Below are 57,671 nucleotides of genomic sequence, written 5' to 3' on the forward strand. Positions count from 1 at the left end.
GTTGTCAAGGTACAGATTGCCGTTAGGCAGTTAGGTTTTTATACAGGTTGATTACCGTTCCTGTGAGAATGATTATAGCACAGGTGACTGAGGCGTAAACGCCTCCTTATGCTTTCATCCCTTGCCTCAAGGACGGTTAAGTTTTTCCGCTACCCTCCAAAACTCAACCGTTCGGCTGAAGCTCACGGCGAAGCCTCAAGGGTTTTCAGCCCATTTTCTTATAAGTTATAGGTTATGGGTTACCAGTTACATCACGTTGCGAGTGAATGAAGTACACATATTCATGTTATAAATCTTGCGGTATGGACAGGAAAGCCAGCCCTTGTGTAGCGTTCGGCTGATAAAATGGTTAAGCTGGAAACCATTGCCCTGCAAATGTATCTACCACCATGTCTGTTAATACCAAACTATACGAAGGCAAAGCCAAAATTCTCTACACCACAGACGATCCTGAAGTCTTGTTGGCTGATTTTAAAGATGATGCAACTGCATTTAATGCTCAAAAGCGGGGTAGCATCCAGGGAAAAGGTAGCATAAACTGCACCATTTCCAGCAAGTTGTTTGAACAGTTGGCAGCGCATGGCATCAAGACACATTATATTGATTGTCCAGCGCCCAATCAAATGCTGGTGAAAGCAGTTAAGATTGTGCCATTGGAAGTTGTGGTCAGAAATATAGCTGCTGGTAGTCTTTGTCAACAAACAGGATTGCCACTAGGTACAATTCTGGAACAGCCTTTGGTAGATTTTTATTACAAAGATGACCAATTGGGAGATCCTCTACTCACACGCGATCGCTTACTGCTCCTGCAACTAGCAACTGAGGAACAAGTTGACAGTATTGCCCATCTGGCATTACAAATCAATGACTTTCTCAAAAGCTTTTGGCAAAAGTGCGGCATAACCCTAGTAGATTTTAAACTCGAATTTGGTTTGGACTCACAACAGCAGTTGTTGTTGGCCGATGAAATAAGTCCTGATACCTGTCGTTTATGGGATATGACAGAAAATGATCCTAACCGTCGAGTAATGGATAAAGATCGGTTTCGTAGGGATTTAGGAAATGTAGAAAATGCCTACCAGGAGGTTTTACAAAGGGTATTACAAGTAGTAGAGAGCAAAAATTAACTGTGTGTACATAGTCATTTTTCTGATATGACTAATGACTAATGACCAGTGACTCATGACGAATGACGAATGACTTAATTGTGTGTGGTAGTGAAGAGGAATATGAGTAAAAAGCATTTATCTCCTGTATTTCTGGCAGTTGTAGCCATCGCTGTCCCTGTTGACAACTCACTCAGTGCGACTGCACAAACTCCTGATAAAACCCAGCAAGTAACAGAGGTTGCCACGGTAGAAACCAACCAGCCACTACCACAGGAAACTGGTCAAAATGATGTTAGCGCAAATCAAGAAACTCCCGTCTTGGCAAAGGCAGTAGTTATAAAACCCGAATCTGACTCATCGACACCTGCTGTCAAAGTCTCACCAACAGCTAACTCAGCATCAATAGCAACACCAGAAGTAATCATAACAACGGCAACAACACCCTCAAAAACGGCTCAAATTCTCAAAGCTGCATCATCTCGCAACTCAGAACAGAAAGCAAAATCAGAAGTAATTATATCAACGGCAACAACACCAGCAAAAACAGCACAAGTTCTAGAGCCAGAAGTAAATCCTGATACCAATTCTACCCAGGAAAATGCCGAGCCACCCACAGCACAACCGACTTTCCCTAGTAATTCAGAAACAACGGAACCCCGTGTACTAGTGTCAGAAGTAGCAGTAACATCACCAGATGGAGCAATCTCACCAGAACTAGAAAACCAAGTTTACCGAGTGATTCGTACCCAACCAGGACAAACAACCACCCGTTCCCAATTACAAGAAGATATTAATGCTATATTTGCCACAGGTTTCTTCTCTAACGTGCGAGCCGTACCAGAAGATACACCTGTGGGTGTAAGGGTGAGTTTCGTGGTTGATCCTAATCCTGTCCTGAGTAAAGTAGAAGTCGAAGCTAACCCTGGAACTGATGTTCCTTCTGTACTCCCAACTAACACAGTAGATAAAATCTTCAGTGAACAGTATGGTAGAATCCTCAACTTGCGTGACTTGCAAGAAGGAATTAAACAGTTAACCAAAGAGTATCAAGACAGAGGTTATGTACTGGCCAACCTCATTGGAGCGCCAAAAGTCTCAGAAACCGGAGTTGTCACCCTACAAGTAGCAGAAGGGGTAGTAGAAGATGTCAAAGTTCGCTTCCGTAATAAAGAAGGACAGGAAGTAGACGAAAAAGGAGAACCCATTCGGGGACGCACAAAAGAATATGTAATTAAACGGGAATTAGAATTAAAGTCTGGTCAAGTATTTAACCGTAATACAGTCCAAAAAGACTTACAAAGAGTATTTGGGCTGGGATTGTTTGAAGATGTGAATGTGTCCCTTGACCCTGGCACAGACCCCAGTAAAGTTGATGTAGTGGTGAATGTAGCTGAACGCAGCAGTGGTTCAATAGCTGCTGGTGCTGGTATTAGTTCTGCCAGTGGATTATTTGGTACAATTAGCTATCAACAGCAAAACCTGGGAGGTAGAAACCAGAAACTAGGGGCAGAAGTGCAGCTAGGTGAAAGAGAACTGCTGTTTGATCTGCGGTTGACAGATCCGTGGATTGCGGGTGATCCTTACCGCACTTCTTATACAGCTAATATTTTCCGTCGTCGTTCAATTTCTCTGATTTTTGAAGGTAAGGATGACAACATTGAAACCTATAACCCCAATAATCCCACTAATACAAATGATCAAGATCGTCCCCGGATTACCCGTTTAGGTGGTGGCGTTTCTTTTACTCGTCCTCTTTCTCCTAATCCTTATGAAAAGTCAGAGTGGGTGGCTTCAGCTGGGTTGCAGTATCAACGAGTTTCTAGCCGTGATGCTGATGGTAATGTGAGAAGAGAAGGGGCAAGATTTAATGATAATGGTCAACCAATTAGCGATAGGATTCCCCTAACCCAATCGGGAACAGGTGAAGACGATTTACTACTATTACAACTGGGCGCACAACGCGATCGCCGTAATAATCCCTTACAACCTACCAACGGTTCTTATCTCCGTGTCGGAGTTGATCAATCTGTACCCATAGGCTCAGGTAATATTTTCCTGACCAGAGTTAGGGGTAACTACAGCCAATATTTGCCTGTGAACTTTTTGAGTTTTGGCAAAGGTCCACAAACTCTGGCGTTTAACCTTCAAGGTGGTACAATTCTCGGAGACTTACCCCCCTACGAAGCTTTTACCCTTGGCGGTAGTAATTCTGTGCGTGGTTACGATGAAGGTAGATTAGCCACTGGACGTAGTTATGTACAAGCATCTGTTGAATATCGTTTTCCTGTCTTCTCTGTAGTCAGTGGCGCACTATTTTTTGATTATGGTAGTGATTTGGGAAGTAGTACCAGAGCAGCAGAAATTCTTAACAAAAATGGTAGCGGCTACGGTTATGGTTTAGGTGTGCGTGTACAGTCTCCACTTGGACCTATTCGCATAGATTATGGTTTAAGTGATGATGGTGATAGCCGCATCAACTTTGGGATTGGGGAAAGGTTTTAAGAGGTGACTGGTGACTGGTGACTGGGGATAAATATTTACCTCCTGACTCCTGACTCCTGACTTCTACTTTCAGGGTGTTTACTACATACAGAACAAATGAGTAACAAAAAGCAAAATCATATATTGGTTTTTAGGCTATGCACCAACACACATTAGCTGGGGAAATTATCCACAAAGGTGTGGGACTGCATAGCGGTGTAAATACCAGGGTGCGGATACTACCAGGAGAACCGGGAAGCGATCGCTATTTTGTGCGGGTGGATTTGCCCAATTCGCCGATAATTCCTGCTAAAATTGCAACAGTTAATCAAACTGTTCTCTCGACTCAGTTGGGGACAGATGAGATTTATGTTCGCACGGTAGAGCATTTGTTAGCGTCTTTGTCCGCTATGGGTGTGGATAATGCGCGGATTGAAATTGATGGACCAGAAGTACCGCTGTTAGATGGTTCGGCTCAAATTTGGACTGATAGTATTGCTGCTGTGGGTTTGGTATCACAGTCTGTTGGTGATGAATCAGCGCCTATAGTTATCAAAGAACCTATTTCGGTTCATCAAGGTGATACTTTTGTCTGCGCTTTTCCCGCACCAGAAACCCGTTTTAGCTATGGGATTGATTTTGATGTACCTGCAATTGGTAATCAATGGTACAGTTTCTCATTATCTAGTAATCTAGAAAATACGGAAAATTCCTTTGTGACAGAAATTGCACCGGCTCGTACTTTTGGGTTATTACATCAAATTGAATATCTGCAAAAATCAGGATTGATCAAAGGTGGCAGCTTGGATAATGCTCTTGTTTGTGGTGCTGATGGTTGGCTAAATCCACCGTTAAGATTTGCAAATGAGCCAGTACGTCATAAAATCTTGGATTTAGTGGGAGATATTAGCTTATTAGGTAAATTTCCTGTTGCTCACTTCTTGGCTTACAAAGCTAGTCACAATCTCCATATTCAGTTGGCAAAGAAGATTTTAGAATTTTGCTGAGGAATTTGGCTAAAAATTAACTAAAATTTAAGATTGTACGCTATTTTCTAGCCTACTTAATTTCCAGATTCTTATAAAATATAGTACCAATGTCAACTCTCACCCAAGCTAATTCTACTCAAGTGACTACATCTGAAGGAGAACATCAGGAAACCAATACACCGGCAATTAAAACAACCTTCACGGTGGAAGAGATTCAGCAACTGCTACCGCACCGTTATCCTTTTTTGCTTGTCGATAAAATTATTGACTATGTTCCTGGAAAATTGGCTGTGGGTGTAAAAAACGTTACCTTTAATGAACCTCAGTTCCAAGGTCATTTCCCCGGACGCTCATTGATGCCTGGTGTACTCATTGTAGAAGCGATGGCGCAGGTTGGAGGGGTTATTATGACCCAAATGCCTGATATACCAAAAGGACTGTTTGTGTTTGTGGGTATTGATAAAGTCCGTTTCCGTCGCCAAGTCGTACCTGGTGATCAGTTAATTATGACAGTGGAACTGTTGTCTATTAAGCAGCGTCGTTTTGGTAAAATGCAAGGACGAGCCGAAGTTGATGGACAACTGGCTGCTGAAGGGGAGCTAATGTTTTCTTTGGTTAGCTAAGTTTAGCTAAGTTTAGCTACAACTAGGCTGAATTTGGCTTTTTAGATTTGGGGCATAGCCGTAAACTGCCCTAAGTCAATTATAAGTAAGAATAACTGTAAACACGAAAAATCACAAGCGTATTTACTGTTGGCTGGACTTTGATCAGACAATTTTGGATTTAAGGTTTAAGATTTGTTTCAATAATAAATTTAGGTACTTGTACCCTTTTGTTATTTTTAGATAGCTATCTTCAATCCAAAATCTAAAATCTAAAATCCAAAATTCGTTATCCTCACACATAACACACATAACTTATTTTGCCCGACACTTTTTTTTCAATGAACTCAGTTCTGGAGAGTCACCCTTGAAGACACTTATTCATCCAACTGCTGTAATACATCCTGATGCGGAACTCCACTCAACGGTGCAAGTCGGTGCTTATGCTGTGATTGGAGCGAATGTCAAAGTCGGACCGGAAACTGTAATTGGCGCTCATGCAGTTTTAGATGGTCTTTGTGAAATCGGGGCGGGAAATCATATTTTTCCCGGTGCTGTTATTGGTATGGAACCCCAGGATCTCAAGTATGTGGGAGAACCTACTTGGGTAAAAATTGGTGATAATAATGCTATTCGTGAGTATGTAACTATTAACCGCGCTACTGGCCGGGGTGAGGCGACGATCATCGGTAACGGTAATTTACTGATGGCTTATGTTCATGTTGGACATAATTGCGTGATTGAGGACTCGGTGGTTATTGCTAATTCTGTGGCTTTAGCGGGTCATGTTCACATCGAGTCAAGAGCCAGATTAAGCGGGGTTTTAGGTGTTCATCAGTTTGTACATATCGGTGGTATGTCTATGATTGGTGGGATGACTCGCATTGATCGAGATGTTCCTCCTTATATGTTGGTTGAGGGCAATCCATCACGGGTGCGATCGCTCAATTTGGTGGGGTTAAAACGCTCAGGAATGCCCGCTAAAGATTTCCAATTGCTGAAAAAAGCTTTTCGCATTCTCTACCGTTCTGATTTGCTGTTTAAAGAGGCTTTGGCAGAGTTGGAATTGTTGGGAGATACCGCACAGTTGCAACATCTCCGCCGTTTTCTGCTATTGTCGCAAATGCCAGGAAGACGCGGTTTAATTCCTGGAAAGGGAAAGAGTACCGCGAGTGATGAATGATGAATCATATCTAGAACAGAAGTCACTCGATTTTGGATTGAAGATTTTGGATTTTGGATTGACGTTAGCGAAGCGTACACAGCGCAGCGAGTATTTCTCCGTTTTGAAGGACTCAGACCTGTATCAAATTTTTTAATCTAAAATCTAAAATCTAAAATCTAAAATTCCCAGTCAGGAGTCAGGAGTCAGAATATTTGGTAAAACAGTAGATTATAATTGGGATGATTTTTGGCTTAACCTGGAAAAGCTAATTGCTTATAAATCTAAAATGTAAAATCTAAAATCTAAAATCTAAAATCTAAAATCTAAAATTCAAATGCGGATATTTATCAGCACTGGGGAAGTTTCTGGCGATTTACAAGGGGCGTTATTAATTACGGCGCTACAAAATCAAGCTCAAGCTTTGGGGTTAAATTTAGACATTGTGGCCTTGGGTGGTGAGAAGATGGCCGCAGCAGGGGCGACAATTTTAGGGGATACTAGCGGTATTGGTTCGATGGGTATAATTGAAGCTTTGCCGTATTTTATTCCTACTATTCAGGTACAAAAAAGGGCGATCGCCTATTTACAAAAAAATCCCCCTGATATCATAGTTTTGATTGATTATATGACTCCTAATATCGGGATTGGTAGTTATATGAATGAACATTTTCCCGATGTTCCTGTGGTGTATTACATCGCGCCTCAAGAATGGGTGTGGTCGATGAGTTTGGAGAGAACTAAAAAAATTGTTAGTTTTACAGATAAACTATTAGCAATTTTCCCAGAAGAAGCTCGTTATTATCAAGAAAAAGGGGCTAAAGTTAATTGGGTGGGTCATCCTTTAGTTGATAAAATGGCTAATGCACCGAGTCGGGAAACTGCACGGGAGATGTTAGGAATTAAAGAGGGAGAAATAGCGATCGCTCTTTTACCTGCTTCCCGTAGTCAAGAATTAAAATATTTATTACCTGTCATTTTTCAAGCTGCTCAAAATATTCAATCTAAGTTACCAACAGCGCGGTTTTTTATTCCTTTATCTTTGGAAAAATTTAGAGATAAAATTGAAAAATCTATTCAAAATTATGGTTTAAAAGCAACAATATTATCTGGTAAACAACAGGAAATTTTTGCTGCTGTAGATTTGGCAATTACTAAATCTGGAACAGCAAATTTAGAGTTAGCTTTAGCTAATGTTCCCCAGGTAGTAGTTTACAGTCTTAGTCCTTTTACTGCTTGGGTTGCGCGGAAAATTCTTAAAGGTTCAATTCCCTTTGCTTCACCTGTAAATTTAGTTGTGATGCGGGAAATTGTTCCAGAATTTTTACAGGAACAAGCAACAGTAGAGAATATTACTCAAGCAGGAATGGAATTATTATTAAATACTGAAAAGCGGGAAAGAACTTTATTAGATTATCAAGAAATGCGGCAATGTCTGGGAGATTTGGGAGTGTGCGATCGCGCTGCTAAGGAAATTTTAGAAATGCGGTGATTGGTAATTGGTAATTGGTAATTGGTAATTGGTGATAAGATTTATTATATTGTTCCCTATTCCCTATTCTCTAATTAAATAGAAAAAATAAGTCTGTAGGGGTTTAGCACTACTCAACCCTTACAATTTATAATGTTATATTGATAAACAATAACTAATCAATGATGAAAAAAAGACCCATAGCAGTTGATTTGTTTGCAGGTGCAGGAGGAATGACCCTGGGTTTTGAACAAGCTGGTTTTGATGTCCTTGCTGCTGTAGAATTAGACCCTATACATTGTGCAATTCATCAATTTAATTTTCCTTTTTGGAAGGTGTTATGTAAAAGTGTAGAAGATACCACAGGATTAGAAATTAGAAATAGTAGCGAAATTGAAAATCAAGAAATTGATGTTGTTTTTGGTGGTCCACCGTGTCAAGGGTTTTCATTAATTGGTAAACGGTCTTTTGATGACCCCAGAAATTCTTTAGTGTTTCATTTTATTAGGTTGGTTTTAGAATTACAACCTAAATATTTTGTTATGGAAAATGTTAAAGGAATGACAGTAGATAAACACAAAGAATTTATTGCCGAAATTATTGATACTTTTGAAAATAACGGTTATAAAGTAAATCATAATTATCAAGTTTTAAATGCTGCTAATTATGGAGTACCGCAAAATCGAGAAAGATTGTTTTTACTAGGTTGTCGTCGAGATTTAGAATTACCAAATTATCCTGATAAAATCACCCATCCAGCTAAATTAAATACTAACTCAAAAAAAGCTGTGAAACTACCTGCAACCCCTACGGTGTGGGAAGCATTACAAGATTTACCAACAATTGAAAATTACCCAGAATTATTACAACAAGATTGGGTTTTAGCTGAATTTGGTAAACCCAGTAAATACGGGATGAAAATGCGTAATCTGTGCATTGCTAATAATAATTATTCCTACTCCCGTAAATTTGATCATCACATTTTAACATCGAGTTTAAGAACAAAACATAGTCCTGCATCTGAAGAAAGATTTGCGTCAACTCCTCATGGTAAAAATGAACCAATTAGCCGTTTTTATAAACTCGATCCTGACGGTTTATGTAATACATTAAGAGCAGGAACAGCTAGTAATAAAGGTGCTTTTACCTCTCCTCGTCCTATACATCCATTTACACCAAGATGTATCACTGTTAGGGAAGCTGCGCGTTTACACTCCTTTCCTGACTGGTTTAGATTTCATCCCACAAAATGGCATGGTTTTAGACAAATTGGTAATTCTGTTCCTCCACTTTTAGCGCAAGCAGTAGCAGCGGAAATTATTAAGGTTTTGAATGTGGAAGTTGAACAACCCACAAGTGTTAAAATTTTAGATGAACTTAGTTTATTAACACTTGATATGTCAGATGCAGCTAAATATTTTGGAGTGAACCCTCATGTTATAGAACCTAGAACAAGAAAAAAATGATTATCACTCAACGATGTTTTTTACCAAGGAATAAGTACCATGAAAGAAGGTTTATATAACTCGGTTATTATCGGAATTTTCCAACGTTATTACACAAGTGGATTGGAATATTTTGAATTTAATCGGAATGAACTACCTGAAATTGCTCAAGAGTTAGGTATTCAATCAGCTAAAAATTTAGGAGATATTCTCTATTCTTTTAGATTTAGAAAACCACTACCTAAAGTAATTACAGATACTGCTCCCGAAGGGTTAGAATGGATTATTGAATTAAATGGTACTGGTAACTATTGCTTTCGACTGGTAAAGATTAATCGGATTATTCCCAATCAAAATTTAATACCAATTAAAATACCGGATGCAACACCTGAAATTATTAATCAATATATGTCAGGTGATGAACAAGCTCTTTTAACTAAAATCCGATATAATCGTTTAATAGATATATTTCTGAGCATTACAGCATACTCTTTACAAAATCACCTCAGAACTAATGTTAAGGGTATTGGACAAATAGAAATAGATGAGGTTTATGTTGGTGTGAATAACAATGGTATGCAGTTTATCATACCTGTTCAAGCAAAAGCAGGAAGTGATCAACTTTCTGTGGTACAAACCAAACAAGATATTAGTTATTGTTTTGATAAATTCTCTAGCTTAGTTTGTCGTTCGATATCAGCACAATTTATGAACAATGGACTTATTACTATTAGGACTTACGCAAGATGTGACTGAAAACCTTATTCTTGCGTAGGGGTAATTCATGAATTACCCCTACTTTCGTTTCCTTTTGCGTAAGTCCTGACTTGGATTTTTATCTTTTCGGGAAATACCCGCTATTCTTGATGCCTTGGAAAAAATTAAAAATATACCTAATATAATATTATGTGATGGTCAAGGAATTGCCCATCCACGCAGATTTGGAATAGCTTGCCATTTAGGTGTTTTAGTAGATATACTAACTATAGGTGTAGCAAAATCTTTACTTATTGGCAAATATGAAGAATTACCAGCAGTTAGAGGAAGTTGGCAACCATTAATACATACAAATGAAACCGTAGGCGCAGTTTTACGGACTCGTACTGGAGTTAAACCTTTATATATCTCCACAGGCCATCGTATTAGCTTACCTACAGCAATTGACTATGTATTACGGTGTACACCTAAATATCGGTTGCCCGAAACTACCCGCATTGCTGATAAACTAGCATCTAACAGATAAAGTATAAAAAGTATATATGGTGAAGATAATCATTCTTTAATTTTAATTCTCAAGACTTGCTAAATGGCTACCAATCATGTTAGGAATCCCACAGCATAAAGTTGAATTCATTAAATATTAACGTTATCTAAAAATCATGAATGTACTAACTTTACAGTGGCAAGAAGCAGGTCAAAATAAAATTCAACAAATTTATGAAAAACATAACAGCAAAAACGCTGGTACTTGTCGCATTGGACGTGATCCAGCAAAGTGTGATATTGTTTTAACTCATCCAACAGTATCCGGTTTACATATTGAAATATTTTTTGATGCTCAAAAGCAACGTTTTTATATTAGAAATTTACGGGAAATAAACCCCCCACAAATAGATGGTAAATCTTTAGTTAAAGGGGAAATAGCTTTAAATGAAAAAAGCATTATTTATTTAGGACAACAACAACTACAAGTTACGGCAATTTCTGTTAGTAGTATTCCCTCTACCATCATAGTCCAACCACCAAAACAACCCGTACATCATCATCATAAACCGTCAATTCCAACACAACCAAATCCGGTGTATGGTTTAGACTGTCCTAAATGTCATAAAGTTTCCCCACCAGAAAATTTACAAATAGGTTGTCCTTGGTGTGGTACATCTTTAGCTGCTGCTGTTAGTGTACTTATTGGGTGATTGGTGACTGGTGATTGGTGACTGGTGACTGGTGACTGGTGATTGGTGACTGGTGATTGGTGACTGGGAAAAACCACTAATAACTAACAACTAATAACTAACAACTAATAACTAACAACTAATAACTAACAACTAATAACTAACAACTAATAACTAATAACTAATGACTAATTTACAAATTCAATTAAGTTGGGAAGATCCAACAACGGGAGAAAGACGAGAACCTAAATTAAATGTCCCTATTGCTTTTGGTCGAGAATTTGCTAAGTTACCAACAGAAATTAGGGGTCAGCGTGTTTCGCGGATGTTATTAAATAGTAATGAAGTTTCTCGTTATCATGCTTTAATTGATTGGGAACAAGATTGGGAACAAAATAATTTTGTAGTTATTGATCAAAATAGTGCTAATGGTGTTTATGTTAATGGACAAAAACAAACACGCTGTCAGTTAGCTAATGGTGATACTTTGCAAATTGGACCTTATATGATTACTGTCCAGTTTGGATTAAATACTGTTATTCCTACACCTAATAATCCTTCGACTATTCAATTTAATCCTAATACTAATCTTCCAGATCCTAATAGATCTCCAGTTCGTCCAGTTACACCTTTAGGAAGTAATTTTCCACCTTCGGAATTTCAGAATCACAAAGTTGATTTACAAGCTATTCATGCTACTGGTTTACCTATTGATGAATGTGATTATTTAGCCGTTGGTGCTGGTTTGGGTAGTTTTATTTGGGTTGATTTATTAAGAATTAGTGGTGTTAAATCTGAAAAAATTATTGCTGTAGGATTAGAATCAAAACCTTATGCACGTTATCAGCGTTTATGTTTAAATTCTCAAATTCCTTTACATGAAAGATTGCGTTCTAATTCTGATTCTTGTCCTGATAATATTTGGGGATGGCCTAGTTATGCTTTGCGAGAATCTTGGCATGATTTAACAAAAGGTCAGATCAATTCAGCTTTTCAATATTTATGGCAAGTTTTTAATGAACCAACTTTTGCAGAAACTTATACGCCCCGTGCGGGTAATGTTTTTGATTCTATAGATCGGGAAGCTAAACGTATTAGTTGGGATAAAATTTATCGTTATGGTAGAGTGAGAGCAATTAGAAAAACGGAAGATGGTAGATATTGTGTTGCTTATTCTCGTAGTCCGGGAAATTATGCTTTTTTAGTTTGTCGTTATTTACATTTAGCTACGGGATATCCCGCTATTCAATTTTTACCAGATTTACAAGCATATCGGGAAAAATATCAAGATTTTAAATCTGTAGTCAATGCCTATGAAGACCATAATCATGTCTATGAACAGTTAGAAAAACAAGGTGGTACTGTTTTAATTAGAGGACGGGGTATTGTAGCTTCACGAATTTTACAACGTATTTATGAGGTGAGAAAACAAAATCGGAATATTACAGTTTTACATTTAATGCGATCGCCTAAACCCCAGGGTAACAAATTTCAAAAAGCCCAACGTCCGGTTAAAAATCACTACGAGTTGCAACCTTTTAACTGGCCAAAAGCTTGTTGGGGTGGTGAACTACGAGTGATGTTAGAAAAAGCCACCCCAGAAGAACGTCAAAGGTTATTATCTGACTGGGGAGGAACTACTACCGCAGATCGTGGAGACTGGCAAAGAATCACAGAAGAAGGTATTAAAGAAGGTTGGTATCAAATTACTTTTGGTCAAGTTGTTAGTGTAGAAAGAGATGCCCAAAACCACACTATTACCCATATTCAAGAAAAGGGTTTTGGGGAAATGAAATTAACTGCTGATTTTATTATTGATGCTACCGGACTTGATGCGAAAGTTAAAACTAATCCCTTATTAAAAGATTTAGTTGAACATTACAAACTACCTTTAAATCATTTAGAAAGATTAGTAGTAGCCAACAATTTTGAATTAGTAGAAATGCGAAATACTCAAGGTCAAATGTATGTATCTGGGGCAATAACTTTAGGTGGACACTATGCAGCAGTTGATAGTTTTTTAGGGTTACAATATGCGGCTTTAGTTGCTGTGGATGGGATGTATATTGCCCGTGCGCCTGGTGTGAAAAGGTTAAATACTTTTAGTTCTTTAAATCAGTGGATAAAATGGGTTTTTAATCAAGCACCATCATAGGTGACTGGTGACTGGTGACTGGTGACTGGGTAATCAATTTTATGTTTCCCAATAAACTATCACCTATCACTAATCACCTATCACTAATCACCAATATCCAATCAACAATTATTCTGCTGCTAATCGCCAAGCAGGATAGGGGAAAAGATTTTTAAATCCTGCAAGACGTTCTTGGAATGTTTCTTGAGAATGATTCCAAAGAGTTTCATAATAAAAGAAAACCACACCTAATCCTTGTCTTTGGGCAGTTCTCACTTGATTTGTAATTTGTTGCATTGATACGGGGCTAGTTCTTAAACCTGCCATTATTCCCACTCCAGTTGGGATTAGTTGTTGTGCTTCTTGCATTTCTGGACGGGAAATTTTAGCAGAAAAACTGTTTAAATCAGAACGATAAACTTGTACAATTAGTTCATCTACTATGTTTAATCTTACCCAATTAAGCCAGTCTTGCAATTGTAATTTATATGCAAAATCGTAGTAATTAGGTGAAACTGAAAAAATTACTTTTGGTTTGATTTGCTTAATTCTTTGATTAAGTCTCACCATGAAATCTGTAATTTTATCTGCCCTCCATTTTACCCATTCTGGGTCTTGAGAATCTGCTGGGGGATCTTTTTCCATTTCTTGGCGATATAAATCAACTGTATATTGATCGTAACCAAATTCATGGGGTAAACTTGTATGATCATCAAACTGGATACCATCAATATCATAATTTGATGTTAGCTCTACCAAGAGATCGGTAATAAATTGTTGTACTTCTGGATGAAAGGGATTTAACCATGTCACTTCACCGGCTGCACTAACAGAAGTTTCGCTACCATCCCGCTTTTTTGTTAACCATTCTGGTTTATTTAATGCTAGTTCTGAAGTTTGGGGAGTCATAAAACCAAATTCAAACCAAGGAACTACCAGTAAATTTTGACGATGGGCTTGATTAATTACATCGGCAAGAATATCATGGCCATCTGAACCACGAAATACAAAAGGTTGAATTTCTAAATCTTTGGCTATCTTACTGGGATACATGACATAACCAGAATTCCACACTACGGGATAAATAGTATTAAAATTGAGCCGACGCAATTTAGTAACAGCATCGTTAACTTTGGTACGATCTTTAAAGACGTTAAGATCATTGTTGGTAATCCATACACCTCTAATTTCTTGTCTTGGTATTTGGGCGTTAACGGGTGTAAAGGTATTTGTTAATAAAACAGTGACAAAAGAAATTAAAACCAAAAAGGGAAACAACCTTTTAAAAAATTTGTGATGCCCACTCATTGTTTTTATATGTTGCCAATATGAAGAAAAAAAATTGAATTTCACTCTTGGGTAAGAGGTTTGAATTAACCATTTATGCAGCTGTCTAAAATTGCGAAGTAATTTATGATTCATATTTTCTGAGGATGTGTAAAATGTAAGTATTCAGCTATCAGCAATCAGGAAACAGCTAATAGCCAGGATTCAGAGGTTTTAATTTCAGGTTAATTTCAGGAATGTTATTTATCTGCATCTGTGTCTTTTCATTCTTTGTATTTCATATTTCAGGTACTGACGGAAACCGACGGTTGAATGCTTACGTTTTTGACGTAACTACTTCAAATTAGTGCCTGGTTTAATAGTCCTAATTTGAAATTTTGGATTTTGGGTTCTAACTTTGTGCATAAAAGATAAAAAATATACCATACAATAGTGTAATAATGTCTAGAATATTGTAGAGATATCAATTACATTCTTGTTTAAGATGCAAACTGTAAAACCTTCCTCCTCAATGCTGTCTATTACGCCAAAACTATGTCAACCTTTAAAAATAGTCGCCTTGGGGGATAGTTTAGTATATGGATATGGAGACTATGAAAAAGGTGGTTGGGTAGAACAACTGCGCCGATGGTGGATGTTACCGGATAGTGTGGGTCATGTGCTTTATAATTTAGGGGTCAGGGGCGATCGCATTCAGCAAGTTTCACAACGGTTAGAAGTGGAATTTCGTCACCGGGGAGAAATTAGAAACCGAGTTCCTGATTTAATTATCCTCTCTGTTGGCGTTAACGACTCACCCCGTTTAGGTCGTCCCACTGGCAAAAATTATACAGATTTTGCGGAATTTGAAACAGCGATCGCCACATTATTAGATCAAGCACAACAACTTTGTCCAGTCCTCTTTGTCGGTATGGTCCCGGTTGATGAAAGCAAAATGCCTTTTCTCGATTGTTTATATTACAATCATGCTGACCAATATCGCTACAAAGAAGCTACCCGTCAAGCTTGTGAACAACGAAAGATTCCCTATTTAGACATATTTGATCAATGGATATCACACAGTCAAATCTGGAGAAGTGAACGCATGACAGCAGATGGACTTCATCCGAACACTCTTGGTTATCAAGACTTATTAGAAGCTGTCCTCAACTGGTCAGAACTATCTCAATATCATTGTCAAGTAGATTATCACTTGAAATTAGAACACACTTAATATTTAGATTCCTGACTTCTTAAACAAGTCGGGTATCTATTTTCAATCAACAAATTTATGATTTTATATATTCTGACTCCTGACTCCTGACTCCTGACTCCTTGAAATATTATGACTCCTACTTTATTTGGTCGTTGGCAAACTCGATTATTATTATTAGCAACTGTTGGTGTATTAGTATCTTTACCTTTTACACTGGGGTTAATAGGTTCTGGTGCAAATATTGTTTATTTTTTCATTCTTGCTTATGTTGCTATCTTTGGTTTAGGTTGGGATGTTGTTTATAATTATCTGCAAAAATCACGCTGGGATAGAGACTGGCCAGCAGCTTATCAATTTTTTGCAGGTATTTGGGAGATGATATTTGTGTTTTGTGGAGTAAAGATTTTTGGTTTTTTACCTATACCTATACCAAAAGAGGAATTATCAATAGGGGCGTTTTTATTACATTATTCTGTAGTTTGGTTGGCGGTTTTTATGAGTTCGCAAAGTTTAATGAGAATTATTTTTCCCCGTTGGCGTTTTCGTGGTGGACAGTGGTTATAAAAGATAGAGTTTTTTTTCACGCAGAGGCGCAGAGGAGTACGCAAAGTTTAATGGTTAAATGTTTATGTGGGTTATCTCAAATTTTATCTTCTAGATTATGATGGGAAATAAATTTTCTAGTGATTCATCTTACAACACAACTTTTAAAGCTTTCTCGATAATATTTACATATTCTTCTACTTTATACATTCGATAGGCAATTTTATCAATTTGATTTCTAATTTCTATTTGTCTCAGTAAAACTGTTTCTAAATCTGCTCTACCTACTTCTTGTGAAACTCTATTTGCAATCACTTCTAAAGTACGAAAATTACTAAATCTATCTTGATCATATCTCTTAACTTTAATAACGTCAAAAGCAATATTCACTAAGTTTCCTATTTCCCGTGATAATTTTTGTTTGCGACGGAAAGAAGCATCAAATTCAGTTAAATAAATTAATCTTGCTAACAGATATCTCCGTAAATAGGAATTACGAATATTGACGTTAGCTATTTCTATCCATTCTCTATCCCCTTCTTTCCAATCTTCATCATCAGTTACTTCTCCCCATATTATATATCCATTTGCAGTTGGCTCAATTTTTAATGCTAATAAATGTCCTTCTGCGTTTGCATTAGCACTTTCCCATTCAATGTCAATAGCATAATCACCAGTTAATTTATGATATTCATTTAATGATACTTCTTTGCTGGGAATTTTCGCAGCTTTATCTTCATAAGTCGTGATAATTTGATAGCGATTTTGCCAAATTTTATGCGCTTCACGACTTAATTTTACTAACTCTTGATAATCAGATTTTGTGTCATCATTATTTGTTTCATCATTAAATGAGGGAATTGGTAAATCACCAACTTGATTTTCAAAATATTCAAATATTCCTTTTCCTGTTAATTTGCCAAGTCCACCTAATGCAGTATAACGAAATTCCAGAACTTTAGAATTAAGTAAAGCAACCAAAGCGTATAGTTGATCAAGTTTTAAATCCTCTGGATCATAACAATATATATCTCGCAAGAATATAGCTGTAGTGTCTGTTAAACCTGCTAAATTACCTGCTAAATCAACACTAAATCTATTACTGGTAGCACGATATGGACATAAAATTTTAGGTCGAAAATGAGAGTGTTGATCTTTCCGTCTTGATCTGTGTAAAGCATACCATTCACAACTTCCTTCCTTATAAGCTGCTCTGCTTTCTAGCTTATTTCTATTTGCTAGTAAATACTTTTGAATTGCTATTGATAAATCTTCAAAATTTTCACTACTTTCAATATATAATAGTTGGGAATTATCCGGTATAAACCCATAGGCTAAAATTCCAGAATTTTTGACTATTTGGTATAGTTTTTCGTTGGGAAAGCTAGATGGAAAACCCTGCTCAGGTGCAAAAATCTTATTTTCTCCTGTTTGAATACCCTGCTCCACTAGATCACATTCAGGTAATTCTCTTAGTTTCACTCCTTGATTATCAATGACATTAAAAATATGATTATAGGGTGAAATTTGCCAACGATTATCATCTAAATCAGATTGTTTAATATCTACCTGGGTTACACCATGAGTTAAATTTAAACAATCATCATCAGTGTTAAAAGTATTTTTCACAATATCCAAATCCAGAACATAAAAAGTAGTAAAACTATCTTCTGGTTGAGGATTTTTCCTTTGCAATTGCATAATACAAGTAGCAATTCCCGCTTGAAAAACTTGATGTCCTAAAAAATCAATAATGTTAATTATCTTCGTATTTTTACAAATAAATTCTCGTAAACTTCTAGATTTATCACCTTGAATAAAAGAACGAGAAATGATAAAACTTAAATAACCATCTTCCTGTAAAATATCAAAACCCCGACGGAAGAAATAAAATAAAATATCTGTTTTATCAGTATAAATATCAGAATAAGCAAATTTTAACCATTTTAATTCCAATGCACCTCTACCAAAGGTAGCATCAACATTAAAATAAGGAGGATTACCAATTATTGCAGAAAATCCTCTTGCTGATTTTGGTAATCTAGGATCAAAAATATGGGGAAATTCCAATTCCCAATTAAATGGTTTTTTTAGTACAACTTCCTCAACCGCAGTTGATAAAGTTATTAATTCAGATTTGATTCTTGCTAATTCTCCTGAAGTCCAATTTTTTAAACCCCAATTTTTTAAACCATTTTCTAAACTTTGTTCTGAATGATTTTCTTGTATGATTAACTTTCTAATTTCTGCTATCTCGTTATCTTCAGCATCTCGATTTTTAATTAAATTAACTACCGAATTGATACTTTCATCACTAGCAAAAAAAGCAGTTAAAACCGGATTAATTTCTTGATTAATTGCTGTAATTCTAGTTTCTAAATTACTAACCGCTTGATTTCTTTCTATTTCCGTTTGAGTATTATCTCTAGCAATTTTAGCCAAATCTGCGACTATTGCTAATTGTGTTTCAAAAGGTTGTAAATTAGCAGGACTATGAACTAAACTATCACCAACACGAATATTTAAAGTTAGTGCAGGGAGATGGGAATAAATAGAACCATTGCGTCTACCATATTCACCTGGTCGCGCACGTAATAACCTAGTCCATAATGATAATTTTGCTAATAAAACTGCTTGGGGATCTCGATCTACTCCATGCAGCATTTTTACTAAAATTTGTTCTTCAGGATTAATAATTGGTTGGGGTGCTACATGACTAAATAAATCAAAATTTGCGGGTATTTTGGCATTTTGACAACCTAGATTATAACGTTTAATTTCTGTTAATAAATAATCAAATGCACCTAATAAAAATGAACCTGAACCACAAGCAGGATCAAGCACTGTAATTTCTAAAACCGAAGTTGCTACTAAATAAGCTTGTTGTAATTCACCTGCTGCTAGTAATTCAATAGCTTGATCAATTTTCGGTTTTACTAAAGGTTGTAAAGTTTGCTGAACAATGCGACGGACTATATAATTAGGAGTATAGAAAATACCTTCTTTTTTGCGAGTTTTTTGATTTTCTAATATTTGAATAATATCATTTTCTAAAATTAATTGATGAGCCAAAAATTGTTCATAAGCAGTACCTAAAATATCCTGAGTTAAAGTTGTAAAATCATAGTTATAAATTGAACGATAATTAGCCAATGTTCCTGTAATGGGATAAAGTATTCCCTGTTGGGGAACAGCATTAATCACAATAATTGATTCTAAATATTCAACATCAATGCTTAATTCATCAATCCAGGAAGGTTGAAATAATTCAGTATTATATCCCACCCATGTATGACGAAAAGCACGCCTTAATTCTTCAATAAAAGGTAAATCAGGAAAAGTTTGCTGCCAGTTATAATAAACTCTACCCAGATAATTAAATGGCATTTCTCGGCTAAATGTTTCTAAAAGTCTAATTAAGAGAAACCGATTCAGAATAATTTGGGCAGCTTCACGAATTTGATCTAAACTTAAATCAGGGTGAGATTTTTTAATACCATTAGCAATAATAATTCGCCAAATTTTTAAATCTGCTAGAAATTTTGCCCCTAATTCTTCTCTGGATTTTTCACTATAAAAAGCTTCTAACCGATTACTAGATAAATTTTCCCGGACTAAACAATTGTATAATGTACTAAGCAATTCAGGATCATTTTTCAGATCCTCCATTGTAAAAGACCAAAAAGGTTTGCGATCCTGTAATCTTAAAATATGCCATTCTCGAAAATTAGATAAAATAATCCAAAGAACAGGCTCTTGTGTACCAATATCTAAACTATAATTTCTGATATAATCTAATACTTGTTTTTCATTAGCTTCCCAGATATTTTTATCCCATAAACTTTTAGCTTCAAACAACAATTTAGGATGTTTTCCGACTTCATTACGCAGCAAATAATCCACCCATGTAGTAGTACCAATTAAACTACGAATTGCACCTTCTAAAGTCCGGTATTCTGAAGTATAACCGAGAGCATCTAAAACAGGGACAATGAGACTATTTTTAGTATTTTCTTCTGGTTTACCACTACGTGGTGAACCTAACATAGTTTCTGCGGTTGTAATTAACTGAGTAATATTTTCGCGGAATTGTGATAGTGACATTTACTTACTCATTCATGAATCATCATCTATGATACCTGGTTTTTTATCCTTTTGATAAGGCATAAAAAAAATTTACATATAAGTATGAAAAGTAAGGTTGGGTTGAACAAATTGACACACTTGAAGTTTCTTGATGGTAAATCCTACCGACAGCTTAACCAAGAAACATGATAATTTTTATGTTTATCCTGTTCTCGAATATACATTAAGAGACAATTAGCGACATATTCTGCTAACTTAACAGGTACAGCATTACCAATCATCTGTTCTAAGTCTGTTTTTGAACCTGAGAAAATAAAATCTTTCGGAAAAGTTTGAATATAACTTCTTTCAATAGTAGTTAAAGGACGTAAATCTGGTGTTAAGCTGTTACACAGCTAAATTGTATAATCCTAATATTCTGAACTCTTGTGGAACAGGCAAGATGCCTGTTCCACTTATACAAATTAAATGCACAACAGCTTACTGGTGCAACATCTCCCGAATGTTGTTGATAATTTTTAGGTATTGGCCTATGATTCCTTCTAGGTTTTTGAGCAGGTATTTACCACTAGTTCTGTGTCCACTGGTAAGGTAGAAGCGATAGCCTCTAATTTCATCATCATCTCCTCCTACGCAGAGTTCTACGGTGATGGGTGCTTTGCCTGATGCTTGGCTGTAATTTTCTACACAGGCTTTAAAGTCTTCATGGAATTGAATAGAACCGTTTTCTAGTGATTGAGTAATGGCTTTATCGAGTGTGTTTTCTATATGGCGGAGTTTGCGGCGGTCTGTCAGGTTTTCCCAGGAGCGAGTTTGTGTCTGTTTTCGCTTTGGTTTGGTTGGTGTTTTGGTAGCCATAGTGACGATGACGCTGGTTGCCTTAGTTGGTAAGGTAACAGGGCTTTATCTTTGATGACATTGACCTTTTGGCTATTTCTTTTTTGTCCACTTGGCTATTTTTGATATTCGGTATTACTAATGTTCAACAAGCTACTTTCTAAACACTCAGATACAAACAATTTTATTTGTATATTTGTAAAGATAATTTTATTACTATTGGCACTCTAGAAAACACAGAATAATATTGATTTAGAATCTTTTACCGAGTCATTATAAATATTTGTAAATATATGAACACAAAACTTAATCAAATTCAACATCGTTTAGCAATTGGAAATGAACAAGAAAGACTGGCTGCTTTAGCAGAATTATTGGAATGTGGGCAACAAGGCTTTGACTGTTTCATGGAACATTCTCTAAAAGATAAATCAGAGAAAGTACAACAATCAGCGTACTGGATTTTACATGAATATAATCCTTATTTAAAAAGTTCTACAGAAGAAGGTAGGAAAATTCATCCTACGGATACTATTACTTGTTTGGCTATCAGTCCTAATAACAAAATTATTGTCGGAGGAACTTGGCAGAAAATCTGGGTATGGGATTTACAAACTGGTGAAATATTATATAGCCTCTTTGGACATTCTCATTGGGTTTTATCTGTTGCTATTAGTCCTGATGGCAATACTCTTGTTAGTGGCAGTGCAGACCAGACAATTAAAATATGGAATCTGACAAATGGAAAGCTAACTAAAACATTAAATGGTCATTCTAGCTGGGTAAATGCTGTTAGTATTAGCAAGGATGGAAATACTATTGTTAGTGGTAGTTCTGATAAAACTATTAAAACTTGGAATTTACAATCAGGTGTTTTAAAGAAAAACATTCAAGAAGACGATAATTTGTCATCTGTTTTATGTTTAGCAATCAGCCATGATAATAAAGTTATAGTTGGAGGGTGTACAAATAATAAAATTGTTTTATTTGATTTAGAGACTGGTAAAATAATCAGGAGTTTAGAGGGACATAATAGTTGGATTCAAGGAATTATTATTACTTCAGATAATCAACAATTAATTAGTGCTAGTCGCAATGGAGAAATAAAATTTTGGCAAGTAGTTTCAAGTTCCAAAGATAATTCTTATAAATTAAATCGGCGTACATTTTTCATACAAGGTGTGATAGATATAGTTAGTATTGGACTTTGTATTTTAATAGCAGGTAAAGTACGTACATTTTTTGACTATAGTTCCGATCAGTTACTCTCTATCCTAGTAAGAAGTATTGCAGATATATTAGCATCTGGACTATTTATTTTCGTAGCATTTCTAGGACGTGGAATATTTGGGATTGTTGATGATAGCTCTTCTACTAAATTACCCGTACAAAGTTTAGAATTTATTAAAACTGATAAATATGAACTGCCAATTTATGCTTTAAATGATTACCCAATCAATGATTACCCAATCAATAATCATATATTTATCTTTTGTCATGGTACAACTATCAAAGTTTATTCACGAAATGAAAAGAAAATTATTTCAACCATGTTTGAAGAATCCGGTTTTATTGGTGCTGTAACAACTAGTTCTAATGGGAACATTATAGCTAGTGCCGGAAATAATTGGTTAAGATTGTGGAACTTTAAAACAGGAAAGCCACTACATACCTTAAAAGGACTTTCTTATCCAAGGCTAAGTGAAATTATTATTATTCATTCTTCTCAAGAAATATTTTTTGGAGAGTCTCATTTATTCACTGTTAAGGGATTAGACCAAAACAAAATAGAAATTGATATAGATATAAATCAGGTAAAATGGAAAGCTACAGGAGGTAAAATTAAAGATGGTTTATTTACAGCAGGAGAAAGAGAAGGTAAGTTTAATATTAAGTCCAGCGTAGGTATTTTTGAAGTATCTTTGCCTATTAAAATTATAGAACCGCCTAGAATTACACAACTAATATTGTATACTACTAGGTTAACCATAGAATTTGGTCAATCGCAGAAAATTATAGGTCAAATCTTAGATCAACGCGGTAATATAATGCCAAACGAGACTATACCTTGGACAGAAATTGCTGGTGGTGAAATAGATAAAGATGGATATTTTAAAGCTGGATATGTTGCAGGAAATTTTGAGCTTATTGCTGTTGTTGGTTCAATACGGAATATTGTAAATGTCCAAATAATTGAGCCTCCTAAACTCAGCCAATTAGTTATGGTTTCTTCAACTTTTAATTTATTTGTTAAAGAAAGTTTTTATTTTGTAGTTAAAGGTATAGATCAATATGGCAATGATATCACAATAAGTCAAGTTAGTTGGAAGGCAAGTCAAGGAATAATTGATAACCAAGGTTTATACACAGCAGAAAATCAAGAAGAAAAAATAATAATTCAAGCATCCGTAGGAGATATCAGTACATTTGTAGAAGTTGAAATTCGAGAACCTTCTCGACTAACAAGAATAGAAATTTCACCATCATCTATCATTTTATTACCAGGGAAAAGTTGTTATTTTTCTATCAAAGGTTATGATCAACGTGATGAAGAAATGTCTGTAAATAATATTAGATGGAAAACAACAGACGGTTTAATTAATGAATATGGAAATTTTTATACTTTTGATTATCAAAAAGGTATTTGTGAAATCAGTGCTAATGTAGGTAGTTTAATTGCTACTGCTGAAGTGAATGTACCTGTTGTTTTAAAACATTTAGAAATTTCTCCACAAGAAATAGAACTAGAACCAGAGGAAGAATATCAATTTACTCTAAATGCTTTCGATCAAAGAAATGACAGTTTAGATATTCAAGGGGTAAGATGGAAAACAACAGGTGGCATTATTAATAATAATGGAGTTTTTCAAGGGGATTATAGTAGTAGTGAAATCACTATCACTGCAACTTTAGAGAATATAAGTGTTAATGCTAAAGTAATTATTCTACCTGTTTTAATTAGTTTGAAAATCACTCCCAAGAGTTCATACTTACATCCACATGAAACGCAACTATTTAAAATCAAAGGTACAGATCAATATGGCAATGATATCACAATAAGTCAAGTCAGTTGGGATGCTAGTTCAGGAATTATTGATAAACAAGGTTTATACACAGCAGGAAAACAAGAAGAAAAAGTAATAATTAAAGCATCCGTAGGAAATATCAGTACATCTATAGAAGTTGAAATTCGTGAACCTTCTCGACTAACAAGAATAGAAATTTCACCATCATCTATCATTTTATTACCAAATGAAAGTTGTTATTTTTCTGTTACAGGGTATGATCAGCGTTATGAAGAAATGTCTGTAAATAATATTACATGGACAACAACAGACGGTTTAATTAATGAATACGGAAGTTTTTATACTTTTGACTATCAAAAAGGTATCTGTCAAGTCAGTGCTAAGGTAAGTAATTTAACTACTACTGCTGAAGTGAATGTACCTGTTGTTTTAAAAGGTTTAGCAATTTCTCCACAAGAAATAGAACTTAAACCAGAAGAAGAATATCAATTTACTCTCATTGCATTTGATCAAACAGGTGAACTTTTAAATACTGAAAATGTTATTTGGAAAAGTACAAAAGGTGGAAACATTAATGATAGTGGTTTACTGGAGGTTGATTATAATACAGAGCTAGAAATTACCGTAAGTGCTACCATAGATAATATAAGTGTTAATGCTAAAGTAATTATTTTACCTGTTTTAAGACGTTTAGAAATTACTCCCGCTTTTGTGTATCTAAACCCTGGTGAAGAAAGATTATTTATTGTTAACGGAATAGACCAATTTGGTCAAGAAATTGATCCTGGAGAAGTCTATTGGCAAACAACAGGGGGTAAAATTGACCAGAATGGTAATTTTATTATAATTGTAGAAAATAATGAAGTTATTCTTGATAGTAAAGTAATCGTTTACTCAAAATCGGTATTTAAATATAGTCGTAAAAAAAGAGACTTTTTCCTATTTCTAGGTATTATAAATTTAATATTATTTAAATTAATTTCTTATGAAGAACTTATAAGTGATGTATTAAATCCTAATATAGAATCACCTGGACTAGAAGCAATAGACGTAGATTCTACAGATTACGACTCTCCAACATCCAATACAGAATCAAATGATAAAATAGCAAATATTAGGGAAATTATATTAATATTTTTTAGAGAAATTAGTGATTTTTTAGAAGGATGGATAGTTAAAAAGTCGAAAAGAATTTTAGCTAAGTTCTTTAAATCTTTGAGTATGTTCTTTTTCAACGAAGCATCTGCAAAATTATCAGCTTATGCTGATGTAATTGTTTTGCAAGCTGCCGAAAATCCCTATAAAGATTTTGAATGTCTTCAAATTCTTGAGCATCATTCACATTGGGTAGGTTCAGTTGACGAAAATCCCTATAAAGATTTTGAATGTCTCCAAATTCTTGAGTATCATTCACATTGGGTAGGTTCTTTAGCTATTACTCCTGATGGACAGAAACTTATTAGTGCTAGTTGGGACAAAACAATCGGAATTTTTAAATTAAATACATATCAAGTGATTGATGTATTAAAAAATCATACAGATGATGTTGAATGTATTGCTATTACTCCAGATGGACAAGAAATTATTAGTGCAGGTTGGGATGATACTATTACGTTTTGGGATCTTAATACAGGTTGTTTAATTAATACCTATGATTTTTCACATAGAGTTGTATTGGTAGCAGTTACACCAGATGGACAATACTTGATTAGTGGTGAGTTTTCACAGACTCTAAAAATATGGTGTTTGAAAAATAAACAAATAATTAATGTAATAAAACCTCGTTCGGTTGATAATGATCATCCTTTTTATTGGCATAAATGTATTACTATAACTCCTGATTCACAAAGAGTAATAGTGGCCAGAAAGAAAATCGAAGTCTATGATATATACACTGGCAAATTACAGAATATTGTAGGAGGAGATTTAGGATGGGTTTATGCTTTAGCTATTACACCAGATGGAGGTAAACTCATCAGTAGCTATGATAAAAAAATTATAGTGTGGGATTTAACAACAAAGTCTCAAGAAATAATGCTAGTTTTAAATAGTTATGCTGACAGAAATATTGATCTCGCAATTACTCCAGATGGACAAAGACTTGTATCATGTGGATTGAGAAATCATAACACCCCTGAATTAGATAATAAATCATTCATTGAAATCTGGGATTTAAACAATGGTGAACGCATTCATTACATCCAAGAGTATACCACAGAACATAATTTGATTTATTGTTTAGCAATTACTCCAGATGGAAAAAGAATTGTTACTGGTTATCAGAATGGAATTATTAAAGTATGGGGAAATCCAATTCTCAATTCATAACTGTAGTTCAACACTAATAGTAAATTCATAGAATCTCAACTTTTGAATACAATGCTGATAACAAACTTCTTATCAGGAAATAACCGTCGTCTTCACTTGAATATCAACATTCAGTTTTTTCCGCAAAACTTTGAAAATAGCAGTCAAATTATCCATCGTTGGATTACCTTTTGCTGATAACATCCGATGTAAACTCTTACTCGGTTTAGAAGTTTCAATTGCCAATTGTTCAAAACCTACCGTTGCATTGACAATATCTCTCAAAATCAATCTTGCTGTTTCTGGTTCACCATTCAGGAAAAGAGAAATAGCTTCATCAAGTAAAGCGATCGCAAACTCAGAATCTCTTTGCACTCGTGCATTAACGGTTTCTTTAAAGTCTCTAGTTAGTGCCATAATAACTACCTCTTCTCTCTATTATCGTTGTCAGTTGCTTGCTCTTTGCTAATTTCTTTTTTTCGTCTTTTGTACTCTTGGTATAATTCTTTAGCACGATTAATATCAGATTGCTGATTTTTCTTTGTTCCCCCACCAAATAAAACTATAAGCTGTTTACCATCTTGAGCTAGATAAATCCGATATCCAGGACCCCAATCAATCTTATATTCACCAATTCCATCAAACCATTTAACTTTTGATGTATTGCCTAATTCCAAACGAGACTTAGCAACTGTTACCTTCGCAGCTGCTTGGGCACCCAAGCTATCAAACCATTCTTGGTAAGGACTTGAACCATCTTCTTTAAGATATTCTTGAACTCTTATAATAGACATACTGCTATAGTAACTTATGTGTTACCATAAGTCAAGCAGTATGATTTTAAATAAACTTGTAGTAGTGTAAATTATAAAATCTCAACCATTCTTTATTCAGCAATAAATCCATCGGGTTAGCTAACTCTTGGTTAGAGGTGAACGGAATATAATTAGATTCTTGCTGACTCATTACTTATCCTCACTACTTTTGCTACAAGAACGCCATACACCGTACTCAAAATAAACTAGATTATCTTAATCATAAAAAAAACCGCCTATTCCTGTAAAAAAACAACAACAAAATAAGCGGTTTTAGCAAATATTTAAAGCTAAAAATTAATTATTAGCAGCAGCTAATTCTGCTAAACGTTCCTGTTGATCTTGAGAAATACAAGATTGAATCAAGGTTTCAATATCACCTTCTAAAACAGGATTCAAAGTGAAATTCTGTCCCAAACGATGATCAGTCACCCGACTATCTTTATAATTGTAAGTGCGGATTTTTTCTGAACGAGAACCAGTACCAACTTGCGATCGCCTCATCGAAGTTACAGCTTCCTGTTGTTCCCGCAACTTCATTTCATAGAGTTTCGCCCGCAAAATTTGCATCGCCCGTTCCTTATTCTGTAACTGACTCCGTTCTTCAGTACAGAAAATGCGGATACCAGTCGGTTTGTGCATCAAGTCAACCGCCGTTTCCACCTTGTTCACGTTTTGTCCACCCGCACCACCAGAACGCGCAGTAGTCATTTCAATATCTTTCGGATCAATATGCACCTCTACATCATCCACTTCTGGCATAATAGCCACAGTAGCGGTAGAAGTATGCACCCTACCCCCCGCCTCTGTTGCTGGAACACGCTGCACACGATGAACACCAGCTTCAAACTTCAGCTTACTGTAAACACTATCACCTTGAATTTCCAGAATTACTTCCTTAAAACCGCCCATCTCACCCAGAGACTCGCTGACTAGCTTCACTCTCCAACCTTGAGTATCAGCATAGCGAGAATACATTCTCAGCAGATCACCCGCCCAAATACTCGCTTCATCACCACCAGTCCCAGCGCGAATTTCCAACATGATGTTTTTATCATCATTCGGATCACGAGGTAGCAGCAATATCTTCAACCTGTCTTCCAGATGTTCTATCTTATCTTCTAATTCCTTCACCTCCAAAGCTGCCATTTCTTGCAACTCTGGATCCCCATTAGACTCTTTAAGAATTTGACGCGCCCCAATTAATTCTTCCTGGGCAGTTTTCCAAGTTTCGTAAGTATTAACAACCTCTTCTAAAGAAGAACGAGACTTAGCAATTTTTTGATACTCATCAGGATTTTTCGCCGTATCTGGGTCTGCCAAACGGCGAGTTAATTCATGAAAAGTTTGTTCAACAGATTTTAGTTTCTCCAGTAAATATGATTCTGCCATAACGACTATACAAGCTCCTAAAAAATAACAAGTTGGCTCAAGCATAAAATGACAAGTGACCCCACAACCATGCAGGGTCCTTGTGGTGCAGGCATCATGCCAGCACAAGCTATAGCCAACCAGCTACTTTTTCTTTTTACTGCCTTGTTCGCCAGACATACCATATTTGCGGAGGAAGCGTTCCACACGACCCTCAGCGTCAATAATTTTCTGAGTACCAGTGTAATAGGGATGGTTTCCAGACCAAACATCTACGTGCAATTCCGGTTTTGTAGAACCAACAGTCATCACAACTTGACCGTTACAGTAGACCTTAGCCTCTGGATACCACTGGGGATGAATATCAGGTTTAGCCATTTTTCCTTTTGTGGTGTTTCTCTATCAAAATTATAACTAGGATTGGTGACTGGGGACTGAGGACTGGGGACTGGGTAAAATTTGGTATACCTCCTGCCTCCTGCCTTCTGCCTCCTGCCTCCAGCTTTATCGTTTGGAGTATTGAGGAGCTTTGCGAGCTTTGTGTAAACCGTATTTTTTCCGTTCTTTAGCTCGTGGATCACGAGTTAAATAACCTTCGATTTTCAAAGGTGAACGGTTATCAGGATCTAATTGACACAACGCACGAGCGACACCCAAGCGAATAGAGTCAGCTTGACCGGTTAAACCACCGCCTTCAGCTTTTACTAAAATGTCATATTCGCTTTCTAGTCCCAAGGTTTCTAAGGGTGCTTTGATCGCTCCTAAGTAGTTGGCATTGAATTGGAAGTATAATTCTCCATCTTTGCCGTTAACGGTAAATTTACCTTCACCGGGAACTAAACGTACTTGTGCGACTGCGGACTTACGGCGGCCAGTACCCCAGTACACAGCGCGACCGCTATTAGCTTCTGCTACTGTTGCCATTATTAATTTTCTCCAGGAATTGTGTTAACAATTAGTTCTTTGGGTTTTTGTGCTGCGTGGGGATGGGTAGGACCAGCGTAAACTTTCAACTTTGTGAATAATTGTTTACCCAAGCTGTTTTTAGGTAACATCCCTTTCACAGCGTGTTCTACAATCCGTTCTGGTAAACGTTGTTGTAATTTAGCAAAGGTTTCTGTTTTCATTCCACCAGGACGGCCAGAATGGCGACGGTAAACTTTTTGAGTGCGTTTTTTACCGGTAACTGCTACTTTTTCGGCGTTGATCACAACTACGAAATCACCGGTGTCTAAGTGGGGTGTATATTCAGCTTTTCTTTTGCCTCTGAGAACCATAGCAATTTCGCTTGCTAGTCTACCCAGGCGTTTATCGGTGGCATCTACTACATACCACTCGCGCTCAAGTTTTTCTTGAGGAGGAAGGTAAGTTTTACTACTCATTGTTATTTTTCCTTTGTCGGTTTTGAGTGGTCAGTAATCAGCTTTCAGTAATCAGCTTTCAGTAATTAGTGGTCAGTTTTGATCTTTCACTGTCACCTGTCACCTGTCACCTGTCACCTATTTATCCTGACCAAACACTAAATATGGTTGGGTGTCGTACCAAATTTCCTGGGGAAAGGGAAAATCAGGATATCCTACCCTTAACAAGCATAAGCCTTGAGGTGGTGCGGCGTATTTCACTTTTTCCCGGTTTTCTGTTTGCCAGATGTTGGTGAAATCTTCGAGCGATCGCACTCCTGATCCCACTTCCACCAGCATCCCTACTAATAACCGCACCATACCGTATAAAAAACCATTTGCCTGAATTTCAATATGCAGCAATGAACCTTTTCGATAACATTCTGCTGCTTGTACTTCCACCCAGGAATGCGATCGCGCCGATCCTGCACGATGAAAAGCCGCTAAATGATGTTTTCCCAGCAGAGGTTTCAGGGCAGCTTGAATTAAATTTTCGTCCAAGGGAGCATAATAATAATGCCAACTGAAGGAGTTCACAAACAAGTTTGGTAGAGCTTCAGTATAGATTGCGTATCTGTACCGACGATACACTGCATTAAAGCGAGCGTGCCAACGGTCATCTACACCCGCCGAAGCCCTGATTAATATATCTGGGGGTAAGTAACTGTTCAAAACTGTTGCCCACTTGTGTGCGGGTATATAACCTGTAGCATCAAAATGGGCGACTTGAGCAGCTGCATGAACTCCGGCATCAGTTCGCCCTGCGCCGTGAAGTGTCACGTGATACCCCAGAACAGTAGCTATAGCTGTTTCTATCTCTTCTTGGACTGTTCGCTGCGCCTTTTGCCGTTGCCAGCCGTGAAAATTAGTACCTAGATACTGAATGACCAAGGCTACTCGATAAGTTGGTGTTGGCTGGCGGCTTTCTAACATACTGGGTTTGGTAAAAGGCAAGAGGCAAAAGGCAAGAGGCAAAAGGCAAAAGGCAATAGCTCTATAATGTTTATATCTTCCCTATTCCCTGTTCCCTATTCCCTATTTCCTGTTCCCTTTGACTTTAAACTAATTCAATAATCGCCATTTCTGCATTATCACCGCGACGGGGTACGGTGTGCAGAATGCGAGTATAACCACCTTGACGGTTAGCATACCGAGTAGGTGCTTGCTCAAACAAAGCATGAACTAGGGATTTATCGTAGATATAACCCAAAGCTTCCCGACGTGCTGCCAAAGAACCATCTTTAGCTAGGGTGATCATCTTTTCCGCTTCACTCCGCAATACTTTAGCACGGATTAAAGTTGTGGTAATACGACCATGACGGATAAGCTCAGTGGTGAGCGATCGCAATAAAGCACGACGCTGGTCTGTGGGTTTACCAAGTTTTTTGACTTTACAACGGTGACGCATAATAATGCACTTGAAATTATTACAAAATAAAATTAGTTTGGTTTAGAACCTCTTTCCTGCGGTAAAGTAATGCCTAAACGACGCTGTAAAGCTTCCACTACTTCTTCCGCCGACTTTTGACCAAAGTTTTTGATTTCCAAGAGGTCTTCTTGGGTATAATCCAGCAAATCTGCCACGGAATTAACTTGCGCTCGTTTGAGACAGTTATAAGCACGGACAGACAACTGCAATTCTTCAATGGGAATTTGAGCAGTTGGATCGTCTGGGATATCTGAACCCATATCTGTAGGTTCTAAGGAGATATCTTTTAACGGGTTAAATAAATCTACCAAAATTCCCGCCGCTGAAGATAGGGCTTCTTGAGGTGAAACGCTGCCATTAGTCCAAACTTCTAATAACAGTCGGTCTTTAAGAGTACCATCACCACGGGCTTCTTCAACGCTATAATTTACTTTTCGCACCGGCATAAATACCGAGTCAATTTGCAAAAAGTCCAGGGAAGTGGCTTCTTCTCTACCCCGTTCTACAGTACGATAACCTTTACCTCTTTCAATGCGAAATTCCATTTCCAGTTTGCCACCTTCAGCCAAAGTAGCTACATACTGGGTAGGATCAATCACATCTACTTCACTAGGCAAATCAAAATGTGCCGCAGTGACTGTTGCAGGACCATTAACCAATAACCGACCGATCTGGGGTTGAGAAGAATAGCTTTTGAGGATCACTTCCTTCATGCGCATGAGAATTTCCAGCACATCTTCCCTGACACCAGGAACTGTGGCAAACTCATGACTAACCCCAGCTATCCTTACTGCTGTAACTGCCGTCCCTTCTAAATTGGACAACAAAACCCGCCGCAATGCGTTACCTACAGTTGTCCCTTGACCACGTTCTAAGGGTTCGAGGACAAATTTACTGTAATGGCTGCGACTTTCCTCTGTATTAGACTCTACACATTCAATTTGGAACTGCGCCACGGAGTAGCCTCCCTTTCAAGGTGCTGCTATCAGGCAATTAATTTGCCTATCAAATTCACTTTATGCTCTGATCTATGACTGTGGTGGATCAAACTGCCAACATATAAAATTAGTGATAGTTTGGTTTGCCAATTCAATCCGCAGGCATGTTAATATTCTGTTTTTCTGTTTTTTTGAAAGTTGAGCAGCCTTCCCATTGGGAGGGCTGATATGCTTTTTAATCACCAATTGCTTCTGAAGTTTACTTTATATTTCCCAGATTGCCTTGGCGGTGATTTCCCTGAGCATGAACTTTCTGCCTGAGCGTGTTTAACAGTTAATGCTTAGTAAGCATTCAGCTATCAGCGGTCAGCTTCTTAACAGTTACGCCAAAAATTACTATTTGATCATCTACGGATTTCTCAAACTTTCTGACTCCTGTACAGACGTTCCGGTGGAACGTCTCTACTGACTCCTGAATTCTGACAGTGTTTAAACTCGACGGCGCTTAGGTGGACGGCAGCCATTGTGAGGAATAGGGGTAATATCACGGATTAGGGTAATTTCTAATCCTGCTCCTTGCAACGCCCGGATCGCAGTTTCTCGACCGGCTCCAGGTCCACTTACCATCACCTCAATTTGACGCATTCCTTGGTCCATAGCGCGACGGCCTGCACTTTCAGCGGCGGTTTGTGCTGCGAAGGGAGTTCCTTTTTTTGCCCCTTTAAATCCACTTGAACCAGCACTTGCCCAGGAGATGACATCTCCATTTTGATCGGTAATGGTGACAATGCTATTGTTGAAAGTAGACTGAATGTAGGCAATGCCGTTAGGTACGTTCCGTTTCTGCTTTTTGCTCCCGGTTTTTTTAGTTGGTTGTCTTGCCATATTTGTTTGGTGAATTTAAGGTAAAACTTGCTGCCATGAGCAAGCCTAGAAAGTTTATTTATTTACCAGGGGCTTTCTTCTTACCAGCCACTGTTTGTCTTCTGCCGCGTCGGGTTCTGGCATTGGTGCGGGTTCTTTGTCCTCTGACGGGTAAGCCCATGCGATGACGACGGCCACGATAACAGCCAATATCCACTAGACGCTTGATGCTCATCGCCTCCAAACGGCGTAAGTCACCTTCTACCTGATAATTACTTTCTATTTCGGCTCTCAAAGCCGCTACATCAGCATCACTCAGGTCTTTAACGCGGGTGTCTGGGTTCACACCAGTAGCCGCTAGGATTTCTTGCGACCTTGTTAACCCAATTCCATAAATGTAAGTTAGACCAATCTCTACGCGCTTATCGCGGGGTAGGTCTACTCCCGAAATCCTTGCCACAATGAATGTCTCCCTCTTTTGTTCTTGCTCGCATTTAGCAGATCGTGATAATTAATCACATTCTTGGTTTTTGATGGTGATTTTTTGCTGCACCAAAGCTCTGGTAATCAGAGTTTTATCCTTGACGTTGCTTGTGTTTGGGGTTTTCACAAATCACCATAACGCGACCACGGCGCTTGATCACGTTGCATTTTTCACAGATTTTTTTGACTGAGGCTCTGACTTTCATGCCTGTTCTAATTGACTCCAAATAGTAAATTATAGCATTTCTAGGGAAATTATTTCAGTTAAGCAAGTGGGTAAATCCCAAATTGGCTGATTTATGGTAAGATTCTCTACATAGTTTTATTTCTTCCGTAGTCGATAGGTGATTCGGCCTTTTGTCAGGTCGTAGGGAGTTAACTCCACCTTGACCCGATCACCAGGTAAAATTTTGATGTAATTACGGCGAATTTTACCGGAAATGTGTGCTAGAACATTAAAACCATTGTCCAAGTCCACACGAAACATTGCATTGGGCAATGATTCGGTGACAGTCCCTTCCATTTCAATCAAATCTTGTTTAGACAAATTTTTTCCTCAACTCGACAATTTTCTGTTCCGTTGCCACAAATGCAATCGGTAAGAATACACAAATTGCGAAATATATCAACAGTTTATTAATATATCTTAGCTAAAAGGAATTGGGGACTGGGGATTGAGGATTGGGATATTTGCTCCTCTATTTCCCCTGTTCATCCCCTAAACAGCTATGACCTTTTTTAATTCGGCGGTAACTTCTTCTTGGGACTGATTACCGTTAACAGTTAAAAGTTTATGGCGATCGCCATAATATTTAATGAGTGGTGCAGTATCTCGGCGATAAACATCCAGACGATGACGAATTACATCTTCAGCATCATCTTTACGTCCTCGTCCCAACAACCGATCTATAACAATGTCATCGGGTGCATCCAGGTTAACCACCTTTTCCTCGTCCTTCTCCATTTTTGCCAACAGTTCTCCCAAGAAAATTGCTTGGGCAACTGTGCGAGGAAAGCCATCAAGAATCCAACCATGTTCTGCATCTGGTTTTTGGAGTCGTTCCTCAACCATATCTTCTACAAGTTTGTCAGGAACTAAATCACCCTTATCCATGTATTCTTGGGCTTTTTTCCCCAAATCTGTTTGGTCTGTAATGGCTTGGCGTAAAATGTCCCCAGTGGAAATATGAGGAATATTTAAAAAATCAGCCAAGGCTTTAGCCTGAGTTCCTTTACCCGCACCCGGTGGTCCCAAGAAGATTAATCGCGTCACTATTGTTTCACCATTCCTTCATAGCGTTGAGAGATAACGTAGGTCTGAATTTGCCTTGCCGTATCAATTGCCACGCCCACTAAAATTAATAAAGAGGTAGCACCCAACCCTCTAAAAGTTGGCACGTTTAAAGTGCTTTCTACAGCCGTGGGAATAATAGCCACTAAGCCCAAAAAGAGTGCGCCTAAAAAAGTCAATCTGTTACTGACACGCTCAATATACTCACTGGTAGCCTTACCGGGACGAATACCGGGAATACTAGAACCCATTTTCTTCAAGTTTTGCGCCACATCTACAGGGTTGAGAATCAACGAAGAATAGAAATAGCTAAAGAAGATAATAGAAACCATGTAAACCAAAGCATAAACCCAAGAACCAGAACCACTGGGACTGAGGTATGTATTGACGATATTTGCCAAGTCAGCGTTTTTAGTGAAGTTGGCTATTAGCAGTGGCAAACTGAGGATAGCTGCGGCAAAAATAATCGGCATCACACCGCCTTGATTGAGGCGTAAAGGAAGAAAACTCCTCTGTTCTGCCAAAACTCGCCGACCTACCTGACGACGTGCAGAAATAATGGGAATTCGGCGCATTCCTTCCTGCACGAACACAATACCGATAATGGTAGCTATAAAAACCAGTACGAGGACAATCACACGACCGACTATTTCCCGGCCGCCAACTTGTACCAAGTCAATGGTATCGCCTAAAGATTTAGGTAAAGAAGCAACAATGTTGACAAAAATCAACAAAGATGCACCATTGCCAATACCTCTTTCTGTGATCAGTTCCGATGCCCACATGACAAACATTGAACCAGCAGTGAGAGCGATCGCCGTTTCTGCCACAAAAACTGGTCCAGGATTAACGGCAAATTGTTGTAAGAACAATGCTGAAAAAGCCGTACTTTGAACAACTGCCCAACCAACAGTCACATAGCGGGTAATTTGCGATATTTTCCGCCGTCCTGCCTCCCCTTCATTTTTCTGTAAGTTTTCTAAAGAAGGTATGGCGGCAGTCAGCAATTGGATGATAATAGACGCATTGATAAAGGGCAAAATCCCCAGAGCAAATACCCCCAGTGTAGAGAGTCCCCGTCCCGAAAATATATCCAATAAACCGAAAATGGAATTATTGCCGGATATAGCTTCTGCAAATCTCTCCCGATTAATTCCTGGAACTGGTAAAAAGATGCCCAGGCGAACCAAAATTAAAATACCGACTGTGACCAGCAGCCTTCCTCTCAGTCCAGCTGCTTGCGCCATCTGCATAAAAGTTTCTTGAGCCGTTGGGGCTTTGTCTCGACTGATCATAGAGTGCTACCTTTATAGTTAACCAGGCGCTGGAAGCGAGTTGACTAGCTGGGAGTGCTGTTTCCTGGCTCAGTCTAAGACTTCACAACTTCCGCCAGCTGCCTCAATTTTGCTACGAGCTTGGCCTGTGAAAGCTGCCGCTTGCACCTTGAGCGGAATGCCCAATTCCCCATTACCCAAGATTTTCAAGGGGCCTTTAACAGATGTAAGAATCCCAGCTTCCTTCAAAGAAGCCAAAGTTACTTCTGAATTAGCAGGTAGGGAGGCCAACTTCTCTACATTTATCGTAGTGTAAACTTTACGATTAACGACGGGAAACCCCTTGAGTTTAGGTATCCGACGGTACAACGGCTGTTGACCACCTTCAAAACCTGGTCTAGTGCTACTACCGGAGCGAGATTTTTGACCCCGCATACCTAGACCTGCACTAGCACCTTGACCAGCAGAAATACCTCTACCTACACGCTTACGGCGTTTTTTTGAGCCTTTTTGGGGCTTAACATCGTTGAGTCTCATTTGGATTTGGGATTTTAGATTTGGGATTGATAATCTCGTTGTGCTTATGGATTTTATATTAAAAATCCAATCTCAAAGCGTTACTAAATATAGAGATTCTCTACAGCAATACCCCTATCTTCAGCGACTTCCGCGAATGTCCGCAGTGTAGATAGAGCATTAACAGCGGCTCTAGCATTATTCAGAGGATTACTAGAGCCTAATTGTTTAGCGAGAACATTACGTACCCCTGCTAACTCTAATACAGTCCGTACTGCACCCCCGGCGATTACACCTGTACCGGGTGCGGCTGGACGCATGATCACTTTAGCACCACCGCCGATACCATCAATAGGATGAGGAATAGAGTTAGATTTGGTGATAGGAATTTCAATCAGATGTTTTTTGCCATCTGCCACACCTTTTTTAACTGCCCCGATCACATCAGAAGCTTTACCCACTCCTACACCAACTTGCCCGCGTTCGTTACCAACGATGACAATTGCCCGGAAGCTAAGTTTTTTACCACCTTTAACCACTTTACTAACACGACGGATTTGAATTACCCGTTCTTGCCAGTTGGTTTCTTCTTTTTTTGCTTTACTTGCTTTACGACGACCCGTTGCCATAATTCATGCTCTCTCAACGTTAGCTGTCATTGGTCATTAGTCAATTGCCAGTTGCCAGTTTTCAGTTTTCAGTTATTACTGTTACCTGTTACCTGTTCCCTGACAGATGACTTTAGAAATCTAAACCTGCTTCGCGTGCTGCTTCAGCTAGTGCTTTGATGCGACCATGATAGAGGTTACCACCGCGATCAAAAACGACTTTGGTAATACCTTTTTCTAAGGAACGCACTGCTATCAACTTACCAACTTGCGCTGAGGCATCACAGTTAGCACCAGAAGCTAAGTTAGATTTCAACTCTGGTTCTACAGTTGATGCTGCGACAATGGTTTGATGTTGTGTATCATCAATGACTTGAGCATAAATATGCTCATTAGACCGGAATACAGCTAACCGTGGGCGTTCTTGGGAACCGCTAACTTTACCACGCACGCGCCGATGACGACGCTGTTTTGATTCTCTGCGAGTGAGTTTCATATTTACTTCTTACCTTTACCACCAGTCTTACCAGCTTTGCGTCTGACCACTTCACCGGCGTAGCGAATACCTTTACCTTTGTAGGGTTCAGGTGGACGGACAGCACGAATTTTAGCTGCTGTGTTACCTACCACTTCTTTGTCATAGCCACTGACGATGACATTGGTGTTATTTTCTACAGCAAACTGAATTCCGTCTGGTGGTTCAATTTGTACCTGATGGCTATAACCGATATTCAATACAAGGTTACGACCTTGAACTTGGGCGCGATAACCAACCCCTTGAATTTCCAAGCGCCGTTGAAAACCTTGGGATACTCCTTCAACCATGTTGGCAACCAGGGTACGGCTTAGACCGTGCATTTGTCTGGAAGTACGGGTTTCATCCCGACGAGTTACCAACAAAGTTTCGCCTTCCTGAGAAACTATGACATTGGCGGGTAGATCACGGGAAAGTTCTCCCTTTGGACCTTTTACCACTACCTTTGTGCCATCTATCGCCACTTGTACTTTGGCGGGAACAGTAATTGGACGTTTACCAATACGAGACATGACTTAATTTTGTCCTTTGTCAGTTATGAGTTGTGAGTACGAGAATGAGTCGTGGTTAATAACCCTGAAAAAATTCTGAACTCCTGAACTCCTGATAGCGAAGCGTGGCGTTAGCCATACTCCTGATCTTCTTGATTACCAAACGTAGCAAAGCACTTCACCACCCAAGTTCTGACGACGCGCTTCACGGTCGGTCATAATCCCACTGGATGTAGAAATAATGGCAATACCGATGCCACCTAGCACTCTTGGTAATTCTTTTCTGTTAGAGTAAACCCGCAAACCAGGTTTACTTACACGCTTCAGTGCTGTAATTAAGGGTTGGCGATTTTTACCTTTGTATTTCAGGGAAATTACTAAGTTACGCTTGACCCCTTCTCCGGCTTCTGAAACTTCAGAAATAAAGCCTTCTTGTTGTAGTACCTTGGCAATACTACGAGTCATTTTTGTCGCTGGCACTTGTGTTGTTTGATGCCTTGCCAGGTTAGCATTGCGGATGCGCGTCAGCATATCTGCAATTGTGTCGTTAGCCGCCATCGTTCCCTCTTTAGATGAACTTATTGATCGCGAAAGGGCATTCCCATTTCTTTAAGTAAGGCACGACCCTCTTCGTCGTTTTTCGCTGTGGTAATGATAGAGATATCTAAACCACGGATTTGATCGATGCTGTCGTACTCGACTTCTGGAAAAATTAGCTGTTCTCGTACACCTAGAGTATAGTTACCTCGCCCATCAAAGCTTTTGGGGCTAACACCACGAAAGTCGCGGATTCTAGGTAATGCGAGGCTGATCAGACGGTCGAGAAAGGCATACATCCGTTCGCCTCTGAGAGTCACCATGATGCCAACAGGCATACCTTGACGAATTTTGAAGCCAGCAATCGCCTTTTTTGCTCTTGTCACTACTGGTTTTTGACCAGTAATCAGGGCAATTTCGTTTAAAGATGCTTCTAATGCTTTAGCATTTTGAGCAGCTTCACCCAAACCCCGGTTAACAGTGATTTTCACCACTTTAGGTACTTGATGTACGTTAGTGTACTGAAACTGTTGGGTTAGTTTGGGGACAATTGTCTCTTGATATACAGTTTTGAGTCTAGTTGTCGCCATAGTTATTTGTCCTGATTATCCCTGGGCTTGGTCAGGGAATTTTAGATTTTGGATTTTAGATTTTGGATTGAATATCTTTAAATCTACTCAAATCTAAAATCTCAACCTGGTTACAGGCTTATTTATCTAAAATCTCACCTGTTTTTTTCAACATTCTCACTTTCTTCCCTTCAGCGGTGAAAGTGTAGCAGACACGACTAGCGACGTTTTGCTTAGTGGAGTAGAGCATCACATTGGAACTATGAACAGGATACTCTTGGTTAACAATCTGACCAGACTCACCTTCTTGCTGAGGTTTAACGTGCTTGGTCTTAATGTTGACACCTTTAACAATAACTTTGCTGTCTTGGGGTAGTGCTTTAATCACTTCTCCCACTTTGCCTTTATCTTTACCGGCTATCACTTGTACAGTGTCGCCGGTTTTGACGTGCATTTTATGAAACACTTTAGGTTTTGGCTTTGCCATTACAGCACCTCCGGCGCGAGAGAAACTATTTTGGTAAAGTTTTTATCGCGTAATTCCCGTGCCACTGGTCCAAACACCCGTGTACCTCTGGGATTGCCATCTTTGTTGATGATGACTGCGGCATTATCATCAAAACGAATGCTCATACCACTGTCACGATTAATACTTTTCTTGGTGCGAACAATTACTGCTTCCACAACATCAGACTTTTTAACAGCCATGTTGGGGTTAGACTCTTTCACAACAGCGATAATTTTATCGCCTACGCCACCATAGCGACGATTACCTGCGCCTAATACGCGGATGCACATGAGTTTTTTGGCACCGCTATTATCTGCGACATTCAGATAAGTTTGGGGTTGAATCACAACTTAGTCTCCCGGTTAGAGTTGTTAATTTTCTAACAACCATTTATGTTGTAGCTTTAGCGTTAAGGATTTCTGTAACTTGCCAACGCTTAGTTTTGCTCAGGGGTCGAGTTTCCTGAATCCGCACGCGATCGCCCACTTTGCAGTTATTATCTTCATCGTGAGCCTTATAGCGCCGGGTTTGAACTACGATTTTGCCGTACTTGGGGTGAGGAGCTCGGTTTTCTACAGCGACAACCACGGTTTTTTGCATTTTATCGCTCACTACCAAGCCAACTCGTTCTTTGACTGCCATAATCTCCTACTTTGCTTCTTGAGTCGATTGACTTGCTGCCCGTTTCCGTTCTCCCTCTACTGTCAACAGTTGAGCTAGGCGATGGCGGGCGTGTCTAAACTGGTGAGGTTTTTCTAGCTGTCTAGTGGCTTTTTGCAAGCGTAATTGAAATAGTTGTTTCTTAACAGCGACTATTTCCTCAGCTAGTTTTTCATCACTTAATTCTCTAGCTTCTGAAATCTTGGGAAGAGCCATAACCTATTCTTGCTCCTGTGGTTGAGAGCGCACAATAAACTTAGTTTTGATGGGCAACTTATAAGCCGCCAATCTCATAGCTTCACGAGCTATTTCTTCGGATACACCAGCGATTTCAAACAAAATCCGACCTGGTTTAACTACAGCTACCCAAAATTCGGGATTACCTTTACCGGAACCCATCCGGGTTTCTGCAGGACGCATGGTAACGGGTTTATCTGGGAAAATGCGAATCCAGATTTTACCACCCCGGCGAATGTAACGAGTCATTGCCCGACGAGAAGCTTCGATTTGCCGGGAAGTAATCCAACATGGCTCTTGGGCTTGCAGAGCAAAATCCCCAAAGTTCAGGGTACTGCCACGGTGTGCTAGACCCTCCATGCGTCCGCGTTGTTGTTTGCGGAATTTCGTTCTTTTAGGACTTAACATGGTTTGCTAATTGGTAATTGGTAATCGGTAGTCGGTGATTGGTAATCGGTAATTGGTAATCGGTAATTGGCTTTTTACTGTCACCTGTCACCTCTCACCTGTCACCTATTACGCTTCATTTGAACGGTCTTCAAATTGTTGGCGACGGCGTTTTTGGTCACGACGACGGGGTTCGCGCTCCCTTCCTGATGGTTGTGGCGCTTCTTCTTGTCCAGGGATAATCTCGCCCTTGAATACCCAAACCTTGATACCCAAAATTCCGTAAATTGTTTGGGCTGTGCAGTAGGAATAATCAATGTCAGCACGCAGTGTATGTAAAGGTACTCTACCTTCACGAGTCCACTCTGTCCGGGCAATTTCCGCACCATTGAGGCGACCACCCACTTGAACTTTAATTCCTTGTACTCCGGCTCTTTGGGCGCGTTGAATCGCTTGGCGCACTACCCGACGGAAGGAAACACGGCGTTCTAATTGTTGAGCGATGTATTCGGCAATTAAATAAGCATCAGCATCAACTTTTTGCACTTCCACAACGTTAATGCGAATTTGCCGTTGACCACCTAACAAGTCTTGCAGTCCGGTACGCAGTGATTCTATACCTTGTCCACCCCGACCTACTACCACACCTGGTCTAGCTGTCCGTAACTCTAAGTCGATTTGGTCAGCTTTGCGCTCAATACGTATTTCGGAAATACCAGCGTTATTTTGAGCGGTTCTTCCCAGTTTTTTTTCTATGTATTGACGGAGTTTGTGGTCTTCTTGCAGCAGTGCTGGATAACGGTCAGGAACTGCGAACCAACGGGATTGATGTTCTTGTGTAATACCCAGACGAAAACCGACTGGATGAATTTTCTGTCCCACAAATGCTTCCTCTAAAATTTCTTACTGTACGCAATTAGTTGTGGCTGTATGAGTGCTTATTTGGCTGCTTATTTAGCAGCAGTAGCACCTGCACCGACAGCAACAGTAATATGACAGGTCGGTTTGCGGATTTGATAAGCTCTTCCTTGCGCTCTGGGTTGGAACCGTTTTAAAACTGGACCTTGGTCAGCATAAGCTTGAGTAATTACCAATTCTGCCCGATCTAAACCTGCATTGTGTTCAGCATTAGCGGCCGCACTTCTTAACACCTTTAATACTGGTTCACAGGCGCGGTAGGGCATAAATTCCAGGATGATTAGTGCTTCCCGATATGAACGCCCCCGGATTTGATCCAGTACACGACGCACTTTGTAGGGAGAAATGCGGATATAACGAGCGATCGCTTTAACTTCTGTAGTATCAGTTGCCATAATTTTCTCTGTTTTGGTCAGTGGGAATAGGAGTTCAGGAGTATGGCTTACGCCACGCTTCGCTATCAGGAGTTCAGAATTCCACGCATCAATTATTCTTTAACTTCCGCATTTTCTCTGTCACCTGTCACCTGTCACCTGTCACCTTTTACCAATGACTATCTCCCCGATTTTTTATCACTCTTACCATGACCTCTGTAGGTGCGGGTTGGAGCAAATTCTCCCAACTTATGTCCTACCATTTGTTCGTTCACAAATACGGGAACGTGCTGTTTACCATTGTGTACAGCGATGGTATGACCCACCATAACGGGTATGATTGTTGAAGCTCTCGACCAAGTTTTGATGACTTGCTTTTCGTTTTTCTCGTTCAGCTTTTCGATTTTGCTGAGTAAGTGATCAGCAACGAAAGGACCTTTTTTTAAAGAACGACCCATAGTTCAATTTTTGATTTTTGATTTTGCGGAAAGTCGGAGCGGCGGTTTCCGCCGATCAGAACTTTTCAATACGGATTTTGGATTGATAATTTCGGATTTTGGATGATTCAAGCTACTTGTCAAGACTTCTGTTATTTTCATAATTTTGCAGATGCCCACAAGTTAACTGAATCTAAAATCCAAAATTTAAAATCTAAAATTCTAAGACTGACGACCGCCACGACCCCGTTTAGAGGACTTACGGCGACGACGGACAATTAATTTAGTGCTGGCTTTTTTGCGCTTGCGGGTCTTAGCACCTAACGCTGGTTTACCCCAAGGTGTCACAGGACCTGATCTACCAATGGGCGCTCTACCTTCACCACCACCATGTGGGTGGTCTACTGGGTTCATGACGCTACCTCTAACCTTAGGACGGCGACCTTTCCAGCGATTCCGTCCGGCTTTACCAGCACTCAGGTTTCTCGCGTCGGTGTTGCCTACTTGTCCGATGGTGGCGTAACATTCTTTACGTATCATGCGAACTTCACCAGAAGGTAATTTCAATGTCACATAGTTACCTTCTTTAGCCACAACTTGGGCTGTTGCACCAGCAGCACGGACAATTTGACCGCCTTTACCTGCTGTCAGTTCTACGTTGTGAACGTTAGTACCCAAGGGAATGTTAGACAGAGGCAGGGCATTACCATCTTCAAAAGGTGCTTCAGATCCAGCAATAATTTTTGCGCCTACTTTCAAGCCATTGGGATGTAATATATACCGCTTTTCGCCATCTTCGTACTGGACTAAGGCGATTCGCGCATTCCGGTTAGGATCATATTCAATTGCTGTAACTGTAGCTGCTATATTCCGTTTATCTCTCTTAAAGTCGATAATCCGGTATAGTTTCTTGTGTCCGCCTCCCCGACGACGGCTGGTTATCCGCCCTTGATTATTCCGACCTTTGGCACGATGTACTGATTCAGTTAGTGATTTTTCTGGCTCAGTTTTGGTGATTTCCGCAAAGTCGGAGATTGTAACTTGGCGAGTACTGGGGGTATAAGGGCGATAAGAACGAGTACCCATAAACGATTTGCTTTGCTAATTGGTAATTGGTGATTGGTGATTGGTGATTGGTGATTGGTGATTGGTAATCAATACCTTTCTCAATTCCTGATCCGCCATTCGCCAATTTTTAAACATCTGGGAAGAGAACTTGTCTGATTTTGTCTTCGTCCCCAGCGGCGACGGTAACAATCGCTTTTTTGTACTGAGGCTTGAAGCCGATAAATTTACCTACACGGCGTTTTTTACGTGGTGGTAAGGTGGTGTTAACCTTAACAACTTTGACTGCAAATAAGTCTTCAATTGCCGCTTTAATCTGTGTCTTGGTTGATTTAGGAGTTACTTCAAATGTGTATTTGTTTTGCTCCATGAGGATGGTCGCTTTCTCGGTGAGAATAGGACGACGCACCAAGTCGGGTAGGTTGCGGGGGTCAAAGTTAGGCACTGTAGACCTCCTGAATTTTTGTTAAAGCTGAGGATGTAACTACAATTTTGCCGGCGTGCAGTAAATCAAATACATTTAACTGATCAGCTGCAATTACTTTTAAATTTTCTACATTGCGGGCTGATAAATTCACGTTTTCCGCGATCTCAGACAAAATTAACAAGGTTTTTTGCTCTGGGACTGCTCCCCAACGGGCTAATGCTGCTACCAATTCTTTGGTTTTGGGGCGTTGTAGTTCGTTGCTAAATTCTTCTACAACTATTAAATCTTCTGCACGACTAACAAAGGCTGTCCTCAGTGCTAAACGTCTTTCTTTACGGTTGAGTTTGATGTTGAAATCTCTGGGTTTAGGTCCAAAGATCACACCACCACCACGCCATAATGGTGAACGAATAGAACCTGCACGGGCGCGACCGGTGCCTTTTTGTCTCCAAGGTTTGCGTCCTCCACCTCGTACTTCTGAACGGGTTTTGGTGCTGACTGTACCTTGGCGAGAATTAGTCATTTGTCTGACGAGGGCGCGGTGTACTATGTGCGCCGCTGTTTCTTCTTTGGCAACTCGCAACTCGAAGCTGGTCTGACCAACTTCTTCGCCTTGCCAATTTTTAACTACACTCTCAACCATGTTTGTGTCCTTTGTTAGTGGTCAGTTGTCAGTTAATGCTGACAGCTAATCAACTAAAACTATTTATTACCAACTTTGTTTGTGGGTACTACGTTCACTAAGCCGCCTGGTTTGCCAGGAATCGCGCCTTTAACCAGGATCAGGTTGCGTTCTGCATCTACTTTGACTACGGTCAGTTTGCGAATTGTAACGCGAGTTCCGCCTAGTCTGCCTGCCATCCGTTTTCCAGGATAAACACGACCAGGGGTTGTACCTGCACCGATAGAACCGGGCGCTCTATGGTTTTTGGAACCGTGTGACATGGGTCCGCGTCCGAAGTTGTTACGCTTCTGGTTGCCGGCAAAACCACGACCGATACTTGTACCGATTACGTCTACAATTTGACCTTCACTAAAAATATCTGCTTTAATTTCTTGTCCTAAAGCATATTCACTGGCTGTATCAGTACGATACTCGTTCAAATGCCGCAATGCTGGGGCAGATGATTTTGCCAAGTGTCCTAGTTTCGGTTGATTCAATGCCTTGGGTTTAACTTCGCCATAGCCAACTTGAATGGCGGAGTAACCGTCGGTCTGTTTTGTTTTAACTTGTGTGACAGTGCATGGACCTGCTTTGATTACGGTGACAGGAATAGCTACTCCTGCTTCGTCAAAGATTTGGGTCATGCCCAGCTTGGTGCCGAGAATACCTACAGACACAGTAACTGGTTCTCCTTATCTAGTTGCTGACCTGGAAATCGGATTTCTAAGAGACAAGTTTCTTAACGTCATTGTGAAGATTCTATCTCCGCAAATTTGGACTGGCGTTTGACAGTGCAAATTTTTGATGACGCAACAAACTGTTTGTCTACTGTTAGGTGAATCCGTCTATTGTTTCACTTTCTTGTCCACCAGAACAGTGATAATTACCTTTTTTATGGGAAGGTATTATTTCTGGTATCAATGCAAGACGCTATTGCTTTGCGTTTTTGTGCAGCAATGCTTTCGTCTAAGCCATTGCTCTGGCACTCTCCGTTGGTAGTAGGACTTAAATGGATGTTTCCATTCAGTATCCATTTCCTGAAAACTGCTGTTCAGGCTCTACTGCTTTTAATACCTTAAACTATTGTTTGAGGATTTGCCTTGTTTTAGGGGCTGCGGGAGTGAACTCGGACTGAAGCTTGGTTTTGGCTGTGGGTTATGAGCCTCTAGCTTCTTGTTTTGACCTAAATGCTTTTCTAGTTTACCAGTCTCTTGCTCTTTTCTACCAGATATTGCTGGAAGATTGTTTTTCAGTCATCAATCACTGATGCTGTTTTTGCTTGAGGTTGCTAATTTAGAAAGTTACCTGATTTTACAGTTTGGTCACAATCTAACAATATAATATATTAAGTTGTGTTTGTCCAGTGGTTTATGGGGAAGATTTTTTTTGAGAGGGGTTGATGCTGGATGTTGATAAAATTCTATAACTTAACTTAACTTAATCTACCATCCAAAGGTAAATAATAGAAATATCTAAGTGAAATAAGACGAAAATCTATGGCACTAATTACCACTGGCAGGGGTTTCATCCGGGATTTGGAGAAATTTGGCTCTTTAGGTGTATTTGTTCCGTTGGAGGGAGGCCACGAAGGTCGCTATCGCCGTCGTTTACGCGCTGCGGGCTATGTTAACCTCCATATTACAGCTAGAGGTTTGGGAGATGTGGCGGCCTATTTGATGGGAGTTCATGGTGTGAGACCTCCCCATCTAGGTAAAAAAAGCACTGGTAGCGGTGCAGCAGTGGGTGATGTGTATTATCTACCACCTTTGATTGGTTCTCATTTGGAACAACTACCTCCTAAGTCTAAGGGTTTATTGCTGTGGATTATTGAGGGCAATATTCTTTCTGATCAGGAAGTGGAATATTTAGCGAACTTGCCGAAATTAGAACCACGGGTGAAAGTGGTAATTGAACGGGGTGGCGATCGCTATTTCCGTTGGACTTCACTGGAAAAAACTCTGTTAGCTAGTTAGTTAATGGTTAATGGTCAGTGGTCAGTTGTTTTTTGGCTGACTGCTGACTCTAAATACACTTCTAGGAGTTCAGTGAGCGTAGTCGAACTGGTGAAACAGGAAGAAAAAGCCAACTTTTGTTAGCATTAGTTAGCTTTTTTGTATCGGAGATAAGAAACCACTCCCTCCTCAAAATTGGCGTGAAGGTGATCAAGCAAAAATGAGACGTAAATCAACTGTTAGGTCAGCTACTACTACTAAACCCTCTATTTTCCAATCTCCTATCTTTAATTTCACCACTATTGCCGTTTTGGGAGGGGTGTTGATTTTAGGTATTGGGATTGGTATTGCATTTAGTTCTACAACTACTTTAACTCCATCTAATGTGGCTTCCCGTGAATTTATTGATACTAAAGCACCAAACCCGGAAATTTGTGTGCAATATGGGGCTAGTGCGATGGTGATGGATGCGAGATTATTTGTCACTCTGAACCCCTTTAATGTCTATGTTGCCCAGCCTAGTATTCGTCCTGGATGTGTAATCCGTCAAAATAACTGGGCTATTTTAGAAAATAAAAGACTTGTGACTTCTGATCAGGTGAGAGAGTGTAAAAATCGCCTGAATACTTTTGGCTTTACTGGTGACTTGGATAGTGAGAAGCCAGATATTAGGTGTATATATCAAAACGAATCTGCTCAGAATTTCTTCTTATCTCAACCGGGTGCTGTTGCACCAACGCAGGAAACAGAAAGATTCTAGGAGAAGGAGTTCAAGGAGTCAGGAGGCAGAATAATTTTAGATTTTAGATTTTAGATTTTAGATTGAAGTTGACAAAAACAATCCAAAATCCAAAATCCAAAATCTTTTCATTGTATCCCCAGTCACCAGTCACCAGTCACCAGTTAGTGGTTGGTATGGGTTGGCCAAATTCGATAATAGGAACGCTAAAATTTTGATTTGAATAATTCTGTGAATTAGGAATATTTGCAGAAGAATTAGGAATTGTAATCATATTGGTGTTTTCTGAAGAGTTGGCAGAATTGGCGGGGATGATGGTTAAGTTGGATAATCGAGAGGGGTTTTGAGAATTTAGGGATGGTGCTGTAACTAAAGGTTGTTGGTTGGTGGGTAAGTTGGTGGTTGGTGGTGGCAGAGTCATTAAAGATGATGGAGATGGTTGATTGCTGTTAGTGGTGTTATGATGGGAGAATATGGGGCGTAATACCCAGCGCGTGGGGTTTTTTGGGAAAGCGGGTTGCAGTTTTACTTTGCTGACATCGACAAAAGTTCCTGGTTTTAAGTCAATGACTAGGCGGGTGATGTGTGGGCTAAATTGGGAAACGCGAATTTTCTGGATTGTTCCAGAATAGCTTTTTTGGGTGTTGACATTGCCTAATTGGGTGTTAGGCAAATCTACAACTAGACGGGGGGGTTGATCCAGGTAGAAATACTCTGGTTTTGTATTTGCGGAAAGGGTAATTTCTAGCTGTTGGGATTTGGGGTTAAGTTGCCATTTGTTGAGTGTTACTTTTGATTTTGGTAAATTGGCAATTGCCAGATTAATGCAAGTATTTAGGGTTATTGTTGTAGATAATAACAATAAGCTGATCTTCAAAAGATTGGATGGTAAAACTTGCCTGGTTTTGAGTAGACTTTTCATATTTTAGATGTTGTTGATGATTGGTGATTACGAATTACGTTCGCGCAGCGTGCCGGAGGCACTATTACGAATTACGAATTAATTATGTATTGTTTCTTGGTAGCTAGTTTCTAGTAGTAGGGAACTCAGATGAGAGGTAACTTGACTATAACGACGGGTGATAAGTAGGGAAGAACGACATTGAATAGCAAGTTCATCTGTGTATCTTCCTAAAGTTTGTCTTTCAATACCCCAAGCGCGACTAGTACCAGCAATGGTTAAGTCAATATTTTCTGAGGCTGCAAGTACGGCTGACATGGGTTCTGGATCGCTGATGGTTTTGATTTCTATGCGATCGCGTACATTGGCTGGTAGTTGGGAAATCATTCCGTTTAATTCATAACTTAATTCATCTTGGGTTTGATTTGCTGTTAAGACTTGTAAAATCTGCAACATACAGGTATCACGGTTGATGAGTAGTCGCAGGGCAAGGATCAGGGCTAAGTCATCATGGATATTTGCAGAGTAGGGAACTAGCAAATTTTCCAGGCGATCGCCGCCTCTATCTATGAATACTGCTACATCTACTGGTGCGGTGCTGAGAATTTGTCCAACTCTACCACCTAAGCGATTATTACTAAAGGCTGGACGATGCCATCCTACCAGTATTAAGTCAGGCTGTTCTATTTGGGCTATTTGGGCTGTTTCTCTAGCGACATTGCTAGATATGCGAACGATAGGATGGATATAAGAGCGAATGATTGACGGTTCTAGAGTATCAATTAATTCTTCTAGTTGGTGACGACGCTCGGTAATTAAGCGGTTAGCTTCTGTGGGTGTATTTTCAAAACCGTAGTCTTCCTCTAATTCGATTAAACTGAGAGGATTGATCACAGCAGGTTGTCGATAGTTGAGGGCGATCGCTACTGCTAATTGCACTAAACCTTTCTGGGTGCTGGGGTTGGCTACAGGTACTAAAATCCGATATGGAGTAACAAAAGATTCTATTGTTTCTATTGTTTCTATTGTTTCTATTATTTCTGTGTTTGTATTTGTCTCTTGTTTTGCTTCTGGTTCAACAACATCTAATTTAATTAACTGTTTGGGATAAGTCCATTCTAATAATGGTGATGTCATAAATGTTGTTACCAAAGCCATCACTACCAACATGGTAAATAGTAAAGGTGATATTACTCCTAATTCCAAGCCAATATTTAAAACAATTAATTCTGTTAATCCGCGAGTATTCATTAACCAACCCAGGGCTGATGCTTCTCTTTTATTAATCCCACTGACACGGGCGGCGAAGTAAGCACCAAAATACTTTCCTGCTATGGCTACTCCTAAAACTAATGCACATAGTAACCATAATTGTGGACTGTTGAGTAAACCTATTTGGGTTCTTAAACCACTATAGGCAAAAAACACAGGGAGGAGAAAAATTAAGACGAAATCTTCAGTTTTTACGGCTAATTCTCTGACTAATTTGGCATTTTTGGGCATGACTGCACCTAATAAAAATGCGCCGAAAATCAGGTGAATACCGATAAATTCAGTAATGAGAGCAGATGCAACTACTCCCATATAAATTAACGCTAGAAGAAGTTGGCTTAACTTTCCTGTGCGGCGATAATGGGTAAGAAGATGTTTGAGAAACCACCGCCCTATGGTGAACATAAAACCAATGTAGATGAGGCTTTCAAAAATGGTGAGGATAGCGTTTTGATTGATGCTACCATTACGAGCGACTGCGATCGCTATTGCTAAAATACACCACGCTGTTACATTATCAACGGCGGCGCAAGTTAAAGCTAATGTTCCTAATTTTGTCCCTTGTAAATTATTTTCGGTAATAATTCTGGCCAATACAGGAAAAGCTGTGATTGACATTGCTGCACCTAAAAATAAAGCGAAGGCGGTAAAAGATACACTAGCATTAGAAATGAGTGGATACAACAGCAAAGATAAAATCGCAGCTAGAGAAAACGGCACAATTATGCTGATATTGGAAATAATAATCGCTGATTTTAAATTACCGCTGAGATATTTAGGATTTAGCTCTAAACCTATCAAAAACATGAAAAATATTAGTCCTACCTGAGATAAAACATTCAGGAAAGGTAAGGTTTCTGGAGGAAACAGTATAGCTGCTGCATGGGGAGCAATGAAACCAAATAATGATGGTCCCAACATGATACCGGCGACAATTTCACCGATGACTAAAGGTTGTTTAATTGATTTAAATGCCAATCCTACTAACCTTGACATTCCAATTACAATTAACACCTCAACCAGAACGAGAATAACTGTGTGCATAGTTTCCTCTTGATTCTTCGGGTTCCCTAAGATGATTCTTTAAAGGATGGCAAAATGTCAACCTTGTTAGACACAATACAGGTGTATTCTATTAATTTTGATGTAACTTATTGTTAAGTAACAAAAAGCTGTCAGGAGTCAGGAGATTGGCTTCGCCACGCTTCGCGAACAAGGAGTCAGAAGTCAGTAATGAGCTATCAGTAATTAATAATTAATAATTAATAATTAATAATTAATAATTAATAATTAATAATTAGTAATCAGCTAATAGCAAGAATTGAAAAGTTTTAATTTCGTGAAGTTTTAATTTCCTAAAGTTTTAATTGCGTGCATTTTATCTGCATCTGTTTCTTTTCATTCTTTGTATTTAAATATTTCAGGTACTGCCGGAAATCGACGGAAACCGACGGAAACCGACGGCTAAATGCTGACAAAAAATCAATTCTTTCTCCTGACTTCTGATAGCGAAGCGTGGCGAAGCCATACTCCTGAACTCCTGACTCCTAAATTCTTGTAAATATGTCGTTAAATTTTGTTAAGATTGAGTGTGGCGTTAGCTTTACCCTTATATCCCCTATCTGAGAGATATTTCATGTTGCGACTGGAACACATTAGTAAAATTTACCCTACAGGCGAAGTTTTAAAGGATATCAACTGGGAAGTTAAACCAGGTGATCGCATTGGTTTGGTTGGTGTTAACGGTGCGGGAAAGTCTACCCAACTGAAAATTATCTCTGGGGAAATAGAACCCACTGCGGGGGAAATTATCCGCCCTGCTAGTTTACACATAGCATACCTGAACCAAGAATTTGAAGTTGATCCGACGCGGACAGTTAATGAAGAATTTTGGACAGTTTTCAAGGAAGCTAACGCAGTTCAGTTAGCTTTGCACGAAGTACAACGGGAAATGGAAACTGCCACCCTGGAGGAATTAGATAAACTGATTCATAAGTTAGATAAATTACAGCGTCAGTTTGAAGCCTTGGATGGTTATGGTTTAGATGCTCGCATTGGTAAGATTTTACCGGAAATGGGCTTTCAAGTAGAAGATGGCGATCGCCTAGTGAGTGCTTTTTCTGGTGGTTGGCAAATGCGGATGAGTTTGGGTAAAATTCTCCTACAAGAACCAGATTTATTACTACTAGACGAACCGACAAACCATTTAGATTTAGAAACTATTGAATGGTTAGAAAATTACCTGAAAAAGTTACTGACACCAATGGTCATAGTTTCCCATGATCGGGAATTTTTGGATCGTCTTTGTACACAAATTGTCGAAACTGAAAGAGGAGTTTCTAGCACTTACCTGGGTAATTATTCATCATATCTGCAACAAAAAGCAGAAAATGAATCTGCACAATTGAGCGCCTTTGAACGCCAACAAAAGGAATTAGAAAAACAACAAGCATTTGTAGATAGATTCCGCGCTAGTGCAACTCGTAGTACCCAAGCAAAAAGCCGAGAAAAGCAACTAGAAAAAATTGAAAGAATTGAAGCACCAACCGCAGGAGTTAGAACCTTACATTTTCGCTTTCCCCCCGCACCTCGTAGCGGTAGAGAAGTAGTAGAAATTAAGGATTTAACCCATACTTATGGTGATAAAATTTTGTTTTTAGGTGCTAATTTGTTGATTGAAAGAGGTGATAGAATCGCCTTTTTAGGTCCCAATGGTGCTGGAAAATCTACACTTTTGAAAATGATTATGGGTGTAGAACCATACACAGAAGGAACTGTGAAACTAGGAGATCATAATGTTATCCCTGGTTATTTTGAACAAAACCAAGCGGAAGCATTAGATTTAAATAAAACTGTCATGGAAACCATACATGATGAAGTTCCCGACTGGAAAAATGAAGAAGTCCGCACTTTGTTAGGAAGATTTCTATTTGCTGGTGATACAGTATTTAAACAAGTGGGTGCTTTAAGTGGAGGAGAAAAAGCTAGGTTAGCATTAGCGAAAATGCTGTTAACACCTGCTAATTTAATCATTTTAGATGAACCTACCAACCATTTGGATATTCCCGCTAAGGAAATGTTGGAGGAAGCATTACAAAATTATGATGGTACTGCCATTGTAGTATCTCACGACCGTTATTTTATCTCCCAAGTTGCAAATAAAATTGTGGAAATTCGGGACGGAGAATTTCGGGTTTATTTGGGAGATTACCATTATTATTTGCGGAAGATTGAGGAAGAAAAGGAACAAGCAAAGTTAGCTGCAATAGAAGCGGAAAAAGCAGCAAAGAAAGCAGCAAAATCAGCAAAATCAGCAGCGAAGAAGAAGTAGGTTTGTTTTTAAAAACAAGTATTTGTGAGTCCCTGACTTTTTGAAGTTGGGGATTTTTTGTCTGAATCAGGATGTCCAGGATTTAAGGATTAACAGGATTGTTGTTGTTTAATTTTCTGTTGTTATCAGGATTTAAAGATCAGAGAAAATCGCACGCAAAGGAAAACCATAAATTTAAAAATCATATCTTGTCAATCCTTTAATCATGGTTATCCTAATTCTGACAAATAATTAAATTATTGAACACGAATTAAACCCAAATGATTCACAAAAGGTAGAAAATCTTTATCACTAAATAAAAGTGAGTTTTGGGTTTCAATACAGAACGTTGCTATAATCACATCAGCAGTTTTCCTAATAGTAATACCTTGTTTACGCAGAAATCTATAATTATCAGCACTTTTGATAGCAATATCTAATCCTAACATCTCGAAAATATGCAGAGAAGTTAATAATTCTTTTGCTGTTTGATATCCATTATCTGAGCGAAACCCCTGCAAAACTTCAGTTAAAATTAAATCACTGATAGCTATTGGTTCTACTCCTAAAAGTTGATCTAGTTTGTTAGTTTCTGGTGTTTCTATACCATTAAAATAATCTACCCAGACACTTGAATCTACAATAATCATCAGTTGATTCTCTTTTCTTCTAGGTTATCTTCCCATTGCAGTTTTCCTCTATAGGATTTGATTCTTTCTTGTTGTTTGAGTATTTTTAGTTGGTGTATTTCTTGTTGAAACTTATTCCAATAATTAAACTGTTCATTGGGTAAATTTTGATAATGATATGCAGCTTTTTCACTACAAACCCTTTCTAGCAAAGTTAGTAAATTATTGATACTATTAGTAAAGTCATCGTCATTAGGTAATCTATCTAAGAGTGTTTGATATATTTTTTGTTCCAGTTCATCCACTAATGATTCTTGTTTCAATGTCATTGTTTTAACTCCTGAATCAAATATTTTTATTATATCATTATTTGTCTGAATCAGGATTTCCAGGATTTGAGGATTTCCAGGATTGTTATTGTTTAATTTTTTGTTGTTATCAGGATTTAAAGATAAGAGAAAATCTCACGCAATCTCCGTCAGGAGATCCCGCAGGGTAGACGCAAAGACGCAAAGGAAAACCAGAAATTTAAAAATCACATCCTGTAAATCCTTTAATCCTGGATATCCTGATTCAGAAAAAATAAATCAAAATGTAAAAAATATAATATCTCTAATTACGTAATATTGTAAAGTAGAAATAAAATAACTTATGTAAATTTTTATTGAACATGGTATGATAATAGTACAATAAGTTAATGTATCTTGGATTTGATTATGTCAAAATCACGATTTACGGGATTTTTATTGATTAATTGACCCATAGTATTAAAAATGATATAATTTTAATACTTAAATTTTATAGTTTAAATTTATAACAGGAGGCAAATATTATGTTATCAACAAACATTGAGCAAGAATCCGTGATTAAGAGAGTTGAGAGAGTAGTATCTATTTTAATGGAAGAGAATCCCATATTTAAAGAGAACCTTAATTATGCTGCAATAGTGAATGATTTAGTGGAAATTTTTGAAAAAACCTTATCTTTTGATGAATTTAATCATATCTCAGATGCAAGTTTAAAAAAACGTTGTGATGGTATTATGGCTGTGAGAATTCTGGCGAAAATTGGTGAAGATTTTACACCCGAACAAATGGCAAATTTTGAAGATGCAATTAAACGAAAATAGAGAATATTATAAAAATAATCAAATAAAAAATATGAATTATTTATTAGATACTAATATTGTTTCCAGGACTTACGCAAGTGTCACAAGGAAAGTCTAAATTTAAGTCTGTAGTAGGCACTTTAGTGCCAAAAATAAGCGATAAATCGCTTACTACGAACAGAGAAATATGCCAGTTGCGTAAGTCCTAGTTTCTTTAGCCCTCAAACAAAATTCTCTAATTATAGAAAGAATTGAGTTAGCTCAAGCTCAAGAAGACAATATTTTTATTAGTTGTATTACCTATTTTGAAATTAGAAGAGGTTTTTTAGCGGTTGATTCGCCTAAACAAAGAGCCAGATTTAACATATTCTGTCAAAAATATCCGATAATTTTTCTAGATGATTTAGCGATTTTAGAAAAAGCTGCGGAAATTCATGCGAATTTAAGATTAAAAGGTTTACCGATTCAAAGTGAAGATGTTTTAATTGCGGCTACAGCAATAATTAAAGGTTTAACCGTGGTTTCTAATGATAGTGATTTAACCAGAGTTGAAGGTTTAAGTTTAGAAAATTGGTTGTAGGGATAAATGCTAGGTAATAAATGCTCTGTCTCCTAGTGAAAGTGCGTTTTAACGGACTCTTATTCTTATGAACTCCTGAACTCCTGAACTCCTGAACTTCTGAACTTCTGAACTTCTGAACTTCTGAACTTCTGACTCCTCTCTTTTTCAACTTCTTTCTTCAATTTGTGGTTAGTAGTGATATCATTCGGTTATTACAAAAAGTAAAGGGCAATTTTACTATGACCAAAGCACCTGTTGCTCCTGTGGTGCTAGTCATTTTAGATGGATGGGGCTACTGTGAGGACAAGCGAGGAAACGCGATCGCTGCCGCTAAAACTCCCATTATGGACAGTTTGTGGGCGGCCTACCCCCACACCCTCATTCGCACTTCAGGAAAAGCCGTAGGGTTGCCAGAAGGTCAAATGGGCAACTCGGAAGTTGGTCATTTGAATATTGGCGCTGGGCGTGTCGTCCCCCAAGAACTGGTACGCATCTCCGATGCGGTTGAAGACGGTTCTCTGGCCGCTAACCCAGCACTTGTAAACATTTGCCAGGAAGTGAAATCACGAAATGGCAAGTTACACTTGATTGGGCTTTGTTCTGACGGTGGGGTACATTCCCACATTACCCATCTCTTTGGGTTACTGGACTTAGCCAAATCACAGCAAATTGCTGATGTATGTATTCACGCTATCATGGACGGGCGTGATACTCTTCCCGCAGATGGAATAAAAGCCATCGCACAACTGCAAGATTATATAGACCGCGTGGAAATAGGGCAGATAGCCACTATTAGCGGTCGTTATTATGCAATGGACCGCGATCGCCGTTGGGATCGAGTCCAACGAGCTTATGATGTAATGACGCAAGAAGGCGCTGGCAACGGAAAAACAGCGTTAGAAGTCTTGCAAGCCTCTTATGCTGAAGGCGTAACCGACGAGTTTATTGTTCCCATCAGAATTACTCCTGGCGCAGTTGCACCTGGCGATGGGGTGATCTTTTTCAATTTCCGTCCCGACCGCGCCAGAGAATTAACTCAAGCTTTTGTTAGTGTTGATTTTCAGGGTTTTGAGAGACAGCAAATTACACCTCTGTCTTTTCTGACATTTACCCAATATGATCCAGAGTTAACTGTCTCTGTGGCCTTTACTCCCCAGAACTTGACGAATATTCTGGGTGAAGTGATTGCAAATCATGATCTAAAACAGTTCCGCACGGCAGAAACGGAAAAATACGCTCATGTCACCTATTTCTTTAATGGGGGACTAGAGGACCCATACAAGGGAGAAGATCGGGAACTGGTCAGCAGTCCAATGGTAGCCACCTACGATACAGAACCCGCAATGTCCGCCCAGGCGGTGACAGATGTGGCGATCGCTGCCATTGAAAAGGGTATTTACTCTTTAGTAGTGATGAACTACGCTAACCCTGACATGGTAGGCCACACAGGAAAAATAGAAGCTACAGTCACAGCGATTGAAACCGTTGACCGATGTTTAGGCAGACTTATAGAAAGTGTCGGCAAAGTTGGCGGTACAATGCTAATTACAGCCGATCACGGTAACGCTGAGTATATGGCAGATGAGGATGGTAATCCTTGGACGGCACATACAACTAACCCCGTTCCCTTCATTTTGGTAGAAGGGGAAAAAGTGAAAATACCCGGATATGGTGCAAATGTTGACTTGCGACATGATGGTAAGTTAGCTGATATTGCACCCACTATTTTGGATATTTTACAAATTCCTCAACCAGAAGAAATGACTGGTAAATCTCTACTAAGAGCCGCAGAATATGATTTACAACTTTCTCGTACTCCTGTACAAGTAGG

General features: G+C 38.8%; 61 protein-coding genes and 2 pseudogenes (1 of these 63 running past the window's edge). 20 read left to right on the top strand and 43 right to left on the bottom strand.

The genetic code is table 11. From position 1 onward, the window contains the following. Window positions 1-389: 389 nt before the first annotated feature. From purC to PN497_RS07080, 10 genes and pseudogenes are all read left to right on the top strand, one after another. Window positions 390-1,127, top strand: a complete 738-nt coding sequence (gene purC / locus PN497_RS07035; RefSeq protein ID WP_096570437.1) for a phosphoribosylaminoimidazolesuccinocarboxamide synthase — start codon at window positions 390-392, stop codon at window positions 1,125-1,127. Window positions 1,128-1,229: 102 nt separating this feature from the next. After that, the gene (locus tag PN497_RS07040; RefSeq protein ID WP_096570435.1) at window positions 1,230-3,611 is read left to right on the top strand and encodes a BamA/TamA family outer membrane protein; all 2,382 of its coding nucleotides are present in this window, start codon (window positions 1,230-1,232) and stop codon (window positions 3,609-3,611) included. Window positions 3,612-3,748: 137 nt separating this feature from the next. Beyond that, window positions 3,749-4,597, top strand: a complete 849-nt coding sequence (lpxC, locus tag PN497_RS07045; protein ID WP_096570433.1) for a UDP-3-O-acyl-N-acetylglucosamine deacetylase — start codon at window positions 3,749-3,751, stop codon at window positions 4,595-4,597. An 89-nt stretch (window positions 4,598-4,686) separates the two neighbouring features. Continuing rightward, entirely contained in the window at window positions 4,687-5,202 is a 516-nt protein-coding gene (gene fabZ / locus PN497_RS07050; protein WP_096570431.1) for a 3-hydroxyacyl-ACP dehydratase FabZ, read from the top strand. Between the two features lie 346 nt (window positions 5,203-5,548). Continuing rightward, window positions 5,549-6,364: an acyl-ACP--UDP-N-acetylglucosamine O-acyltransferase gene (lpxA, locus tag PN497_RS07055; RefSeq protein WP_096570429.1), complete on the top strand. Its 816-nt coding sequence runs from the start codon at window positions 5,549-5,551 to the stop codon at window positions 6,362-6,364. Between the two features lie 316 nt (window positions 6,365-6,680). Then, window positions 6,681-7,835 carry a lipid-A-disaccharide synthase gene (lpxB, locus tag PN497_RS07060; RefSeq protein ID WP_096570427.1) on the top strand — a complete coding sequence of 385 codons (1,155 nt, stop codon included), beginning with the start codon at window positions 6,681-6,683 and terminating at the stop codon, window positions 7,833-7,835. 161 nt (window positions 7,836-7,996) lie between these two features. Beyond that, window positions 7,997-9,280 carry a DNA cytosine methyltransferase gene (locus PN497_RS07065; RefSeq protein WP_096570425.1) on the top strand — a complete coding sequence of 428 codons (1,284 nt, stop codon included), beginning with the start codon at window positions 7,997-7,999 and terminating at the stop codon, window positions 9,278-9,280. Between the two features lie 39 nt (window positions 9,281-9,319). Then, window positions 9,320-10,015 carry an endonuclease gene (locus tag PN497_RS07070; protein ID WP_096570423.1) on the top strand — a complete coding sequence of 232 codons (696 nt, stop codon included), beginning with the start codon at window positions 9,320-9,322 and terminating at the stop codon, window positions 10,013-10,015. Between the two features lie 73 nt (window positions 10,016-10,088). After that, window positions 10,089-10,502: pseudogene (nfi, locus tag PN497_RS07075) on the top strand (deoxyribonuclease V); the annotation flags it as partial. Between the two features lie 136 nt (window positions 10,503-10,638). Then, on the top strand, window positions 10,639-11,175 hold the full coding sequence (locus PN497_RS07080) for an FHA domain-containing protein (RefSeq protein ID WP_096570422.1): 537 nt from the start codon (window positions 10,639-10,641) through the stop codon (window positions 11,173-11,175). Here the strand turns inward: PN497_RS07080 and PN497_RS07085 are convergent. Next, complete coding sequence (locus PN497_RS07085; protein WP_272109852.1) at window positions 11,143-11,265, bottom strand: hypothetical protein; 123 nt, start codon at window positions 11,263-11,265, stop codon at window positions 11,143-11,145. The two genes, PN497_RS07080 and PN497_RS07085, sit on opposite strands and share 33 nt — an antisense overlap. Before the next feature lie 73 nt (window positions 11,266-11,338). On the opposite strand from PN497_RS07085, the gene PN497_RS07090 reads away from it, so the two are divergent. Beyond that, window positions 11,339-13,309: an FHA domain-containing protein gene (locus tag PN497_RS07090; RefSeq protein ID WP_096570420.1), complete on the top strand. Its 1,971-nt coding sequence runs from the start codon at window positions 11,339-11,341 to the stop codon at window positions 13,307-13,309. Window positions 13,310-13,417: 108 nt separating this feature from the next. Here the strand turns inward: PN497_RS07090 and PN497_RS07095 are convergent, their stop codons facing one another. Further along, entirely contained in the window at window positions 13,418-14,596 is a 1,179-nt protein-coding gene (locus PN497_RS07095; protein WP_272109853.1) for a glycoside hydrolase family 10 protein, read from the bottom strand. 463 nt (window positions 14,597-15,059) lie between these two features. On the opposite strand from PN497_RS07095, the gene PN497_RS07100 reads away from it, so the two are divergent. Both PN497_RS07100 and PN497_RS07105 read left to right on the top strand, forming a co-directional pair. Then, window positions 15,060-15,788, top strand: coding sequence for a GDSL-type esterase/lipase family protein (locus tag PN497_RS07100; protein WP_096570417.1), 729 nt, complete (start codon window positions 15,060-15,062; stop codon window positions 15,786-15,788). Between the two features lie 111 nt (window positions 15,789-15,899). Further along, the gene (locus tag PN497_RS07105; RefSeq protein WP_096570415.1) at window positions 15,900-16,334 is read left to right on the top strand and encodes a hypothetical protein; all 435 of its coding nucleotides are present in this window, start codon (window positions 15,900-15,902) and stop codon (window positions 16,332-16,334) included. Between the two features lie 129 nt (window positions 16,335-16,463). On the opposite strand, the gene PN497_RS07110 is transcribed toward PN497_RS07105, so the two are convergent. The 3 genes and pseudogenes from PN497_RS07110 to PN497_RS07120 all read right to left on the bottom strand — a co-directional run bounded on the left by PN497_RS07110 (window position 16,464) and on the right by PN497_RS07120 (window position 21,257). Continuing rightward, window positions 16,464-20,417 carry an Eco57I restriction-modification methylase domain-containing protein gene (locus PN497_RS07110; protein ID WP_096570413.1) on the bottom strand — a complete coding sequence of 1,318 codons (3,954 nt, stop codon included), beginning with the start codon at window positions 20,415-20,417 and terminating at the stop codon, window positions 16,464-16,466. A 275-nt stretch (window positions 20,418-20,692) separates the two neighbouring features. Continuing rightward, window positions 20,693-20,794, bottom strand: a pseudogene (locus PN497_RS25750) (DNA cytosine methyltransferase); the annotation flags it as partial. Window positions 20,795-20,879: 85 nt separating this feature from the next. Then, window positions 20,880-21,257: a hypothetical protein gene (locus PN497_RS07120; RefSeq protein WP_272109854.1), complete on the bottom strand. Its 378-nt coding sequence runs from the start codon at window positions 21,255-21,257 to the stop codon at window positions 20,880-20,882. Between the two features lie 272 nt (window positions 21,258-21,529). Here PN497_RS07120 and PN497_RS07125 point away from each other — a divergent pair, with 272 nt between their 5' ends. Next, window positions 21,530-26,590: a WD40 repeat domain-containing protein gene (locus tag PN497_RS07125; protein WP_096570411.1), complete on the top strand. Its 5,061-nt coding sequence runs from the start codon at window positions 21,530-21,532 to the stop codon at window positions 26,588-26,590. Between the two features lie 72 nt (window positions 26,591-26,662). Here the strand turns inward: PN497_RS07125 and PN497_RS07130 are convergent, their stop codons facing one another. The 34 genes from PN497_RS07130 to rplC form a co-directional block, all read right to left on the bottom strand. Further along, complete coding sequence (locus tag PN497_RS07130; RefSeq protein WP_096570409.1) at window positions 26,663-26,986, bottom strand: helix-turn-helix domain-containing transcriptional regulator; 324 nt, start codon at window positions 26,984-26,986, stop codon at window positions 26,663-26,665. 5 nt (window positions 26,987-26,991) lie between these two features. After that, window positions 26,992-27,363 carry a type II toxin-antitoxin system RelE/ParE family toxin gene (locus tag PN497_RS07135; protein WP_096570406.1) on the bottom strand — a complete coding sequence of 124 codons (372 nt, stop codon included), beginning with the start codon at window positions 27,361-27,363 and terminating at the stop codon, window positions 26,992-26,994. Between the two features lie 46 nt (window positions 27,364-27,409). Continuing rightward, on the bottom strand, window positions 27,410-27,535 hold the full coding sequence (locus PN497_RS07140) for a hypothetical protein (protein WP_272109856.1): 126 nt from the start codon (window positions 27,533-27,535) through the stop codon (window positions 27,410-27,412). Between the two features lie 146 nt (window positions 27,536-27,681). After that, window positions 27,682-28,776, bottom strand: a complete 1,095-nt coding sequence (gene prfA / locus PN497_RS07145) for a peptide chain release factor 1 (RefSeq protein WP_096572769.1) — start codon at window positions 28,774-28,776, stop codon at window positions 27,682-27,684. A 123-nt stretch (window positions 28,777-28,899) separates the two neighbouring features. Next, a complete protein-coding gene (rpmE, locus tag PN497_RS07150; protein ID WP_096570404.1) occupies window positions 28,900-29,133 on the bottom strand; it encodes a 50S ribosomal protein L31 in 234 nt (77 codons plus the stop codon). A gap of 126 nt (window positions 29,134-29,259) precedes the next feature. Next, window positions 29,260-29,679 carry a 30S ribosomal protein S9 gene (gene rpsI / locus PN497_RS07155; protein ID WP_096570402.1) on the bottom strand — a complete coding sequence of 140 codons (420 nt, stop codon included), beginning with the start codon at window positions 29,677-29,679 and terminating at the stop codon, window positions 29,260-29,262. Window positions 29,680-29,681: 2 nt separating this feature from the next. Next, window positions 29,682-30,137 (bottom strand): 50S ribosomal protein L13, encoded by a 456-nt coding sequence (gene rplM, locus PN497_RS07160; RefSeq protein ID WP_096570400.1) that lies wholly within the window; start codon window positions 30,135-30,137, stop codon window positions 29,682-29,684. A gap of 117 nt (window positions 30,138-30,254) precedes the next feature. Then, window positions 30,255-31,088, bottom strand: coding sequence for a tRNA pseudouridine(38-40) synthase TruA (gene truA / locus PN497_RS07165; RefSeq protein WP_096570398.1), 834 nt, complete (start codon window positions 31,086-31,088; stop codon window positions 30,255-30,257). Between the two features lie 124 nt (window positions 31,089-31,212). After that, on the bottom strand, window positions 31,213-31,563 hold the full coding sequence (gene rplQ, locus PN497_RS07170; RefSeq protein ID WP_096570396.1) for a 50S ribosomal protein L17: 351 nt from the start codon (window positions 31,561-31,563) through the stop codon (window positions 31,213-31,215). Between the two features lie 32 nt (window positions 31,564-31,595). Next, window positions 31,596-32,540 carry a DNA-directed RNA polymerase subunit alpha gene (locus PN497_RS07175; RefSeq protein ID WP_096570394.1) on the bottom strand — a complete coding sequence of 315 codons (945 nt, stop codon included), beginning with the start codon at window positions 32,538-32,540 and terminating at the stop codon, window positions 31,596-31,598. 471 nt (window positions 32,541-33,011) lie between these two features. Next, window positions 33,012-33,407, bottom strand: a complete 396-nt coding sequence (gene rpsK, locus PN497_RS07180; protein WP_096570392.1) for a 30S ribosomal protein S11 — start codon at window positions 33,405-33,407, stop codon at window positions 33,012-33,014. 58 nt (window positions 33,408-33,465) lie between these two features. Then, entirely contained in the window at window positions 33,466-33,846 is a 381-nt protein-coding gene (rpsM, locus tag PN497_RS07185; RefSeq protein ID WP_096570390.1) for a 30S ribosomal protein S13, read from the bottom strand. Between the two features lie 115 nt (window positions 33,847-33,961). Beyond that, on the bottom strand, window positions 33,962-34,075 hold the full coding sequence (gene rpmJ, locus PN497_RS07190) for a 50S ribosomal protein L36 (protein WP_013191489.1): 114 nt from the start codon (window positions 34,073-34,075) through the stop codon (window positions 33,962-33,964). A 116-nt stretch (window positions 34,076-34,191) separates the two neighbouring features. Continuing rightward, the gene (gene infA / locus PN497_RS07195; RefSeq protein WP_006276978.1) at window positions 34,192-34,416 is read right to left on the bottom strand and encodes a translation initiation factor IF-1; all 225 of its coding nucleotides are present in this window, start codon (window positions 34,414-34,416) and stop codon (window positions 34,192-34,194) included. Window positions 34,417-34,587: 171 nt separating this feature from the next. Next, entirely contained in the window at window positions 34,588-35,142 is a 555-nt protein-coding gene (locus PN497_RS07200; RefSeq protein ID WP_096570388.1) for an adenylate kinase, read from the bottom strand. Beyond that, entirely contained in the window at window positions 35,142-36,455 is a 1,314-nt protein-coding gene (gene secY, locus PN497_RS07205; RefSeq protein ID WP_096570386.1) for a preprotein translocase subunit SecY, read from the bottom strand. Before secY ends, PN497_RS07200 begins: the two co-directional genes overlap by 1 nt. 69 nt (window positions 36,456-36,524) lie before the next feature. After that, the gene (gene rplO / locus PN497_RS07210; RefSeq protein ID WP_096570384.1) at window positions 36,525-36,971 is read right to left on the bottom strand and encodes a 50S ribosomal protein L15; all 447 of its coding nucleotides are present in this window, start codon (window positions 36,969-36,971) and stop codon (window positions 36,525-36,527) included. Window positions 36,972-37,054: 83 nt separating this feature from the next. After that, the gene (rpsE, locus tag PN497_RS07215; RefSeq protein ID WP_096570382.1) at window positions 37,055-37,579 is read right to left on the bottom strand and encodes a 30S ribosomal protein S5; all 525 of its coding nucleotides are present in this window, start codon (window positions 37,577-37,579) and stop codon (window positions 37,055-37,057) included. A 112-nt stretch (window positions 37,580-37,691) separates the two neighbouring features. Continuing rightward, entirely contained in the window at window positions 37,692-38,054 is a 363-nt protein-coding gene (rplR, locus tag PN497_RS07220; protein WP_096570380.1) for a 50S ribosomal protein L18, read from the bottom strand. Window positions 38,055-38,056: 2 nt separating this feature from the next. Continuing rightward, window positions 38,057-38,605, bottom strand: coding sequence for a 50S ribosomal protein L6 (rplF, locus tag PN497_RS07225; RefSeq protein ID WP_096570378.1), 549 nt, complete (start codon window positions 38,603-38,605; stop codon window positions 38,057-38,059). Window positions 38,606-38,740: 135 nt separating this feature from the next. Then, the gene (rpsH, locus tag PN497_RS07230; protein WP_096570376.1) at window positions 38,741-39,142 is read right to left on the bottom strand and encodes a 30S ribosomal protein S8; all 402 of its coding nucleotides are present in this window, start codon (window positions 39,140-39,142) and stop codon (window positions 38,741-38,743) included. 20 nt (window positions 39,143-39,162) lie between these two features. Beyond that, on the bottom strand, window positions 39,163-39,711 hold the full coding sequence (gene rplE, locus PN497_RS07235; RefSeq protein WP_096570375.1) for a 50S ribosomal protein L5: 549 nt from the start codon (window positions 39,709-39,711) through the stop codon (window positions 39,163-39,165). 118 nt (window positions 39,712-39,829) lie between these two features. Continuing rightward, window positions 39,830-40,177 (bottom strand): 50S ribosomal protein L24, encoded by a 348-nt coding sequence (gene rplX, locus PN497_RS07240; RefSeq protein ID WP_096570373.1) that lies wholly within the window; start codon window positions 40,175-40,177, stop codon window positions 39,830-39,832. Next, entirely contained in the window at window positions 40,177-40,545 is a 369-nt protein-coding gene (gene rplN, locus PN497_RS07245) for a 50S ribosomal protein L14 (protein ID WP_096570371.1), read from the bottom strand. The genes rplX and rplN overlap by 1 nt, the downstream gene beginning before the upstream one ends. Window positions 40,546-40,588: 43 nt before the next feature. After that, window positions 40,589-40,840 (bottom strand): 30S ribosomal protein S17, encoded by a 252-nt coding sequence (gene rpsQ / locus PN497_RS07250; protein ID WP_096570369.1) that lies wholly within the window; start codon window positions 40,838-40,840, stop codon window positions 40,589-40,591. Between the two features lie 6 nt (window positions 40,841-40,846). Next, a complete protein-coding gene (gene rpmC, locus PN497_RS07255) occupies window positions 40,847-41,074 on the bottom strand; it encodes a 50S ribosomal protein L29 (protein ID WP_096570367.1) in 228 nt (75 codons plus the stop codon). 3 nt (window positions 41,075-41,077) lie between these two features. Further along, a complete protein-coding gene (gene rplP / locus PN497_RS07260) occupies window positions 41,078-41,503 on the bottom strand; it encodes a 50S ribosomal protein L16 (protein ID WP_096570365.1) in 426 nt (141 codons plus the stop codon). A 108-nt stretch (window positions 41,504-41,611) separates the two neighbouring features. Next, complete coding sequence (gene rpsC, locus PN497_RS07265) at window positions 41,612-42,364, bottom strand: 30S ribosomal protein S3 (protein ID WP_096570363.1); 753 nt, start codon at window positions 42,362-42,364, stop codon at window positions 41,612-41,614. 68 nt (window positions 42,365-42,432) lie between these two features. Next, window positions 42,433-42,795, bottom strand: a complete 363-nt coding sequence (gene rplV, locus PN497_RS07270) for a 50S ribosomal protein L22 (RefSeq protein WP_096570361.1) — start codon at window positions 42,793-42,795, stop codon at window positions 42,433-42,435. Between the two features lie 158 nt (window positions 42,796-42,953). Further along, the gene (gene rpsS / locus PN497_RS07275; RefSeq protein ID WP_096570360.1) at window positions 42,954-43,232 is read right to left on the bottom strand and encodes a 30S ribosomal protein S19; all 279 of its coding nucleotides are present in this window, start codon (window positions 43,230-43,232) and stop codon (window positions 42,954-42,956) included. 201 nt (window positions 43,233-43,433) lie between these two features. Beyond that, on the bottom strand, window positions 43,434-44,297 hold the full coding sequence (gene rplB, locus PN497_RS07280) for a 50S ribosomal protein L2 (RefSeq protein WP_096570357.1): 864 nt from the start codon (window positions 44,295-44,297) through the stop codon (window positions 43,434-43,436). Window positions 44,298-44,406: 109 nt separating this feature from the next. Next, window positions 44,407-44,721, bottom strand: coding sequence for a 50S ribosomal protein L23 (locus PN497_RS07285; protein WP_096570355.1), 315 nt, complete (start codon window positions 44,719-44,721; stop codon window positions 44,407-44,409). Beyond that, window positions 44,714-45,346, bottom strand: coding sequence for a 50S ribosomal protein L4 (rplD, locus tag PN497_RS07290; RefSeq protein ID WP_096570353.1), 633 nt, complete (start codon window positions 45,344-45,346; stop codon window positions 44,714-44,716). Before rplD ends, PN497_RS07285 begins: the two co-directional genes overlap by 8 nt. Window positions 45,347-45,405: 59 nt before the next feature. After that, window positions 45,406-46,044 (bottom strand): 50S ribosomal protein L3, encoded by a 639-nt coding sequence (gene rplC / locus PN497_RS07295; RefSeq protein ID WP_096570351.1) that lies wholly within the window; start codon window positions 46,042-46,044, stop codon window positions 45,406-45,408. Between the two features lie 819 nt (window positions 46,045-46,863). Between rplC and ndhN the strand changes: the two genes are divergently transcribed. Then, window positions 46,864-47,340: an NAD(P)H-quinone oxidoreductase subunit N gene (gene ndhN / locus PN497_RS07300; protein ID WP_096570348.1), complete on the top strand. Its 477-nt coding sequence runs from the start codon at window positions 46,864-46,866 to the stop codon at window positions 47,338-47,340. 199 nt (window positions 47,341-47,539) lie between these two features. After that, window positions 47,540-48,079 (top strand): DUF3172 domain-containing protein, encoded by a 540-nt coding sequence (locus tag PN497_RS07305; protein WP_096570346.1) that lies wholly within the window; start codon window positions 47,540-47,542, stop codon window positions 48,077-48,079. Window positions 48,080-48,215: 136 nt separating this feature from the next. Here PN497_RS07305 and PN497_RS07310 read toward each other — a convergent pair whose 3' ends face one another. Further along, window positions 48,216-48,980, bottom strand: coding sequence for an AMIN domain-containing protein (locus PN497_RS07310; RefSeq protein WP_096570344.1), 765 nt, complete (start codon window positions 48,978-48,980; stop codon window positions 48,216-48,218). Between the two features lie 78 nt (window positions 48,981-49,058). Next, window positions 49,059-51,275, bottom strand: a complete 2,217-nt coding sequence (locus PN497_RS07315) for a cation:proton antiporter (protein ID WP_096570342.1) — start codon at window positions 51,273-51,275, stop codon at window positions 49,059-49,061. A 592-nt stretch (window positions 51,276-51,867) separates the two neighbouring features. Between PN497_RS07315 and PN497_RS07320 the strand changes: the two genes are divergently transcribed. Beyond that, on the top strand, window positions 51,868-53,562 hold the full coding sequence (locus PN497_RS07320) for an ABC-F family ATP-binding cassette domain-containing protein (protein WP_096570340.1): 1,695 nt from the start codon (window positions 51,868-51,870) through the stop codon (window positions 53,560-53,562). 236 nt (window positions 53,563-53,798) lie between these two features. On the opposite strand, the gene vapC is transcribed toward PN497_RS07320, so the two are convergent. Together vapC and PN497_RS07330 are read right to left on the bottom strand one after the other, a co-directional pair. Further along, window positions 53,799-54,191, bottom strand: coding sequence for a type II toxin-antitoxin system VapC family toxin (gene vapC / locus PN497_RS07325; RefSeq protein ID WP_096570338.1), 393 nt, complete (start codon window positions 54,189-54,191; stop codon window positions 53,799-53,801). Continuing rightward, complete coding sequence (locus PN497_RS07330) at window positions 54,191-54,499, bottom strand: hypothetical protein (protein WP_096570336.1); 309 nt, start codon at window positions 54,497-54,499, stop codon at window positions 54,191-54,193. Before PN497_RS07330 ends, vapC begins: the two co-directional genes overlap by 1 nt. Before the next feature lie 503 nt (window positions 54,500-55,002). On the opposite strand from PN497_RS07330, the gene PN497_RS07335 reads away from it, so the two are divergent. The 3 genes from PN497_RS07335 to gpmI form a co-directional block, all read left to right on the top strand. Next, a complete protein-coding gene (locus PN497_RS07335; RefSeq protein WP_096570334.1) occupies window positions 55,003-55,299 on the top strand; it encodes a hypothetical protein in 297 nt (98 codons plus the stop codon). Window positions 55,300-55,528: 229 nt separating this feature from the next. Continuing rightward, on the top strand, window positions 55,529-55,858 hold the full coding sequence (locus PN497_RS07340; RefSeq protein WP_334310626.1) for a PIN domain-containing protein: 330 nt from the start codon (window positions 55,529-55,531) through the stop codon (window positions 55,856-55,858). 221 nt (window positions 55,859-56,079) lie between these two features. After that, window positions 56,080-57,671, top strand: partial view of a 2,3-bisphosphoglycerate-independent phosphoglycerate mutase gene (gene gpmI / locus PN497_RS07345; RefSeq protein WP_096572767.1) — the 5' portion only. It continues 7 nt past the right edge of the window; only the first 1,592 of its 1,599 coding nucleotides appear in the window; its start codon is at window positions 56,080-56,082; the stop codon falls past the right edge of the window.

The organism is Sphaerospermopsis kisseleviana CS-549, from assembly GCF_028329225.1.
Classification (GTDB): Bacteria; Cyanobacteriota; Cyanobacteriia; order Cyanobacteriales; family Nostocaceae; genus Sphaerospermopsis; species Sphaerospermopsis kisseleviana.

Coding starts and splice junctions, on each gene's coding strand:
- rpsS (WP_096570360.1), bottom strand. CDS start 43,232: ATGGGTCGTTCTTTAAAAAAAGGTCCTTTCGTTGCTGATCACTTACTC.
- rplF (WP_096570378.1), bottom strand. CDS start 38,605: ATGTCTCGTATTGGTAAACGTCCAATTACTGTTCCCGCCAAAGTACAA.
- PN497_RS07125 (WP_096570411.1), top strand. CDS start 21,530: ATGAACACAAAACTTAATCAAATTCAACATCGTTTAGCAATTGGAAAT.
- PN497_RS07135 (WP_096570406.1), bottom strand. CDS start 27,363: ATGTCTATTATAAGAGTTCAAGAATATCTTAAAGAAGATGGTTCAAGT.
- PN497_RS07120 (WP_272109854.1), bottom strand. CDS start 21,257: ATGGCTACCAAAACACCAACCAAACCAAAGCGAAAACAGACACAAACT.
- truA (WP_096570398.1), bottom strand. CDS start 31,088: ATGTTAGAAAGCCGCCAGCCAACACCAACTTATCGAGTAGCCTTGGTC.
- PN497_RS07065 (WP_096570425.1), top strand. CDS start 7,997: ATGATGAAAAAAAGACCCATAGCAGTTGATTTGTTTGCAGGTGCAGGA.
- rpmE (WP_096570404.1), bottom strand. CDS start 29,133: ATGGCTAAACCTGATATTCATCCCCAGTGGTATCCAGAGGCTAAGGTC.
- rplE (WP_096570375.1), bottom strand. CDS start 39,711: ATGGCGACAACTAGACTCAAAACTGTATATCAAGAGACAATTGTCCCC.
- PN497_RS07320 (WP_096570340.1), top strand. CDS start 51,868: ATGTTGCGACTGGAACACATTAGTAAAATTTACCCTACAGGCGAAGTT.
- rplM (WP_096570400.1), bottom strand. CDS start 30,137: ATGAGTAGTAAAACTTACCTTCCTCCTCAAGAAAAACTTGAGCGCGAG.
- PN497_RS07310 (WP_096570344.1), bottom strand. CDS start 48,980: ATGAAAAGTCTACTCAAAACCAGGCAAGTTTTACCATCCAATCTTTTG.
- rpsE (WP_096570382.1), bottom strand. CDS start 37,579: ATGGCAACGGGTCGTCGTAAAGCAAGTAAAGCAAAAAAAGAAGAAACC.
- PN497_RS07315 (WP_096570342.1), bottom strand. CDS start 51,275: ATGCACACAGTTATTCTCGTTCTGGTTGAGGTGTTAATTGTAATTGGA.
- fabZ (WP_096570431.1), top strand. CDS start 4,687: ATGTCAACTCTCACCCAAGCTAATTCTACTCAAGTGACTACATCTGAA.
- PN497_RS07080 (WP_096570422.1), top strand. CDS start 10,639: ATGAATGTACTAACTTTACAGTGGCAAGAAGCAGGTCAAAATAAAATT.
- lpxB (WP_096570427.1), top strand. CDS start 6,681: ATGCGGATATTTATCAGCACTGGGGAAGTTTCTGGCGATTTACAAGGG.
- rplV (WP_096570361.1), bottom strand. CDS start 42,795: ATGGCAACTGATACTACAGAAGTTAAAGCGATCGCTCGTTATATCCGC.
- secY (WP_096570386.1), bottom strand. CDS start 36,455: ATGATCAGTCGAGACAAAGCCCCAACGGCTCAAGAAACTTTTATGCAG.
- PN497_RS07130 (WP_096570409.1), bottom strand. CDS start 26,986: ATGGCACTAACTAGAGACTTTAAAGAAACCGTTAATGCACGAGTGCAA.
- PN497_RS07070 (WP_096570423.1), top strand. CDS start 9,320: ATGAAAGAAGGTTTATATAACTCGGTTATTATCGGAATTTTCCAACGT.
- rpsH (WP_096570376.1), bottom strand. CDS start 39,142: ATGGCGGCTAACGACACAATTGCAGATATGCTGACGCGCATCCGCAAT.
- PN497_RS07140 (WP_272109856.1), bottom strand. CDS start 27,535: ATGAGTCAGCAAGAATCTAATTATATTCCGTTCACCTCTAACCAAGAG.
- PN497_RS07095 (WP_272109853.1), bottom strand. CDS start 14,596: ATGAGTGGGCATCACAAATTTTTTAAAAGGTTGTTTCCCTTTTTGGTT.
- rplB (WP_096570357.1), bottom strand. CDS start 44,297: ATGGGTACTCGTTCTTATCGCCCTTATACCCCCAGTACTCGCCAAGTT.
- PN497_RS07330 (WP_096570336.1), bottom strand. CDS start 54,499: ATGACATTGAAACAAGAATCATTAGTGGATGAACTGGAACAAAAAATA.
- PN497_RS07305 (WP_096570346.1), top strand. CDS start 47,540: ATGAGACGTAAATCAACTGTTAGGTCAGCTACTACTACTAAACCCTCT.
- rpsQ (WP_096570369.1), bottom strand. CDS start 40,840: ATGGCAGTCAAAGAACGAGTTGGCTTGGTAGTGAGCGATAAAATGCAA.
- purC (WP_096570437.1), top strand. CDS start 390: ATGTCTGTTAATACCAAACTATACGAAGGCAAAGCCAAAATTCTCTAC.
- lpxC (WP_096570433.1), top strand. CDS start 3,749: ATGCACCAACACACATTAGCTGGGGAAATTATCCACAAAGGTGTGGGA.
- rplR (WP_096570380.1), bottom strand. CDS start 38,054: ATGAAACTCACTCGCAGAGAATCAAAACAGCGTCGTCATCGGCGCGTG.
- PN497_RS07335 (WP_096570334.1), top strand. CDS start 55,003: ATGTTATCAACAAACATTGAGCAAGAATCCGTGATTAAGAGAGTTGAG.
- vapC (WP_096570338.1), bottom strand. CDS start 54,191: ATGATTATTGTAGATTCAAGTGTCTGGGTAGATTATTTTAATGGTATA.
- PN497_RS07090 (WP_096570420.1), top strand. CDS start 11,339: ATGACTAATTTACAAATTCAATTAAGTTGGGAAGATCCAACAACGGGA.
- rplP (WP_096570365.1), bottom strand. CDS start 41,503: ATGTTAAGTCCTAAAAGAACGAAATTCCGCAAACAACAACGCGGACGC.
- rplD (WP_096570353.1), bottom strand. CDS start 45,346: ATGGTTGAGAGTGTAGTTAAAAATTGGCAAGGCGAAGAAGTTGGTCAG.
- PN497_RS07105 (WP_096570415.1), top strand. CDS start 15,900: ATGACTCCTACTTTATTTGGTCGTTGGCAAACTCGATTATTATTATTA.
- rplX (WP_096570373.1), bottom strand. CDS start 40,177: ATGGCAAAGCCAAAACCTAAAGTGTTTCATAAAATGCACGTCAAAACC.
- PN497_RS07040 (WP_096570435.1), top strand. CDS start 1,230: ATGAGTAAAAAGCATTTATCTCCTGTATTTCTGGCAGTTGTAGCCATC.
- PN497_RS07100 (WP_096570417.1), top strand. CDS start 15,060: ATGCAAACTGTAAAACCTTCCTCCTCAATGCTGTCTATTACGCCAAAA.
- rpsI (WP_096570402.1), bottom strand. CDS start 29,679: ATGGCAACAGTAGCAGAAGCTAATAGCGGTCGCGCTGTGTACTGGGGT.
- rpsK (WP_096570392.1), bottom strand. CDS start 33,407: ATGGCAAGACAACCAACTAAAAAAACCGGGAGCAAAAAGCAGAAACGG.
- rpmC (WP_096570367.1), bottom strand. CDS start 41,074: ATGGCTCTTCCCAAGATTTCAGAAGCTAGAGAATTAAGTGATGAAAAA.
- rplO (WP_096570384.1), bottom strand. CDS start 36,971: ATGAGACTCAACGATGTTAAGCCCCAAAAAGGCTCAAAAAAACGCCGT.
- rpmJ (WP_013191489.1), bottom strand. CDS start 34,075: ATGAAAGTCAGAGCCTCAGTCAAAAAAATCTGTGAAAAATGCAACGTG.
- rplQ (WP_096570396.1), bottom strand. CDS start 31,563: ATGCGTCACCGTTGTAAAGTCAAAAAACTTGGTAAACCCACAGACCAG.
- PN497_RS07110 (WP_096570413.1), bottom strand. CDS start 20,417: ATGTCACTATCACAATTCCGCGAAAATATTACTCAGTTAATTACAACC.
- ndhN (WP_096570348.1), top strand. CDS start 46,864: ATGGCACTAATTACCACTGGCAGGGGTTTCATCCGGGATTTGGAGAAA.
- prfA (WP_096572769.1), bottom strand. CDS start 28,776: ATGGCAGAATCATATTTACTGGAGAAACTAAAATCTGTTGAACAAACT.